This is a genomic window from Pseudarthrobacter cellobiosi (genome assembly GCF_023913815.1).
GTDB lineage: Bacteria > Actinomycetota > Actinomycetes > Actinomycetales > Micrococcaceae > Arthrobacter > Arthrobacter cellobiosi.
On the sequence record NZ_JAMXBK010000024.1, the window covers coordinates 228050 to 285720 of the forward strand.

Consider the following 57671-nt stretch of genomic DNA (forward strand, 5'->3'; position numbering starts at 1 on the left):
GTTCGAAGATTTTCGAGCGGATGTTCCGCGATGCCCGGGCCGCGACGACGTACTGCTGGTGGTCGCGGATGAGTGTGGACAACCGTGTGCGGCGGCCGGCCATGAGCTGGGCAAGACCGGACGGGTGCGCATGGGTCAGGTCAATGGAACCTTCGGGGGTCTTGGTGAAACGCAGCATGGTGTCTGCCCCGGTGACGGGTTTAAGCCCGGACAGCCATTTCCCTAGCTCCTCAGAACCCTCCGGGTGGCCTTGACCAACTGACACTACTGCCTTCTTTTCTGCGTTTGCACGTGACGCCTTGGACCATACCGGCATACTTTCGAGCGTAGCCGCAAAGGAGCCGGGATGAGAGACCGCAACACTGGATCAGGCCAAATTGCGGCGGATTTCAACCGATGATAGCAATGGCCGGCCTCCGCTGACGGAGACCGGCCACTCACACTGCTATTCCCACTCGATGGTTCCCGGCGGCTTGCTGGTCACGTCCAGCACCACCCGGTTGACGCCTTCCACCTCGTTGGTGATCCGGTTCGAAATCCGGGCCAGGAGATCGTACGGCAGGCGGGACCAGTCCGCCGTCATGGCGTCCTCGGACGAAACGGGACGGAGCACAATCGGGTGGCCGTAGGTGCGGCCGTCACCCATAACACCCACACTGCGGACGTCGGCCAGCAGGACCACAGGCATCTGCCACACCTCATTGTCCAGCCCGGCTGCGGTCAGTTCCGCACGAGCAATGGCGTCCGCCTTGCGGAGCAGGTCCAGGCGCTCCTGGGTGATATCGCCGACGATGCGGATTCCCAGGCCGGGGCCGGGGAACGGCTGGCGGCCGACGATTTCCTGCGGCAGGCCCAGCTGGGCGCCCACGGCGCGGACCTCGTCCTTGAACAGTGCCCGCAAGGGTTCCACCAGTTCGAACTGCAGGTCCTCGGGAAGGCCGCCGACATTGTGGTGGCTCTTGATGTTCGCAGCACCTTCGCCGCCGCCGGATTCGACGACGTCCGGGTACAGCGTGCCCTGGACCAGGAACTTGATCTTCTCGCCATGAGCCGCGGCCTCGGCGATGATGGCCAGCTCAGCCTCTTCGAACGCGCGGATGAACTCGCGGCCGATGATCTTGCGCTTGGTTTCCGGATCGCTGACGCCGGCCAGGGCCGACAGGAAGCGCTCCTGCTCGTTGGCTACATATAGCTTGACGCCCGTGGCAGCCACGAAGTCGCGTTCCACCTGCTCGGCTTCGCCTTCGCGCAGCAGGCCGTGGTCAACGAACACACAGGTCAGCTGGTCGCCGACGGCCCGCTGGACGAGCGCCGCTGCAACTGCAGAGTCAACGCCGCCGGAGAGCCCGCAGATAACGCGGGCGTCGCCGATCTGCTTACGGATCCGGTCCACCTGCTCCTCGAGGATGTTCCCCGTGGTCCAGTTGGGCTCCAGCTTTGCGCCCTTGAACAGGAAGTTTTCCAGCACCTGCTGGCCATAGGCCGAGTGCTTGACCTCGGGGTGCCACTGCACGCCGTAGAGGGCCTTCTCTTCGTTGGCGAAGGCAGCCACTTCAGCGCCGGCCGTCGTCGCCAGCACTTCGAAGCCTTCGGGCGCCTCGTGCACGGAGTCGCCGTGGCTCATCCAAGTGTTCTGGTGCTGCGGCATCCCCTCGAGGACAGAGCGGCCCTCGCCGAGGATGGTGGTCTGGGTGGAGCCGTACTCGCGCAGGCCGGTCTTGTCGACCTTCCCGCCCAGGGCGTTGGCCATGGCCTGGAAGCCGTAGCAGATGCCGAAGACCGGGATTCCGGCCTCAAAGAGGTCGGCGCCGACGGCGGGCGCCCCGTCCGCGTAAACACTGGAGGGGCCACCTGAAAGGATGATGGCGGCGGGGTCCTTGGCCAGGAGCTGCTCGGTGGTGAAGGTATGCGGAACCACTTCCGAATACACATTCGCTTCCCGGACGCGGCGGGCAATCAGCTGCGCGTACTGGGCACCGTAGTCAACAACCAGCACCGGCTTCTGGGAAGTCTGGGATGCAGTGGGAGTAGTCACCGTACTAGCCTACTTTGCGCGGTTGCCCCGCCGCACATTCAGGACCGTGGGTGTGACGCAGTGAACGTCCGACGGCGGGACTCCCCCACCGCTGCAGCGTTCAGTACCGCTGTGCGGCCTGCGGGTTCGCGGCCAGTTCGGCTTCCACCTCGGCGTGCAACTTCTTCTCCACCACGAAGGACAGGAACGGCACCACGCCGCCCAGGGCCAGGAGGATGAGCTTCATGAACGGCCACCGCATCAGCGTCCAGAGGCGGAAGTTGGAGATCAGGTACACCACGTACATCCAGCCGTGGACGATCAGCACGGCGACGGAGATGTTCGCGCCGCCCACCACGCCCTTGGGCTCGGCGTCGGCGAAACCCAAGCCGAACGGCTGGCCCGTGACGGCGCTGGTGCCACCGGCAAACAGGTACTGGCCAAAGGCGTAACGTGCGATGAGTTCGGCGCAAAGCAGCAGCAGCATGGCGCCTGTGAGGTACGCCAGCACCTTGTAGAACTTCAGGGCCGAACGGATCTGCCGCTCGGTACCGCCGAAGCGGCGCTTCTTGCCCTTGCCCTTGCCCTTGCCCTGCGCAGGATCCTGCTGGACGGCCGGTTTCGGTTCGATCATGGCTTTACCTTTTGTTGGAGCTGTTCAGAAGTTGCTGGGGTGGGGAGTGCATCATGGTGAGGATCGTCGTCGAGTTCCTCTTCGAGGTCCCGCCGGTAGTCGTCCTTGACCAGGCGCCACCAGATAAACAGGGCGAACCCGGCGAACACCACCCATTCGAGCGAGTAGAAGAGATTAAGCCAGTTGACCTGCTGCGCGGGCGGCTGGGGGCCGATTTCCAGGGGTTTCAAAGCACCGTCAACCGCTGCGGCGGATAAGTCGGACCCGGCCGCCAGTTCGGAAGCTGCGGCCACGAATCCCGGGTACATGCTGACGTCCCAGTAGTTGATGAGTTCGGCAACAGACACGGCGGAGGCCCGTCCGGGTTCCGGTGCGATGGAAGGCATCGGCGATTCTGACGGCAGCAGCCGTCCGGTCAGATTCACCATGCCCGACGGCGGTGCGCCGGCGTCGTCGGGATCCGCCACCCAGCCGCGGGCTACTGGAATCCAGGTCTCGGGTGAAGCAGCGACGCCGGTGACCACGGGCGCTCCGGTCACGGCGAAGGCGGAAACCACCCAGTAGCCGTTCTCGCCATTCTTCAGGCGGCCTGGCACCAGGACCTGCTTGGCGAGATCGTAGGTTCCGTCAGCGGAGACCATCTGGTCTGACACTGAACCGGGAAAGTAGGCTCCGGGCTCGAGCGTTTCCGTCAGGACCCTGACCTCTTCGGTGGCGGGATTCACCGCTACCTCGGGCTGCGTGGACCGACCGAACTGCCACTGGCTGAGCAGGACAAACACCCCGGAGACTACGATCGCGAAGACCAGGCCTGCGATCCACCGGGGCTTAAGGGCTGTTTTCCACACGTGTTAACCGTACTTCGTTCCTCTGTAGAACAACTAAACGACCAGGTACGTCCCGGCCTTGGAGTGGGGCAGCAGGGTCCCTACGTGGCGACGGAGTCGACACGAAAGGGCCTGCCCCACTCAATGGTCGAAGAACACCAGGCTGGAGTTGATGAGCTCGGCGATGACTTCGGCATCGTAGGCCCGCCGCAGCGATTCCCGGAAGGACTCCTTGGACAGGGAGCGGGCCAGGGTGGCCAGGACTTCCAGGTGATCGGAAAACGAGCTTGCAGGGGTGGCGATCAGCAGGATGACGGTGGCCGGACCGTCGGCGGCACCGAAGTCCAGCGAGTGGCCGTACTTGGTGATTCCCACGGCGATGGAGGTCCGCGAGACGAATTCGCTGCGGGCGTGCGGGAGACCGATCCCGCCGGGCAGGCCGGTGGCGAGCTGGTGTTCGCGGGCATTGACGTGTTCCAGAAACCGCGGCAGGTCCGTGACCCGCCCGGAGGCGAAGAGGCGTTCTGCGAGTTGCGCCGCGGCGTCCGACTTGTCCGTTGCCTCCAACTCCAGAATCACCAATTCGGAGGTGGTGAGATCGGCATCGTACCGGTCAAGTGGTTCCGCCAAGGCGTGTCCCTTCAGTCAGGAGAATTGCTGGTGTGCGGTGTCGCCTCAGCGCAAAGGGACGATGTCCTCCACGCCCAGCCGTGCGGCGTCGGCGGATTCGTCATCAGGCTGCTGCTGGCTCAGCCGTTCAGCTTCAACGCGTGCAATGTAGTGCTTTATTTCGCTTTCGCGCTGTACATCGCTCCAGCCAAGGACTTCGCCCATAAGTTTAGCGACAACCGGCACCGCCGACACGCCACGGTCCCAGGCTTCGATGGAGATGCGCGTCCGCCGGGTCAGGACGTCATGGACATGTCGGGCGCCCTCATGGCTTGCGGCGTAGACGGCTTCGGCCTGCAGGTAGTCGTCAGCACCGGGCAACGGCTCAGCCAATTCAGGATTCCGGGCGATGATGTCCAGCACCTCCGGAGTCATGGACCCGTAACGGTTGAGCAGGTGCTCTACCCGGGCCACGTGCACGCCGGACTCTTCAGCGGTGCGACTCCGGCGGTTCCAGGCCGCCTTGAAGCCGCTGGCGCCCAGCAGCGGAATAGTTTCGGTGCAGCTCGCAGGGACCCGCTCATCCATGGTGCGGGTGGCCTCGTCCACGGCGTCCTTGGCCATAACTCGGTAGGTGGTCCATTTGCCGCCTGCCACCACCACCAGGCCCGGTACCGGGTGGGCCACGATGTGTTCACGGGACAGTTTCGCCGTGGAATCGTTCTCCCCTGCCAGGAGCGGGCGCAGTCCGGCGTAGACGCCTTCAACGTCCTCCCTGGTCAGCGGGCGTTTCAGGACCCGGTTGACGTGCTCGAGGATGTAGTCGATGTCCTTGCTGGAGGCCGCCGGGTGGGCCTTGTCGAGGTTCCAGTCGGTGTCTGTGGTGCCGATGATCCAGTGCCGGCCCCACGGAATGACGAACAGCACGGACTTTTCCGTGCGCAGGATCAGCCCAACCGTGGACTGGAACCGGTCGCGGGGCACTACGAGGTGGATGCCCTTGGACGCCCGGACCTTCAGCTGCCCGCGGTCAGTGACCATGGCCTGGGTTTCATCGGTCCACACGCCGGTGGCGTTGATGACCTGTTTGGCTTTGATGTTGAATTGCGAACCGTCTTCGTGGTTGACCACTTTGGCCCCCACCACGCGTTCGCCTTCACGCAGGAAATCCACCACCGCCATCTGGTTCATCGCATGGGCGCCGTAGTGCACCGCCGTGCGGACGAGGTTTGCCACGTACTTGGCGTCATCCACCTGGCCGTCGTAGTAGCGGATGGAGCCCACAAAGGCGTCTTTTTTCAGGCTGGGGGCGGCCCTGAGGGTGCCCCGCCTGGTGAGGTGTTTGTGGAACGGCACGCCACGGCTGTGCCCGCCGGTAATGGACATGGCGTCGTACAGGGCGATCCCGGCGCCCACATAGGGCCGTTCGAAGAACGGTTTGGTCAGCGGATACAGGAACGGCACAGGCCGGGCCAGGTGCGGGGCCAGGACCGAAAGAATCAGGCCACGTTCGTGCAGCGCTTCCTTAACCAGCCCGAAATCCAGCATCTCCAGGTAGCGGAGGCCGCCGTGAATCAGCTTGGATGACCGAGACGACGTGCCGGCTGCCCAGTCGCTCGCCTCCACGATCCCCACACTCAGGCCGCGGGTCACGGCGTCCAGCGCCGCACCGGCACCGACGATGCCTCCGCCGACAATCAGGATGTCCAGCTCGTTGCCCGGCACGGACGTGGCCCGGAGCCTGGCGATCGATGCTTCCCTGGCCGCAGGCCCCAGGACCCCGCCTTCGTTTGGAACAGTGTTCACGGAACGCCTCCCTTGCCGCTGCTGCCGGTAGTAGATCCACACTACTTCTTTGCCGCACTGTTGGGCAGGGCGGGTTCAGCGAGGTAGGCGCTTCCGCTGACGTCACCGGCGCCGGCCGCTCGTCAGAGGCTGTCAGTTACCTGTGTACGGAGAAACCACGACGTCGACGCGCTGGAATTCCTTCAGGTCCGAATAGCCGGTGGTCGCCATCGAACGGCGGAGTGCGCCGATCAGGTTGGAAGTGCCGTTGGTGTGGTGGCCGGGTCCGAAAAGAACCTCTTCGAGCGGTCCGACGGTGCCGACGTTGGCGCGGTCACCGCGGGGAAGCTCCAGGTGGTGGGCCTCCTGGCCCCAGTGCCAGCCCTTGCCGGGTGCTTCTTCGGCCCGGGCGAGGGCGCTGCCCAGCATCACGGCGTCGGCGCCCATGGCAATTGCCTTGACGATGTCACCCGAGGTGCCCATGCCGCCGTCGGCAATTACATGGACGTACCGTCCGCCGGATTCATCCATGTAGTCACGGCGGGCGGCCGCGACGTCGGAGATGGCGGAGGCCATGGGCGAGTGGATGCCCAGGGCGCGCCGCGTGGTGGCGGTGGCACCGCCGCCGAAGCCGACCAGGACGCCGGCGGCTCCGGTGCGCATCAGGTGCAGGGCGGGCGTGTAGCCGGCCGCGCCGCCCACAATCACGGGGACGTCCAGTTCGTAGATGAACTGCTTGAGGTTCAGGGGTTCGTGGTCTTTCGAGACGTGCTCGGCTGACACAGTGGTCCCGCGGATCACAAAGATGTCGACGCCGGCAGCCACCACGGTCTTGTAGTGTTCCTGGGTGCGCTGCGGGGTCAGCGAGCCGGCCACCGTCACGCCGGCGGCGCGGATCTCCGCCAGGCGGGACGTGATCAGTTCCGGCTGGATGGGAGCGCGGTACAGCTCCTGCATACGGCCGGTCACCGCGGGGCTGTTGACCTCATCCTGGAGGGCACCGATCTCGTCAAGGATGGGCTGCGGGTCCTCGTAGCGGGTCCAGAGGCCCTCAAGGTCCAGCACGCCGAGCCCGCCCAGCCGGCCCAAGGCGATGGCCGTCTCCGGGGACATGGCCGAATCCATCGGAGCGGCAATCACGGGCATGTCGAACTTGTAGGCATCGATTTGCCAGGAAACGGATACGTCCTTGGGGTCGCGGGTACGACGGTTGGGGATAATCGCAATGTCATCCAGGGAGTAGGCACGACGCCCACGCTTGCCACGGCCAATCTCGATCTCGTAAGTCACGTGACCACTTTACTTGACCACACGGGATGCGGTGGGGCGCCTCCTCTTGGGTTCATCCTGAAACTGATAGTCCACACTTTATTGACATGTTTTGTCAACCATTTACAAGTTTTGAAAATACCTTTATGTTTACTCTCGGTTACCACCTGATCCACCACGTGACCACCCATCATTCCCCTTCATACGGGCCACACCTGTGCCCGTTCCGAGAAAGAAGCCCCTATGGGACGTTCATCAATCAGGCGCCACCGCATCCTGGCCCTGTCGCTCGCCGCAGCAGTCGGCACCCTGGCCTTCGCCAGTTCGCCGGTCTTCGCCACCCCCGGTGACGGCACTGCAGCCGGGCCGGCCGCTGTCCAAGGCACTGCGGTGCACGACGTGGCCGCCGGAGAGGCCTACACGAAGTTCATCGTCGAATTCAAGGAGACCACGGCGAACGCCACCCCAAACGGCCGCGCCAATGCCTGGGGCAAGGCAGCCAAGTCACAGGGCGTGAAGGTGCAGGAACTCCGCACCCTGGCCACCGGCGGAACGCTGATCGAGGCGGACAGGGCCCTTTCCGGGCAGGCTGCCGAAGACTTCATGGCCGAGATTGCGGCGTCCGGATCGGTCGACTACGTGGAACCTGACGCCCGCATGACGGTGGCTCTCACGCCCAACGACCCACGCTATGGCGAGCAGTGGGATTTCACTGGCACCAACGGCATGCGGGTCCCAGGGGCTTGGGACGTTGCCACCGGCACAGGTGTGACGGTGGCCGTGATCGACACCGGAATCACGGCCCATCCGGATCTCGACGCGAATGTGCTGCCGGGCTACGACTTCGTCTCCGACGCCACGGCAGCGCGTGACGGCAACGGACGGGACGCGAATGCGCAGGACCAGGGCGACTGGTACGCCGCCGGCGAGTGCGGCCAGTCGACAGCCGGCAACAGCTCTTGGCACGGCACGCACGTCGCCGGCACCGTTGCAGCCGTGACCGGCAATGCCACCGGCGTGGCGGGCGTCGCACCAAACGCCAAAGTGGTGCCGGTACGCGTCCTGGCCAAATGCGGCGGGTCACTGTCCGACATTGCCGATGCGATTATCTGGTCAGCCGGCGGCACCGTCTCGGGCATCCCGGCCAACGCCAATCCCGCCACGGTCATCAACATGAGCCTGGGCGGGTCCGGTGCCTGCGGCAGCACGTACCAGGCAGCCATCAACTCCGCAGTTTCGCGGGGAGCCACCGTGGTGGTGGCGGCCGGCAACAGCAACCAGGATGCTTCCGGATTCCGCCCGGCCAACTGCAACAGCGTTGTGAGCGTGGCCGCCAGCAACCCGAGCGGCAGCCTCTCCTACTACTCCAACTACGGCTCCACGGTTGACCTGACCGCACCCGGCGGCGACGTCCGTGTAGCAGGCGGCGGAATCCTCTCCACTATCAACACCGGTACCTCCACACCGGGCTCCGCCGGCTACGCCAGCTACCAGGGAACGTCCATGGCAGCTCCGCACGTGGCCGGGCTGGCCGCACTCATGAAGTCCAAATCGTCCACGCTTACCCCGGCCCAGGTGGAGTCCACGCTCAAGCAGGGAACCCGGGCAATGCCGGGCGGCTGCACCACGGGCTGCGGCACAGGGCTTTCGGACGCCACCAAGACCATGGGCCTGCTGGGCGGGGTCACTCCCCCGCCGTCCGGCAACCTGCTGCTGAACCCGGGCTTCGAATCGGGCGCAGCCTCCTGGACCTCTGACCACGCCGACACGTTCGAGACCGGAACGAATGCCAGGACCGGTTCCGGCTTCGCCGGCCTCAACGGCTGGGGCCAGGCAACGTCCTACATCCTCGACCAGGCGTTTGCAGTCCCGTCCACGGTGGCCACCGCGTCACTGTCCTTCTACCTGAAGGTGCAGTCGGACGAGACCACATCCAGCGCGGCCTATGACACCCTGAGGGTTCAGGCGGTCAGCAACGGTGTGACCACCACGCTGGCCACTTACTCCAATCTCAACGAGTCCGCCGGCTATCTGCAGAAGCAGCTGGACCTCTCCGCCTACAAGGGCAAGAGCGTGACCCTGCGCTTCCTGGGTGTTGAGGACTCGTCGCTGGGGACGTACTTCTACCTCGACGACACAGCGGTGACCACCTCTTAGCCTCGGGGCCACACGAATCCGGGACCGCCGGCCACGCCTTGCAGCGCGGCCGGCGGTTCCTGCGTGGAGTGCGTGACCCTAGGCCCTGCCGTCGTCAGACGCCCTCGGCCTCCTCCACCGTCAGCTGGGATTCGAACATCCTGAAGTAGCGGCCCCGCAGCGCCACCAGTTCCTTGTGGGTGCCCTGTTCCACAATCCGCCCGTCCTCGAGCATGTAGACAATGTCGGCCTTCTCAATGGTGGCAAGCCGGTGGCTGATGGCAATGATGGTGCTGCTGCGGTCCGCGAAAAGCCGGGTGAAGATCCGGTGCTCGGCCAGTGCGTCGATAGCGGACGTCGGCTCGTCCATGACCATGAAGGTGGCGTTGCGGTAGAAATTCCGGGCCATCGCGAGCCGCTGCCACTGGCCGCCGGAGAGCCCGCTCCCCTTCCGGCCGCGCGGATCCTCCATCCAGTTGCTGACGTAGTTGTCCAGGCCGTTGGGCAGCTTGTTGATGAACTCCAACGCTTCGGCGTCGCTGGCTGCCTGGCGGATCCGTTCGTCGTCACGGGGCGGGTCCACGTCGCCAAAGCGGATGTTGTCGGCAGCCGTGGCGAATTCGTACTTGAGGAATTCCTGGCTCAGGACGGCCAGGTGGCGGTGCCAGGACTTAACGTCGACGGCGGCGAGGTCGACGCCGTCCAGCATTACCTGCCCGGAATCCGGGCGGTAGAGGCCGGCGAGGATCCGGATCAGCGTGGACTTCCCCGCCCCGTTCTCACCTACGACGGCGATGTGCTGGCCTTCGCGGATGGTAATACTGATGCCGCGGATCACCTCGGTGTCGCTGCCCGTGTAGGTGAAGCGGATGTCCCGCAGCTCCACGGTTTTGGGTGCCTGGAGCAGCGGCGGCGAATGCTCCGAATGCACCGGCATTGCCATGAACAGCTCGTAGTCCTTGAGGTTGGCGAGATCCTCGTCGATCGAGCTGAGGGAGGACACCAGGCTGTTGGCTGTGGAAAGTGCACGGCTGACGATCTGCTGGACATAGAGGAACTGGCCAACGGGCTGGGCACGGGCGATGATCTGGCCCACCACCCAGATCAGGGAGATCACCTCGGCGCCATACTGCAGGGCGTCGGCGGCGAGCTGCTTGGGGATGTAGCGCTTCTGGAAGTCCAGGCGGCGCCGCTCATCAGCATCGCGCAGCCGGGAACGGAGGTCCATCAGGTAGCCCACGATCCCATAGAGCCGCATTTCGGCGATGTGCTGAGGGCGGAGCAGGTTGGTTTCGATCATCCGCCGTTGCCGGCGGGAGTCCACCTGGGTGTTCCAGTGGGAGATCTGTTCGCGCGAGAGTTTGAACTGCAGGTAGACGCTGGGCACGATCGCCACTAGGACAATCAAGGCGATCCACCAGCTGACCAGAAGCAGGGCTCCCACGGCCAGGATCACGGAGACCAACTGGGTGAAGATGGCCGCGATCCGGTCCAGCACACGGGCATAGGAATCAGAAAACCGTTTGGCCCGGTCGTAGAGGTCCACGGTTTGCTTATCGTCGTAGCGCCAGAACTCCAGCGCCAGGAAGCGCTCGTACATCTGGTCGCCCACGATTGCGCCCACCTTGAAGCTCATGAGCTGCTGGATGTAGCGGTCCACGCTGCTGAAGCCGCCCCAGAATAGCCCAAGGGCAGCCGTGATGATGACGTACACAATGGCCTGTTGGCCTGCTGCGGAATCTCCGGCGTAGGCAGCCGCCAGCGCAGTGGTGGTCAGCGCTGCGAAGTACGTGGTCACCAAAGGCAGCGTCGCCGAAATGAGCGAACCGACTACTTTCATAACGACGGCGGCGGGCGAGGCCCGGAAGCTGACCCGCAGCACCTGCGCCACGGCCCGGGCGTAGGGCCTCAGTGCCAACCGCCGCTGAGGGTCCTTTTTTGGGTTCAGTTCGGCGGGATGGCGTGGTTGGGACATGGATTCAGCCTAGTTCCACCGGTGGGCCCACGGCGCCCGGGTTCCCTGGCCGCAGCGAAGCAAGGTCAGGGAGGCGCCGGGTGGGCCCACGCCGGCAGGGTTCCCTGGCCGTGGAGCCGCTGCGGCGAGGGCCCCAGCCCGAGCTTGCGAGGGCAGGGAGCCGCTGCGGACTTGCGAGGCGAGGGTGCCGGTGGGGATTAGCGCGAACCGTAGTTCGGGGCCTCCACGGTCATCTGGATGTCGTGCGGGTGCGATTCCTTGAGGCCGGCCGGCGTGATGCGGACGAACTTGCCGCGGGCCTTGAGCTCCGGGATGGCGGGGGCGCCGGTGTAGAACATGGTCTGGCGGAGGCCGCCGACCAGTTGGTAAGCCACTGAGGCGAGCGGACCGCGGTAGGCGACGCGGCCTTCGATGCCCTCGGGGATGAGCTTGTCGTCGCCGGAGACGTCTGCCTGGAAGTAGCGGTCCTTGGAGTAGGACGTGTTCTTGCCGCGGGACTGCATGGCGCCCAGCGAGCCCATGCCGCGGTAGCTCTTGAACTGCTTGCCGTTCACGAAGATCAGCTCGCCCGGGGACTCATCGCAACCTGCGAGGAGGGAACCCAGCATCACGGTGTCGGCGCCGGCAACCAGCGCCTTGCCGATGTCGCCCGAGTACTGCAGGCCGCCGTCGGCGATCAACGGTACGCCGGCCGGGATGGCTGCCTTGGCGGACTCGTAAATGGCGGTGATCTGCGGGACACCCACGCCGGCCACCACGCGGGTGGTGCAGATGGAGCCGGGGCCCACGCCCACCTTGATGCCGTCGGCGCCGGCGTCGATCAGTGCCTGGGCGCCTTCGCGGGTGGCAGCCTGGCCGCCGATGATGTCCACGTGCGCTGCTACGGGATCGGACTTCAGGCGGCGGATCATGTCCAGCACGCCCTGGGAATGGCCGTTGGCCGTGTCAACGAACAGTGCGTCAACGCCGGCGTCGACCAGTGCCATGGCGCGTTCCCAGCCGTCACCGAAGAAGCCGATGGCGGCACCGACGCGGAGCCGGCCCTCATCGTCCTTGGTGGCCAGCGGGTACTGCTCGGCCTTGGTGAAGTCCTTGGTGGTGATGAGGCCCTTGAGCCGGCCCTGCTCGTCAACGAGCGGAAGCTTTTCGATCTTGTTTGTGGCCAGCTTGTGGGAGGCTTCCTCACGGCTGATGCCAACATGCCCGGTGATCAGCGGCATCTTGGTCATCACGTCGCTGACCAGCCGCAGCGGGAAGTCGGCTTCGGGCACAAAGCGGGTGTCGCGGTTGGTGACAATACCGAGGAGCCGCATGCCCTCGTCCACAACGGGGAGGCCGGAGACCCGGTACTGCGAGCAGATCTCGTCCAGTTCCGCCAGCGTTGCCTCAGGGCCAATGGTCAGCGGGTTGGTGATCATCCCGGACTCGCTGCGCTTTACGCGGTCCACCTGGTCGGCCTGGTCCTGGATGGACAGGTTGCGGTGGATGACGCCCAGGCCGCCCTGGCGTGCCATGGCAATCGCCATCCGGGATTCGGTGACCGTGTCCATGGCGGCGGACAGCAGCGGCGTGTGAACGGTGATCCGCTTGGAAATCCGCGAAGACGTGTCAGCCTCGGACGGGATAACGTCCGTGTGGCCCGGAAGGAGCAGGACGTCGTCGTAGGTCAGGCCGATGAAGCCGAAAGGATTGTGCTCGGGCTGGGTCATGAGTGCGCCTCTTACCTTGGTTATGGGTTCACGGGTAGGGGTTGCAGCTAATGACCAGCCCGTCATTACGGGACTGGTCCGTGCAGGGCCTTAGTACATGCGGGTGCCTCATGCGCGGTCACCGCGCAGAAAGCTTTGAGTAAATATTAGAACCTCGACGCGGATCCCCCTATTCCGGGAGTCCATTGTGAGCAACGGCACGGATGCCCACCCGATCCCTGACCTCGCAAGTCCGCACCGGCTCCACAGCCAGGGAACCCTGCGGGCGTGGGCCCTACTGCCGAGGAGTCAGTTCCAGCCCGTCACCGCCAGCATCCGCTCCTCAAACATGGGAATCATGCTTTCCACGTAGGTCCGGCTGAGGTGGTTGTCGTCCTTGTACACGTAAACGTTGCCCACCACGGCCGGGCAGATACCGCCGGCGCAGATGAAGTCGCTCAGGTCCATCAGGTGCAGCCCCTCCACCTTCCCGCGGTAGCTCTCCAACGGTGACGGCTCCACCAGGGATTCGTTCAGCGGCGGGTTGCACGCCGGGGCGTCCGCACTGTGGCGCTGGACGCACTCGGGCATGTTGATGGTGAAACGTGGGTTGTCCCGGATGCCGACGATCTCGATGCCGGCATCCGCGATGGGCTGGATGCCTTCGAGGTACGCCGGCACCTCGGTCTCGAACGGGGCTTCCTCATGGGTCAGGGTGGCTACGGTGAAGACGGCATCCGGCCGGTGTTCCAGCACGTACGCTGCGCTGGCCCGGTTGTAGGCGTTGCACTCGGCGTTCCGGGTCTCGGATTCGGCCCCGAACCGGCAGGCCGGCATCAGCAGGGTGACCAGCTCCCAGCCGCGGGCTTCCGCGATGGGTGCCAAGGCGGCCAGATACTGCTGGGCATGGGAATCGCCCAGCACAACGATCCGTTTGGTGGGTTCGCCTCCGGGGAGGGCCTGCCGACAACCTTCAAGGACAGGGTCCTCGGTGGCATTCGCTCCCGTACAGGCCTGGTGGATTCCGGCCCAGTCGTTGTCCAGGGCGGTGGGACCAGGAATGATCCTGCCCTGCGGTGCCGGTGCTCCGACGTTACCCGGGGTCAGCAGGGCGGCTCCCGGCGTCAGCTCGCGGGGCTGGGCGGCGGTGGCAGCTTCCTCCGCGGTGAGGCTCGTCTGCAAAACCGCCACGGGTCCGGCCAGCAGGGCGCAGCAGGCAACCACGACGACGGCGGTGCGCCAGGTGCGCACCTGCGGCCAGCGCCATTCCCGCAGGGGTTTTTCCACAAAGCGGGTAGTGAGGACGGCCAGGACCACCGAGGCGGCGATGATCGCGGCGCCCTGGATGAGGTTGGGTGCCTCAACGCCGGTAGCGGCCAGCGCAAGCACCAGGACGGGCCAGTGCCACAAATAGAGGGCGTAGGAGTTGTCCCCCAGGGAAACCAGCGGCTTCCAGCTCAGGAGGCGGTCCACACCAAACCGGCTCCCGCTCTGCCCGGCCACAATGATCGCCGCGGCAGCCAGCGTGGGCCACAGTGCCACGAATCCGGGGAACGCCCTGTCCACGGTCAGCAGCAGACCACAGGAGACCATGGCCGCCAGGCCGGCCCAGCCGAGCACCACACGCAGGTACTTCCCGGGCTTCAGGTGCGGCAGGCCAAGTGCCAGCAGTGAGCCCAGCGCGAATTCCCAGAGCCGCGTCCGGGTGTCGAAGTAGGCGTACGACTGATTGGTGGCCGTCTGGTCAATCGAAAACGCGAGCGAGGCAACCAGGATGCCGGCGAACGCGACTGCCACCACGGCCCGGTAGCTGGCGTTGAACCGGTGCCGGAGGAGCCGCCACACAACAGCGGAAGCGGCGAAGACGAGAGGCCACAGGATAAAGACCTGTCCTTGGATGGACAATGACCAGAAGTGCTGCAGGGGGCTCGCCGCGGCGTGGTCCTGGGCGTAGTAGTCCACGGCGGTGTCCGCCAGCAGCCAGTTCTGCCGGTACAGCAGCGCCGCCCAGGCCTGGTCCAGGATGACGGGCCAGCGGCCTTGCGGGAGGACCAACCACGTGCCTGCCAGGACCCCGAGGATCACCACGACGGCGGCCGGCAGCAGCCGCTTGAAGAGGTGCAGCCAGTGCCGGAGGAGATTGAGGGACGCGCCGGCCTCCACCTTCCGGACGAAGGACAGCGTCAGCAGGAAGGCCGAGATCAGGAGGAAGATATCCACCCCGCCCGACACCCGGCCAAGCCACACATGGTAGGTCACCACCATCAGGACGGCGAGCGCGCGTAGGCCTTGGACTTCGGGACGGAAGGTCGGTTTCCGGGCAGGCTTCCGCTCGCCGGTCTTTGCGTCCAGCGCAGTGCGCGGAGCAGCCTCGGCTGGTGCACTGGACACAGAGGACCTCTCCAAGCGGGTAAGCAAAGCATCGAGCCTACGGAGCCGCACGGCCGATGGCCAATCAGCGGCCACCTTCGAGCCCCGTCGGAGCGTGCCACAAACTATGCTGGCCACAGGCCAGCGAAGGGAGACCACGTGATTGTCCAGCTGCGGATCTGTGTGCCCAGTGAACTGTCGGCAGTGACGCTGGACGCTTGCAAGGAGCACACGGGAACCGCCGAGGTAGCGCTCTTTCCGGGAGCATCCGTGTCGCCGCCGGGCGACGTCATCGACGTCCAGGTTGCCAGGGAAGCGGTGGAGGAACTGCTTGAGAAACTCCACGTCCTGAAGGCGCAGGAGGTGGGATCCATTGCCATCTCCATGCCGGAACTCGTCCTGTCCCGGCGCGCGGACAAAGCGGAGGCGTCTGCCCCCGGAGACGGCGCAGACGCCTTGATCTGGGACGAGGTCACCCGTCAGACGGGCGAGGACTCCCGGCTCACGTGGAGCTACCTTGCCTTCCTGATACTGGCCACGCAGCTCGCCGCCATCGGCATCGTGACGAATTCCACCATTGCCATCGTGGGGGCGATGGCCGTGGGGCCGGAGTTCGGCCCCCTGGCAGCGCTGGCAGTGGCCTTGGCCCGGCGCCAGTGGGCACTCGGGCGGCGTGCTGCCCTGGCGCTTGGTGTGGGATTCCCGCTGGCCATGCTGCTGGCGGCCTTGACCACGTGGGTCTCCGCGGCACTGGGCCTCTTCGCGGACAACACCCTGGACACAGGGTCTGCGGTGGAGTTCATCTACCACCCGGGACCCTATTCCTTGATCGTGGCCGTGCTGGCCGGCACGGCGGGCATGCTGTCCGTCATCAGCCGGCGGTCGGCGGCACTCATCGGTGTCTTCATCTCCGTGACCACAGTTCCTGCTGCCGGGTTTGTGGCCGTGGCGCTCGTGCTCGGCGAGTTTGAGAAGGCAACGGGATCGGCCCTGCAGCTGGCGCTCAACCTGATGGGCATCGTGGCGGCGGCAGTTCTGGTGCTGGTCTTCTACCGGTTGGTTTCCCGGCGCTTGCCCGAAGCCGCCGCCCGGCGCCTCAGGTGGCAGCTGACGCGGACTCGCGGGTGACTGGAACCGGGATCCTGCCGGCCAGGTACCGGGCGTCACGGCTGGCACCCGGAAGGGTTGCCGACGCAGCCGCGTACATGAATTCCTGGCCCAGGAAGAACAGTCCAGGGGTATCCAGTGCCACGCCGCGCCGCTGCCTGGGCAGCGCGCCGCCGTCGAGCATTACCGGATCCATCCAGCCGAAGTCATCCCGGAACCCGGTGCACCAGATCACGTTTGAAACTTCCAGCCGGGTCCCGTCCGCGAGGACCGGCAGCCCGTTCTCCACCCCGGCAATCCGCGGCACGAGCCGGACGCCTGCGGCGGCCAGGTCCTTGGACTTCGTCCTGATCAGGGGCGCCGCGTGTGCTTTGAAGGACGGTGCCGCTTTGCGGCCGATCGGGTTGTTGAGGGTGAGGACGTGGAGCCCGACGAACCGCACCACCGGCAGGAAGTAACGGGCCGCCGTCCGGCCATGCTTCACGGGAATTTCACCGCCGGGCTTGCCGGCAAGGACAGTGGGATGGCTGCGGGACACTTCCAGGCCGATCTCTGCTCCGGAGTTCCCCAGTCCCACAACCAGGACCGGGCCCTCCTGCAGTTGCTCCAGGTTGCGGTACTCACTGGAATGCAACTGGACGACGGCGGGCTCCAGTTCCGCAGCGAAACCCGGTACCTTGGGCGCTTGGCTGCAGCCGGTGGCCACCACCACGTTGTGCGCCTCCCAGCGCCGGCCGTTGGATGCTGCGATGAAGCGGCCATCCTCCCGCCACAGGTGTTCGATCCGTGCCCCGTTGAGGACGGGCAGGTCGAATCGTGCGGCGTAGCCCTCAAGGTATCCAGCCACGTCGTCCTTAGTGGGGAAGGACAGCGGGTCAGCGGGGAACGGAATGCCGGGGAGTCCGTCGTACTTTGCCGGCGTAAAGACCCGTAGCGAATCCCACCGCTGGCGCCAGGCGTCACCGAGTCTTGGATTCGCGTCCAGGATCAGGAACGTCCGGTTTTGCTCTTTCAGGTAGTGGCCCAGGGCAAGGCCTGCTTGCCCGCCACCGATGATCAGGGTGTCCAGTGTGCCGGTCACGCCGTTGTTATTCATGGCTGCTCTCCTTTGTTTTCCATGGGGATGGTGATGGCTGAACCTTCCGTGGGCTGGCTGTCCGGCTGGCCCTGTCCGCCTTCCCGGTACCGGAGCCACCATGCCAGCATCAGCGCGGATGCCAGGAGATAGGCCAGGTGCAGGGCCCAGATGGGTCCGGCGGGGAGGTTGAAGACGTAGACGGAGTGGACTGCGTTGGCAATATTGGTCAGCAACAGGTTCCCGAGGCTGTAGGACGCCAGGTTCTTCGTCCGGACTGCCTTGACCAGCATCGGCAGCATTCCGGCGGCGAACAGCACCGTCGAAAGTGTGCCGGCAAGGACTGGAAGGTTCATGCTTTGAGGCTATGGCCGCGCCCCTGGTGTCCGCGTCGGCCAAATCATGCAACTTCAGTCACGGCGCAGCTGGGTATTTCTATGTAGGCCAGAGCGGTCCTATGTGGGCCGTCAGCCTGCGAGTCCGTGTTCGTAGGCGTAGCTAGTGGCGGCTGCCCGTGAAGACAGGCCCAGTTTTAGGAAGATGTTGCTGACATGCCGGGCTACGGTCTTTTCGCTCAAGTACAGTTCGGCGGCAATGGCCCGGTTGCCTTTTCCGGTTGCCACCAACTGGAGGATTTCAAGCTCGCGGCGCGTGAGGAGGCCCGCTGTGTCCGGCGTGGGTCCGCTGTCCAACATGCCTTCGTGCAGCAGCGCCGCCGCCCAGGTTGCCGCGGGCGCCGCGCCCAGGTCCAGGAGTGCAGCGTGGGCCGCCTCCAGGTACATCAGCGCCGAGGCCTCATCGCCAAGTGCGCGGCAGGCACTGCCGGCCAGCGCCTGGCAGCGCGCCGCTTCGTACGGAACACCAAGCTCCTGCCACAGCCTCCACGCCTCCCGGAGCTGTTTCAGGGCAGCGGAGGGGTCGCCGCCGGCCAGTCGGACCGCGCCGTCCGCCTGGCCGGCAACGGCCCGGACCATGGGCATAGGGCATTCACGGGCCAGGGTTTCCAGCTCCTGAACACCTCGCCGCGCGGCTTCCAGGTCGGAGGCGGCCAGCTCGATCTCCACCAGTGCCGGCAACATGTTCCGGCGGGTAGCGGCGTCTGCCGTGCCGGCCGCCCTGCGGACCATCAACTGCGCCTGCTGCGCGTCTCCGCGCGCCAATAAGAGGAGCGCAAGGCCAGGCTGCGGCTCGTAGCCGCTCCGGGCAGCCTGCCGGTAGGAAGCTTCGGCGTCGTCCAGTTTTCCACTCAGCCGTTCCACTTCTCCCTGCTGGTAGTAGCCTCCGTAAAGCGCCTGGGGATCACCCTTTACGGAAAGTCCCTGGGCAGCCGCAGCCGCCATCAGCGCCTCGGCCCAGGCCCCGTGGAGCATGAAGAGTTCGGCCCGGTGTGACTGGCACTGACCGCTGAACGTCACCATGTCAGGGCGTGCACTGCACCAGCGGTCCAGGGCAGCCGTCCATTCCAGAGCCCTCTCCAGGTCGAAGGCCAGGTGGCAGTTGCCAATGACAGCGCAGTAGATAATTCCTGACGGGATCGGGGAGAGTTCACCTGCCGTAACGGCCACCATGACCTCGTCGAACATCCTGAGGCCCTTGCCGGCCTGCCCAAGCATGAGAGTCGCCTGGCCTGTACCGAGGAGGCCCAGCGCGGACAGGTCTTTGTCCTGGAACCGCTGGCCGAAGTCCGCAACCTGGGAGAAAACCTGCAGTGCGCCCGCCGGATCACCGCCATAGAGCTTGCCGAGGCCCATCGGAACGAGCAAGAGGCCCTGCACAGCGTCCGGCTCGGCCAATTCATCCACGAGCCGCTGGCCGCGGGCAAACCACCCCCCGGCCCGAGCCGGCTCATCCAGGAACATCAGCTGCATCCCCATCCAACCGGCACACCGGGCGGCACCAACGACGTCGCCCACAACCAGGTATTCCTCATGGGCCCGGGTGAGGGTCTCCAGGCCTGTGGTCATCTTGCCGGTCAGGATCTCCGCGGTTGCGAGCCGTTCAAGGTCCGGGGCCGGCAGTCCGCCGCGCTGGTCGGCGTCGCGGAAGTTCTCGAAGGCATCGGTCCAGCGGTTCTCGCGGAACGCTGACCTGCCCTGGTCAAGGCCCGTCTCAGCTGACATCTGGCCTCCTTTCGGATACCGCCCACCCAGCCGGTCTGGCCCGCCGCACGCTGGGCGTGACGGCGGTTAAGCGCCACGGTACGCCCGCTGGAGATCCGGCACAAGCGGGCCGCAGATGCCTCGTGGCCCTGATCCTGGTGTCATCTCCGGCGCGTCGAGTGCGGCTGGCCCGAAGGATTCCCCTTCATACGGCTACGAACGCAGCAGTGCGCGCAGCGTCTGAATAGTGTCGGCCTCCGCCGCCGTCTTGTCGTCGCGGTAGCGCTTGACACGTGCGAACCGCAGCGCGATTCCGCCCGGATAGCGCGAGGAACGCTGCACGCCGTCGATCGCGATCTCGACCACGGTAACGGGCTCGACCCAGACGGTGCCCGCCGTGCGCCGCACCTCAAGCTCTTGGAACCTCTCGGTCTGCCAGCGCAGCAGGGCGTCGGTGAGGCCCTTGAATGTCTTGCCCACCATCACGTAGCCGCCGGGTTCGCCGAACTCGCCGGTCGGGTCGAGGGCTCCGAGGTGCAGGTTCGACAGCAGCCCGGTTCGCCGTCCTGACCCCCACTCGCAGGCAAGCACCACCAGGTCGTAGGTGAGCACCGGCTTCACCTTGATCCAGTTGGAACCACGCCGGCCGGCCGCGTAGGCCGATCCGACCGCTTTCACAACCACGCCCTCATGGCCCGCGGCGAGCGCATCGCGCGACACTCTCTCAGCAACGGCCGCATCCGCCGTGACCTCCCCCGGGATCCGGTGCTTGGGGGCGATGCGCTCGAGCACGCCGAGGCGCGCCGCCAGCGGCTCGTCGAGCAGGTCGCGCCCGTCGATGTGCAGCACGTCGAAGAACCACGGATGCAGCACCGTGGCACGCGCCGCATCCGCCCCGAACCGTGCCATGGTCTCCTGGAACGGTCGCGGGCCGCCGTCCTCGTCGAGGGCGAGGGTCTCGCCGTCGAGGATCACATCACGCACTGGCAGTCCGCGCACCACCTCCACCACCTCAGGCAGCCGGTGGGTCACCTCGGCCAGGGTGCGTGTGTAGATGCGAACTTCGTCGCCGACGCGATGCACCTGGATGCGCGCCCCGTCGAGCTTGTATTCCACGGATGCTTCCCCCGTCACCTCCAGCGCCGCGCTGGCACTGGCCGCGGTCGCGGCCAGCATCGGCTGCACGGGACGGCCGACGACGAGGCCGACAGCGTCAAGCTCGGCCGCCGTTCCCGTGATCGCCAGCAGGGCGGTCTCGCCGAGATCGCCGGAAAGCATCGCCGCGCGGCGTACGGCGTCGACGGGCCGATCGGCGGCGCGGGCAACGGCATCCGTCAACACCCCCTCAAGCGCACCGGTACGCAATTCACCCAGCAACACGCCGGCGATGAAGGCCTGCTCGCGCTCGGTGGCTGCCGCCGTGAGCAACCGGAGGATCGCGGCGCGCTCCGCGGCCGATCCAGCGCCTGCGGTGACGAGCAGCCGATCCAGCGCAGCGTCGAGGTCGGCCACAGTCAGACTCGGCTCGGCAGCCGGCTCCCCCATGGCCGCTGTCATGCCGCGCCAGCCGATCCCTACGCGGCCCTGTCGCGGCTTGGCGATGAGCAAGCCGACCGCCGTCGCGATGTCCACGGGCTCGAGCCGGAACAGCAGGTCGGCCAGTGCGTCGACCTTCGCGAGCCGGGAGCGGGTCGACGCGACGGCATCCGTGGTTTTCACGAGCTCGTCGAGCAGCATGGCACCAGTCTGCCATTCCCGCCGACGCTGTACAGTGCCGCAACGCTGTCGGCCGCACGCTCAACCGTTCACTACTCGCGGCAGACGTGATCGACAGCCTCCATCTCTGGCTCTATCCAATCACCCTCCCGCAGGACGTGCCGGGCGCGTAGGGCGGAAAAGCCGGCCGCAGGATTTGTGGCACAAAAAACCGGCCCAGCGGAGGCTGGACCGGTTCTTTGTGTGGAGACCGTGCTGGGCCCACGCCGGTTCCCTGACCGTGGGCCCACATCGGCGAGGGACCCAAATCGAGCGAAGCGAGGTTTGGGAGCCGATGGGGACGAAGCGAGGTGAGGGAGACGGTGGGGACTAGTGGCTGTGGCCTGCGTGCTCGTCGTCGTTTACGGGCTTCTCCACTACGAGGGTCTCGGTGGTGAGAACCAGCGCAGCGATGGAAGCCGCGTTGCGCAGGGCTGCGCGGGTGACCTTGACCGGGTCGATGACACCGGCGGCGATCAGGTCCTCGTACTCGCCCGACTTGGCGTTGAAGCCGTTGTTGGTTTCGAGCTCGGCAACCTTGGCGGTGACAACGTAGCCGTCGAAACCGGCGTTCTGGGCGATCCAGCGAAGCGGCTGAACCAGCGCGCGGCGGACGATGCCCACAGCAGCGGCGGCGTCGCCTTCGAGGGCCTTGACTGCAGGGTCCTCGTCGAGGGCCTTCAGTGCGTGGATCAGTGCGGAACCGCCACCGGCCACGATGCCTTCTTCGAGGGCGGCGCGGGTGGAGGACACTGCATCTTCGATGCGGTGCTTCTTTTCCTTCAGCTCAACCTCGGTGGCTGCGCCGACCTTGATGACACCGATGCCGCCGGCCAGCTTGGCCAGGCGCTCCTGGAGCTTTTCGCGGTCCCAGTCGGAGTCGGTGCGGGTCAGCTCGGCGCGCAGCTGGGAAACCCGGGCTGCGACGTCTTCTGCGGAACCGGCGCCGTCAACGATGGTGGTGTTGTCCTTGGTGACCGTGATGCGCCGGGCGGTACCCAGCACCTCAAGGCCAACCGAATCCAGGCTGAGGCCCAGTTCCGCGGAGACGACCTGCGCACCGGTGAGGGTGGCAATGTCCTGCAGCATGGCCTTGCGGCGGTCGCCGAAGCCCGGAGCCTTCACGGCAACAACGTTCAGGGTGCCGCGGATGCGGTTGACAATCAGCGTGGATAGGGCCTCGCCCTCAACGTCTTCGGCAATGATGAAGAGCGGCTTGGAGCTCTGCAGCGCCTTCTCCAGCAGCGGCAGGAAGTCCTGCACGGAGGAGATCTTGCCCTGGTTGATCAGGATAAGGGCGTCTTCGAGGACGGCTTCCTGGCGTTCGGAGTCGGTCACGAAGTACGGGGACAGGTAGCCCTTGTCGAACTGCATGCCTTCGGTGAGGACCAGCTCGGTCTGCGTGGTGGAGGACTCCTCGATGGTGATCACACCATCCTTGCCGACCTTGCCGAATGCCTCGGCGAGGAGCTCGCCGATTTCGTCGCTCTGGGCCGAGATTGCTGCCACGCTGGCAACCTGGGTGCCTTCAACCGGGCGTGCGTTCTCGAGCAGGCGGGCTGCAATGGCTTCTACGGAAACCTCGATGCCGCGCTTGATCTGGCCCGGAGCGGCGCCAGCCGCAACGTTGCGCAGGCCTTCCTTGACCAGGGCCTGGGCGAGCACGGTGGCCGTGGTGGTGCCGTCGCCGGCAACGTCGTTGGTCTTGGTGGCTACTTCCTTGGCCAGCTGCGCGCCAAGGTTCTCGTAGGGGTCATCAAGCTCAATTTCGCGGGCGATGGTGACGCCGTCGTTGGTGATGGTGGGTGCCCCCCACTTTTTGTCGAGTACGACGTTGCGGCCGCGGGGGCCGAGCGTCACCTTGACAGTGTTGGCGAGCTTATCGATGCCGGCTTCAAGCGACCGGCGTGCAGCGTCGTTAAACGCAAGCTGCTTTGCCATGGTTTTGTCCTTTCAAAGACAGAACCCCGCACTGTTGTTCAGTCAGGGACGGAACAGCAGTACGGGGATCCAAAGAGTTACTTTACGACGATCGCCAGAACGTCGCGGGCGGACAGCACGAGGTACTCGGTGCCACCGGTCTTGACTTCGGTTCCACCGTACTTGGAGTAGATAACAACGTCGCCAACGGCTACGTCGATCGGAACGCGGTTGCCGTTGTCGTCAAAGCGGCCGGGGCCTACTGCAACAACTTCGCCTTCCTGCGGCTTCTCCTGCGCGGAGTCCGGGATAACCAGGCCGGAAGCCGTGGTCTGCTCGGCTTCGAGCGGGCGGACAACAATACGATCCTCAAGAGGCTTAATAGAGACCGACACTCGGACCTCTCCTTCTACGTCAGCAAATTCATGGACAGTTGAGCTGCTTCGCCGTGGCTGGCAAACCGTCGTCGCGGTGCCGGCAGCAGCCTGGCTGGCAGCTCTTCATGTGTTAGCACCCTCCTAGGGAGAGTGCTAATGATGACTCTATGTATTGGTTAGCACTCGGTCAAGGCGAGTGCCAGAATTATGTCTCCGGCGAACAGCCATTACCGGCCGGTGAGGTCCTCGAGATCGACGTCCTCGTCGCCGTCGTCCCCTTCACTGACGGTGCCCCGCCGCAAGTACAGCACCACGGCGCCGCCCACGGCAGCCAGCAGCGAGACCACCAGCAGGATGATGCCGCCTACGCGCGCCCCGGCGTAGAGGCCGCGGATTTCCTGCGCCTCATCCGTGGCGTCCTGGATGTTCTTGCCGCCCACGGAATACACAGTGGCGTTGAACGTGTCCAGAAAGAAGATGATTACCAGCAGCGCGACGCAGACCACGGCCACTGCGGATCCTGCAATCAGCGCGGGGCGGGCGAACTTCACCAGGTCCGGGTTGCTGGCCTGGGGTAGTCCGGACGGCTGGGTGCCTGCGCTGTCTTCCATGCCCTCAACCCTAGCCGGATCTGGCCGCCGGGCCACCTCCATTAGGCTTGAACCCATGGCTCAAGCACCGCAGGACCAGATCGCCCCACTGCTCACGAGCGAAGGCTGGGAGCTCCTGGCGTCCTTGGGCCCGTACCGCGAGGACAAGGCCTTTGAGCTCAACGCGGCCCTCCGCAAGGCTGGACACTCCCCCGCGCTGGTCTCTGCCGTCCTCACCCAGTCCCGGCTGCGCACCAAGGCTGAGCTGAAGTTCGGGGAGTTCGCCCGGAGCATGCTCTTCACGCAGGCCGGGCTGGAACAGGCCACCCGTCTCACGGTTGCCGCCAGGCATGCCGAGCGCTTTGCGCAGGCCGGAGTCCGCCACGTGGCCGACCTCGGGTGCGGCCTTGCCGCGGACTCCCTGGCCCTGGCATCGATGGACATCACGGTCACGGCCGTGGAAATGGACGAAACCACGGCCGCCTGCGCCACGGTCAACCTCATCCCCTTCCCCAACGCCACGGTGGTGCATTCGGACGCCACCACCGTCCCTTTGGAGGGGGTCGACGGCGTCTGGCTGGATCCCGCACGCCGGGTCACCTCCACCTCGGGTACCAAGAGGATCTGGGATCCTGAGGCGTTTTCACCGCCGCTGTCCTTTGTGGAATCGCTCGCCGCCACCGGGCGCGCCGTTGGCGTCAAGATGGGCCCCGGCATGCCGCACGAATCAGTTCCCGCCGGCTGCGAGGCGCAGTGGGTATCGGTGGGCGGCGACGTCACCGAGGTGGCCCTGTGGTTCAACTCCGTGCGCCGGCCCGGAATCCGCCGCGCGGCGCTGCTGCTCGGACCGCAGGGTGCCGCCGAACTGACCAGCACTGAAGACTTCGACGGCGGTCCGGCCGCGCCGGTGGGTCCGGCAGAGGGTTACCTGTATGAGCCCGATGGTGCGGTGATCCGCGCAGGCCTGGTGGCCGACGTCGCGCTTCAACTGGGCGGGCACCTGCTGGACGAGCACATCGCCTACATCTGCGCTCCGGAGCTGGTGGACACGCCGTTCGCCCGCGCCTATAAGGTCCTGGAAGTGATGCCGTACAACGTCAAGGCGCTCAAGGCCTGGGTGAAGGAGAACGGCATCACGGTGCTGGACATCAAAAAGCGCGGCACCTCGGTAACCCCGGAGGAACTGCGCAAGCAGCTGTTCGCCGGAAGCAAGGTAGCCGGTAAGAAGGCCGGACAAAAAACAGCCACCCTGGTCCTGACCCGCATTGGGGAGGACCGGGTGGCCATCTCGGTGGAACCAGTCTGAAGCAGCGAAGCCTTCTGCGGCCGGGCCTTACTGGGCGCGCATAAAGTCCTCGGCGGCCCGGACTTGCTCGTCGGTGGGCCGGACGCCCGTGTAGAGCACAAACTGCTCGAGCGCCTGGATGGTGGCCACCTCGGCCCCCGTGATGACCTGTTTCCCGGCGGCGCGGGCCGCCTTGATCAGCGGCGTCTCCGCAGGCAGCGCCACGACGTCGAACACCACTTTGGCTGCGGCGATCGCATCTTCCGGGAAGGACAGCGAGTCCACTTCCGGGCCGCCTGCCATACCGATAGGCGTGACGTTGATGATCAGGTCCGCCGTGCCGCCGTCGAGCGTTGCCCGCCATTGGAACCCGTACTGCTCTGCGAGCGCCCTGCCGGTGTCTTCGTTCCGGGCGATGACGGTGACGTCCGTGAAGCCGGCGTCGCGCAGGGCCGCGACGGTGGCCTTGGCCATGCCGCCGGCGCCTTGGACCAGCACCGAGTAGTCCGTGGGCACGGCGTTGCTTGCGAGGAGCTGCTCGATGGCGGTGTAGTCGGTGTTGTAGGCCAACAGACGCCCGTCGGTGTTCACGATTGTGTTGACCGAATCGATGGCTTTGGCAGAGGGATCCAGCTCATCCACGAGCGCCATCACGTCCTCCTTGTACGGCATGGACACCGCACAACCGCGGATGCCCAGGCCCCTGACGCCGGCGATCGCCTGGGCCAGGTCGGTGGGGGCAAAGGCCTTGTAGATCCAGTTCAGGCCCAGCTGCTCGTAGAGGTGGTTGTGGAACCGGGTCCCGTTGTTGCTGGGCCGGGCCGACAGCGAAATACACAAGGTCATGTCTTTGTTCAGAATGGGCACCTGTCCATTAAACCGCCGTTGACCGATTCGGCGATATGTTGCCGCCCAAGTTACGGGCAGCCCGTCCCGGCCGGATAGCTTCCGACGGCGGCGGGCAGCTTCCCCGGGGCAGCCGCCTTGCCTGCCAGCACGGCAACCAGGGCGTCAAAGGCACCCGGCGTCCGGCCGTACAGCGCGATTTTCACCGGCGCGCTGGAATCCTGCAGCGGCCAGGGCGCATCCAGTGCGACGGCGACATCGCCGCCGACCGGCCGGCCGGCGTAGCCGATGAGGCTGACCAGTGGGCCCGCCCCGGTGCCGAGCCCGGCCTTCGCTGCGGCCGCCTCGAACCGTGCCCTGTCCTGCGGTGATCCGCCGGCAATCCGGAGGCTTCCCTGGACGATTGGCGCGCTGCAGTGTCCGGACAGCACGGTGACTGCGGCCGCGGAGACCCGCGCCGAGATGTCAGCGCCGCTGCCGGGGGCGGTTCCCTCGGGCGCAGCTCCCGGCGGCGGGGCGATGCGGCCGCGCCAAGTCAGCATGGTGGCCACCCGGTTGGCCGCTTCGTCCAGGCGTGCCGCAGGCAGGGTTCCGGCGGCCACGGCGCCCACGATGGCTGCGTGGGCCTGCCCCACGTCCGTGGGCATCAGGAGCAGGTCCGCGCCCGCGGCGAGCGCCGCCGTTGCTGCGGAGCCACCCGGGTATTGCTTCTGGACGGCACCCATGTTGAGGGCATCGGTCACGGCCACACCCTTGAAGCCCATGCCACGCAGCGCAGCATAGGTGGGGCCGGACAACGACGCCGGGACGCCGGGTTCCAGGGCCGGTACGGCGATGTGCCCGGTCATGACCATGGGCATACCGGCGGCGATGGCCGCCCGGAACGGCTTCCAGTCCCGGGCTTCGAGTTCCGCGATGCCCGCGGGCTGCACCGGGAGGTCCTGGTGCGAGTCAACGGTGACGGAGCCGTGGCCGGGGAAATGCTTGACGGCGGGCAGGACGCCGGCCTCCTGCATACCTTGGGAAAACGCCACCGCCAGCGCTCCCGCTGCGTCCGGGTTGCCGGACATTGACCGGGCACCGATGGTGGGATCCGCTGGGCCGATGGTCACGTCCGCATCGGGGGCGAAGTCCACGGTGAAGCCCAGCGACGCGATCTCCGCGGCCAGGGCGCGGCCGGCGTCCTTGGCGAGTGGCGCATTGCCGGCAGCCCCGTAGCTCAGGGCCGTTGGCCATTCGGTCAGGGGCGCACCCAGCCGCGCCACAATCCCGCCCTCCTGGTCCACGCCGATGAGCCCGGGCCAGGGCCTGCCGTCAGCCGTGGCGGCTTGGGCCAGCCGGGCGTTGACAGCAGTCATGGCAGCCGGATCCGCTTGACCGCGCGCGTCAAGCGGGACGTTGTCGCCCATGATGATGGACCCGGCCAGATGGAGGCGCTCTATGGTGGCGGCCTGGGCTTCGGAGTCGGTCCCGGTGTACACGGGCATCAGCACCTGCCCGGCCTTCTCCTCGACCGACATCGCTGCCACTGTGGCGGCGGCAACACTCTGGTCCCGCTGTTCGGGGCCCCAGCCCAGCGGCCGCAGCCCGGGGTCAGGTGAGGGAGAAGCGGACGGTGGTGCCGTCGTCGGCCGCTCTGATTCCGGGGTTGAGGCGGACGCAGGGCCGGAGGTCGCCGGGGCGGTGGCGGGAACTGCCGTGCAGGCAGTCAGGGCGGCCACGGCAGCGGCCGCAATAAGGAGGGTGGTTTTGTGAATACTGTCACGGGTCCACAGGAACAAGGCCATCAAGACGATGCTACCCCTGCATTAGACTTGAATGCGGCGCGTGCCCAGGGATGTCTGAACAGTTAGGGGAACGCATGAAGATTGATTTCGCTTCATCGAAGCAATCAACTCTTGGTGTGGAATGGGAGCTGGCTCTGGTGGACGGCCAGACCGGCGAACTGGCATCAGTGGCCAACGAAGTACTCAGCGGCGTCGTTGCCAAGCACCCCGAACTCAACGAAGACGACGAACACCCGCACATCAAGCAGGAACTCCTGCTCAACACCGTGGAGCTCGTCACTGGCATCTGCGAGACTGCCGCCGAAGCCAAGGAAGACCTCAGCCGGTCCCTGGCCGCGGTGCGCGAAATCACCGATCCCATGGGCGTGGAGGTTTTCTGCGCCGGCAGCCACCCGTTCAGCCCGCCGCAGCTGCAGCCCGTGACGGACAAGGCCCGGTATGCCAAGCTGATCGACCGCACCCAGTGGTGGGGCCGGCAGATGGTCATCTACGGCGTGCACGTCCACGTGGGCCTGGACCGGCGCGAAAAGGCACTCCCCGTGCTGGACGGCCTGGTCAATTACTTCCCGCATTTCCAGGCGCTCTCGGCGTCGAGCCCGTTCTGGGGCGGCGAGGACACCGGCTACGCGTCGCACCGGGCCCTGATGTTCCAGCAGCTGCCGACGGCGGGCCTGCCCTTCCAGTTCCCGTCCTGGGACGAATACGAGTCCTACGTCCAGGACATGTTCACCACCGGCGTGATCGACACCCTGTCCGAGATCCGCTGGGACATCCGGCCCGTTCCCAACCTCGGCACCATCGAAATGCGCATCTGCGACGGCCTGGCCACGCTGGAGGAAGTGGGCGCGATTGCCGCGCTCACCCAGTGCCTGGTGGACGAGTTCTCCACCACGCTGGACAACGGCGGCACCATCCCCACGATGCCGCCGTGGCACGTCCAGGAGAACAAGTGGCGGGCCGCCCGCTACGGCATGGAGGCCATTATCATCCTCGACGCCGCCGGCAACGAACAGCTGGTCACCGACCACCTGCTGGAGACTTTGAACCGGCTTGAGCCGGTGGCCGCGAAACTCGGCTGCCCCGACGAACTGGCCGACGTCGAGAAGATCATCCGCCGCGGCGCCGGGTACCAGCGGCAGCGCCGCGTCGCTGCCGCTCACGGCGGCGACCTGCAGGCCGTGGTGCTGGACCTGGTCAAGCAGATGCGGAACGGGCCGACGGGGTAAATCCCCCCCGTTGCTCTATCAGTTCGAGTCGCTAAACCTGTGGGTTAGGGACCACAACTGATAGAGCAAGTGGGTTTCGACAGGCTCAACCACCGAAGGCGGGGAGGGACACCGCGGTGACCGGCATCGAGGAGTCCGGGGCGAAGCGGATGCCGCTGGGCCCGATCCCGGCCATCACCAGCTGCGCACCGAGGGCCGCCACCATGGCGCCGTTGTCCGTGCACAGGTCCAGCGGCGGCACGTGGAGTTTGATTCCAGCTGACGCACAGCGCTGACCGGTGAGTTCCCGCAACCTGGAGTTGGCCGCCACTCCCCCGCCCAAGAGAACGTCTTTGATGCCGTGCTCGCGGCAGGCCAGGACGGCCTTGGACGTGATCACGTCCACCACCGCTTCCTGGAAGGCTGCGGCAATGTCGGCCACCGGCACCTCTTCGCCACGGGCCTCGAACTGCTCGACGCACCGTGCCACTGCCGTCTTCAGGCCGCTGAAAGACCAGTCGTAGCGGTGTTTTCCCGGTTCCTCGGCGGTGCCCATGTACTTGGGCTGGCTGAGGCCGCGCGGGAACCGGATGGCTTTGGGGTTGCCGTTGCGGGCCAGCTTGTCGATGGCCGGGCCGCCCGGGTAGCCGAGGCCCAGGATGCGGGCCACTTTGTCGTAGGCTTCGCCGGCGGCGTCGTCGATGGTGGAGCCGAGGAGCTGGACGTCGCTGGTGATGCTGTTGATCTTCAGGATCTCGGTGTGCCCGCCGGAGACCAGCAGGGCACCCAGGTTTTCCGGGAGACGGCGGGCGTGGCCGAGCCCTGCGGCAAGCCCGGACGCAGCGCCGGCGGAACGGCCGGCCACGCGGCCGGCGGCAGCACCGCCGTCGGGGTTTCCGTCCAGCAGCCCGACGCCGACATGCGCCACAAGGTGGTTGATGGCATACAGCGGCTTGCCGGTGGCCACGGCAAGGGCTTTCGCGGCGCAGACCCCCACCATCAGGGCGCCCGCAAGCCCGGGCCCGGAGGTGACGGCAAGGGCATCCACGTCCTCCAGCGTTACGTCGGCGTCGGCCAGGGCCTGGCGCAGCGTGGGCACAAAGGCATCAAGGTGCGCGCGGGAGGCGATCTCGGGGATCACGCCGCCGAAGCGGACGTGCTCGTCCATCGAGGAGGACACCGTGTTGGTGAGCAGCGTGGTACCGCGGACGATGCCAACGCCGGTTTCGTCGCAGGAGGATTCGATGCCCAGCACCAGGGGCTGCGAGCGGTTCATGCCTGGCCTGCTTCTGTGGTGGCATCGGATTGGGTTATGGGATCGGCTTCGGGGGCCAGCTGCAGCCGCATGATGAGGGCGTCGACGCCGTCGCGGTAATACCCCCGGCGGACGTGGATCTGTTCGAAGCCGAACCGCACGTACAGCTGCTGCGCCCGGGGGTTGTCCGCGCGGACCTCGAGGAGGACGTCCGCGGCCCCGCGGAGCCGGGCTTCCGTGATCAGCCGGGTCAGGAGCGTTGAGCCGATCCCTTGGCCTTCGAATTCAGGCACGACGGCGATGGTCTGGACGTCCGCGATGGGCTCGATGCACATCAGGCCGGCGTAGCCCACGATGTCCCCGCCGCTTTCGGCCACCAGGTAGCGGCGCGTTTCCGGCTGGGACAGTTCGGACAGGAACATGTGCAGCGGCCACGCGTCCGCCGGGAACAGCCGCTGTTCGAGGGCGTCCACGGCGGGCACGTCCTCCAGGGTCATGTCCCGGAAAACCACTCCGTCAGCGCTGGTCGGCATGCTCACAGGGCCCGCTTCCGTGGGCCGGGGACCTGGGCGTCCGATTCCCGGAGGTACAGGGGCGTGGAGTCGAGCAGCTGCCCGCCGGCTGCGAGCCGGGCCAAGGCGAACTGTCCGAGGTAGAGGGCGTCGGGCTGTTCGTTGCTGAAGCCGGGGTCTGCGCGCAGCACGTCACTGTAGAGTCCGGCGCCGGCGCCGTAGGCCGGGAGGTCCGGCAGGTCGGCCGCGAAGCTGACGTGCGGGCCGTCCTCAAGCTGCGGCAACTGGCCGTCGGCGAGGCTGTACCGCGCCCAGTAGACCTCCTTGCGCCGGGCGTCCGTGACCACCAGGAATTCGGCCGCGGCATCGGTGGACTCAGCCACTTCCAGTGCCACGGCGTCCAGGCTCATCAGCCCGTACAGCGGTTTGTCCCAGACGAAGGCGAGCGTCCGGGCGGTTGCGATCCCCGAGCGCAGGCCGGTGAACGGGCCGGGGCCCACGCCTGTCACGATCGCGTCGATGTCCCCGCCGGTGACGCCCGCAGAGGCCAGCAGGTCCTCGATGCCGGGTGCAAGCACTTCGGCGTGGCTGCGCGTGTCCTCGGTGGAGAAGCTGGCCACCACGCCTTCGAGGGCGTCGTCCGAGACGAGTGCCGCACTGGCCACGGCGGAGGTGTCGATGGCGAGAATGAGCATCAGGGTGTCCCTTCGAAGGCGCCGCCCAGAGCAGGCTTGGTGCTCCAGCGGGGACCAAACCCGCGCAGCACGATAGTGCGGGGTTCGTCGAAGTCCTCGGTGTCAAAGTCGAGGATTTCGGTGTGGCCGGGCATTGGTTCCGCGGCGCCTATGGCGTCCAGCCCGATTGCCCGGTGCAGGTCCACTTCCAGCCGGCTCTCGCTCAGGTGCTCCACCCGGCCGCGCCCCCATTCCACCACGGTCACGGACGAGTCCAGCGTGTTTTCCAGGTCAATATCGTCAATTTCCGACGCCGATCCCAGCCGGTACGCGTCCACGTGCACCAGGTCCGGGCCACCGGGCCGCGGGCCGTCGGGCAGGTTTGGATGGATGCGGACCAGGACAAACGTGGGCGAGATGATTCCCGCGCGCACGCCCAGGCCTTCGCCGAGCCCCTGCGTGAAGGTGGTTTTCCCGGCGCCCAGCTCGCCGGTCAGCACCAACAGATCCCCGGACTGAAGCTCCGCCCCTACAGCGGCACCGAGCGCATGCGTCTCATCCGCCGTCGTGACTCTCAGCGTCTGTTCCCAGGTTGGCATCTCTGCCGGGAGCACGCTCACGGTGTTGCCTGCCCGGCGTCGGGATTGCCAACGGCAGAACGCCCGGCGCCAGGAGCGTCGCCGGCTGGGCGGCTGCCGGAAGGCTCGACGGCGGGACTGTCGTTGATGAACCGGCGCGGCACGCGCGGGCTGATCCGGGTCACGATCTCGTAGTTGTTGGTGCCGGCGGCGATCGCCCAGTCATCCGCCGTGGGCCCGCCGTCGTCCCCGTCGCCGAACAGCACCGCCTCGGCGCCGAAGAGCTCCGCGCCGGCGGGGCCGATGTTGCCGAGGTCGATGACCATCTGGTCCATGGCGATGCGGCCCACCACGGGGTAGGTCCGGCCAGCCACCCGGACGGGACCGCCGGTGGCAATGCGGGGCACACCGTCGGCGTAGCCCAGCGGGATCAGCGCCAGGGTGCTGGGGCCGCTGGTGCGGTAGCGCAGGCCGTAGGAGACGCCCTGCCCGTCGGGGACCTGCTTGCATTGGGACACCAGGGTGCGCAGGGTCATCGCAGGCCGGAGGCCCAGTTCGGCGGACGTCTGGCCTTCGAAGGGCGAGAGGCCGTAGATGCCCAGGCCCACGCGGACCAGGTCAAAGTGCGTATCGGGGCGGGACAGCGTGGCCGGGGTGTTGGCCAGGTGGCGGACTTCGGGGTCCACGCCCGCGTCCTCGGCCACGGCCAGCACCTCGCGGAAGGCGGCCAACTGTTCGTCGGTTTCCGGCCGTTCGGGTTCGTCCGCCACGGACAGGTGGGAGAAGATGCCCACCACGCGCAGGAGGCCCTGGTCCTGGTACTCCATGGCTTCGCCCAGCAGCTGGTCCCAGGCATCGAGCGCTACGCCGTTCCGGCCCAGGCCCGTGTCCACTTTCAGGTGGATCCGCGCGGGACGTTCCTGGTCACGCGCGGCGGCCACAATCCGGTCCAGTTCCCAGCCGGAGCAGCCGATGTCGACGCCGGCAGCCACCGCCGCCGCAAAGTTGCTTTCGGCCGTGTGCAGCCAGGCCAGCAAGGGGGCGTCGATGCCCGCGGCCCGCAGTGCCAGTGCTTCGGAGATGTGCGCGACGCCCAGCCAGGACGCGCCGGCTTCGAGGGCGGCCCGGGCCACCGGAACCGCGCCGTGTCCATACGCGTCGGCCTTAACCACGGCCATGACCTTGGCGGGTGAGGCCGCGTCCGCCAGCCGCCGCACGTTATGGCGGACGGCGTCCAGGTCGATGACGGCGGACCGCTCGGACAGAGGATCAGGTCCTGAGGCCGCGCGGAAGTCACCGGTTGTTACGGGATAAGTCACGTTAGTGATTCTAGTGCGGGCGCTCAGGTCGGGATAATCGCGCCGCGTTCCGGCTCAGGACGTCAGGCGTCGGAAAGGTGCGCGATGGTGGCGGTGGCGCGGCGCTGCGCTGCCAGCGGGACGTCGCTGATAATGTCCGCCAGGAAACCGAAGCGGCGGAGCCACTGGCTGCTCTGGCGTTCGGGCCGGGAGTTGGCCCGCTTCCACCAGTCCGCGATGTCTCCCCAGCCGGGCGCTGCCAGCGATCCGCCCACTTCCTGTACGGCCAGGGAGGCGCAAAGGTTGGCGAAGCGGAGCCGGTTTCCCAGCGGCCAGCCGGCCAAGCTGCCCACGATGAACGCTGCATCAAAGCAGTCGCCGGCTCCGGTGGGATCAAAGGCAGTCACCGGCAACGACGGCACCCACTCCTCCTCACCGGTTTCCGAGTCCACGGCCATGGCACCCTGCGCACCGAGTGTCACCACGGCCACGGGCACGCGGTCCGCCAGCGCATACAGCGCGGACCACGGATTGTCCTTCCCCGTGAAGGCCATGGCCTCGCGCTGGTTGGGCAGGAAGGCGTGGAAATACTGCAGGTTCTCGAGCCGGACCGGTGACCACTTCCCGCTGGGGTCCCAGCCCACGTCCCCGAACAGTCTCACGCCGGCCTGGTGCGCGGCCACGGCCCAAGGTTCAATCTCCTCGTCGAGCGCGGCAATGCCGGCGAGCGCAGTGGGCGGCGAACCGATCAGTTCCGACGACGTCACGGGGGCCGGGTGGCCGTGAGTCACCAGGGAACGGTCGTTGTGGACGCTGAGCGAGACGGTGACCGGGGAATGCCACCCCGGGATGCGGCGGGACAGGCTCAGGTCCACGTGTTCCTGCCCGGCCAGGATTTTCCAGTTGTAGTCGCCGTAGCCGTCGTCCCCGAAGGCGGCAGCCAGTCCCGTGCGCAGTCCCAGCCTCGCCGCGGCAATGGCCTGGTTCGCGACGCCGCCGGGGCAGCTGCCCATGCCCTCGCTCCAGATTTCCGTGCCGGGCTCGGGCGCGTGCGGCAGCCCTGTGAAGATGATGTCCTGGAAAACCGTGCCGGCCAGCAGCAGGTCGAACCCGCCGTCGGACGGTGTGCGGACGGTTGAGAGCGGATCGAAGCGGCGGTCCGGGATGGCGTCCATGTCCGGCAGACTACGCCCTGCCGCGGCCCCACGGTAGGGGCGCGCCCGGCGGCCCCCTAGACTGCTGACTATGCGGCTTATGATTGCCGGCGGCGGCGGATTCCGCGTTCCGCTTGTCTACCGGGCGCTGGCGTCCGGCGCGTTTGCGGGGCTGGTCAGCGAACTGGTGCTGTTCGACGTCGATCCCGCCCGCCTGAGCGCCATCACCGCGGTTCTGCGCGCCATGCCGGAATCCGACGGCGGCCCTCACTCCGGCCCGAACGCAGGTGTCCAGCCGCCCGCCGTGCGCACCACGACGTCCCTGCCGGAGGCCCTGGCGGGTACAGACCTGGTGTTCGCGGCCATCCGTCCCGGCGGCACGGCCGGCCGGATCAACGACGAACGCGTGGCCCAGGACCTTGGCCTGCTCGGCCAGGAAACCACCGGCGCGGGCGGCATTTCCTACGCCCTGCGCACCATCCCCGAGATGCTGCACCTGGCGCGGCAGATGGGGGAGTTCTGCCCGGACGCCTGGCTAATCAACTTCACCAACCCGGCCGGCATGGTCACCGAAGCCTTGCTGCCGGTCCTTGGCCGGCGGGTCATCGGGATCTGCGATTCCGCGGGCGGGCTGGTGCACCGGGCGGCCCGGGCGGCCGGCCTGCCGCTGCCGGACGGAACGCTCGACGGCGTGGGCTACTACGGGCTGAACCACCTGGGCTGGCTCCACCGGCTGGAGTCCGGCGGCGGGGATCTGCTGCCCGCGCTGCTGTCAGACGCCGCTGCCCTCAGCACCTTCGAGGAAGGCCGGCTCTTCCCGCAGCCGTTCCTCCAGGACCTTGGCGCCCTGCCCAACGAGTACCTCTATTACTATTACCAGCGGGACGGCGCCGTCGCGGCCATGCGCGCCATGGCCCAGACGCGTGGCGAGTCCATCCACCACCAGCAGGCGGAGCTGTACCCGCTGCTCGCCTCAGCCGGGGCGGATGCCTACACATTGTGGGACGCCGCCCGCCGCTCGCGGGAGGAAGGCTACCTCGCCGAGGCGCGGACCCACGGTGAGCAGCGCGACGAGGACGACCTCGCCGGCGGCGGCTACGAACGCGTCGCCCTGGCCGTGATGCGCGCGTTGGCGGGGGCCGGGGACGCCCAACTCATCCTCAATACACCCAACATGCTTCCGACCGGTACTGGCGGGGCGCCCGCCTCCGGAAGTACCACGCCGGAACCGGCCATTTCGGGACTGCCGGCGGACGCCGTCGTCGAGGTCCCCTGCACCGTAACGCCCGACGGCGCCGTGCCGCTTGCGCAGTCAGCCCCGGGACCGGAGCAACTCACCCTCCTCCAAAGGGTCAAGGAGGTGGAGCGGCTCGCTGTCCGGGCAGCGACGCACGGAGACCGGGCGGCCGCCGTCGACGCTTTCAGCCGGCATCCCCTGGTGGACTCCCCCGCTCTCGGTGCCAAGTTGCTGGCCGGCTACGAGCACGCCTTCCCTAGGCTGCGCGGGCTTTGGCGCGGCTAGAGCTTACGGTACATCACGTGCAGACCCACGTATCCGAGGGTCGGGTGATTGAACGCTTCGGGGATGGTGCCGAGTATTTCGAAGCCCATCCCCTGCCAGGCGGCCACCGCGCGGACGTTGCTTTCCACCACGGCGTTGAACTGCATGGCCCGGAAGCCAGCATCCCGTGCCGCGTCCAGGGAGTAGGCGCACAGTGCCCGTGCCACGCCTTTGCCACCGTGGCCGCCGTGGACCATGTAGCCGGCGTTGGCCACATGGCTGCCGGCGCCGCCCTGGTTGGGGTGCAGCTCGCCGGTGCCGATCACGCCGCCGTCGGCCGTCACTGCCACAAACGCCTGGCCGGGGGCGTCCTTGAACCAGCGGGCCCGGGCGTCGGCCTCTGTTGTGTCCTGGTCCCAGGTGAATGTCTCGCCGGACCGGATGACCGGCTCCAGCACCGCCCACATGCCGGGCCAGTCGGCGGCCGTGGCGGGGCGGATCGAGAATTCTGCGGAACTGGGCGGATTTGTTGCTGCATTCACACGCGCCACGTTAGCAGCCGGCCAAGTACCGGGAGGCCGCCCGGGAGGGGCTGGAGTAGTGTTTTACCGAGTGGGCAACAGCGGGGCCCGCGCCGCGCCAGGGCTGGGAAGGAGAAGCCATGACATTGATCCGCAGGGTCGCTTTACTCTCCCTCCACACCTCCCCCATGGAGCAGCCAGGCTCCGGCGACGCCGGCGGGATGAACGTCTACATCCGGGAGCTGGCCTCGGCGCTGGCCGAGACCGGAGTGGAGGTGGAGATCTTCACGCGCTCCACGTCAGCCAAGCAGGCCGCCGTCGAACATCCGGACCCCGGCGTGTGCGTCCACAACGTTCTGGCCGGCCCGCCGCGGAAGATCCCCAAGGAAGAACTGCCGGCGCTGCTCCACAGCATGGTGGCGGAGATCGACCAGATCCGACAGCGCCAGCCGCACGGCCGCTACGACGTCATCCATTCGCACTACTGGGTGTCCGGGATCGCCGGACTGGAGCTCTCGGAGCTCTGGGGTGTGCCGCTCGTCCACACCATGCACACGATGGCCAAGGTCAAGAACCTCCTGCTGGAGTCCGGCGAACAGCCCGAGCCGCGGCGGCGAGAGGAGGGCGAGCACCGGATCGTCGACGGCGCCGCCCGCCTGATCGCCAACACCACCGCCGAAGCCGAAGAGCTGGTGTCCCACTACGGTGCCGATTACGACCGCATCGATGTGGCACCGCCGGGCGTTGACCTCAGCACGTTCACACCCGCGTTCCGCGCGCGGTCCCGGGCAGAGCGGGGAGTTTCACCGGAGACGTTCCACCTGGTGTTCGCCGGCCGGATCCAGCGGCTTAAGGGCCCGCAGGTCCTGCTCAAGGCCGCGGCCCTGCTCCGCGCCCGGCGGCCCGAGATCGACCTCCGGCTCACCATCCTGGGCGCCCTCAGCGGCAACAAGGACTTCAACCTCCGGCACCTGATCGCAGAGTCCGGAATGGACGACGTCGTCACGCACCTTCCCCCGGTCATCGCGGCTGACCTGGCGTCCTGGTTCCGGGCGGCCGACGTTGTGGTGATGCCGTCCTACAGCGAATCGTTCGGGCTGGTGGCCATCGAGGCGCAGGCCTGCGGGACACCCGTGGTGGGCACCCGGGTGGGCGGACTGTCCCGCGCCATCTGCCATGGCCGGACCGGGCTGCTGGTGGACGGGCACCACGCCTCGGACTGGGCGGACGCGCTCGAAGCCATGTACGACGATCCGGACACCCGCGCCGATATGGGGCGGGCCGCGGCCATCCGGGCGGAGAACCTCGGGTGGAACCGCACTGCCGCCATCACGCTTGAGACCTACCACGCCGCTGTCGAACAGCAGCTGGCCAGCAGGCTGATCCCCGCTTCCCCAACCCTCTCTCACCTTTGAACCGTTTCCCCCCAACCCTCTCTCACCTTTGAACCGTTTCCCCCCAACCCTCTCTCATCTTTGAACCGTCGGCTGATAGATTGTCGCGCACAGTGTTCCGCACAGAGCCAAAGGACATCGATGTCTGAAAACAAGGTCCTCACCGATCTTGAGATCGCGCAAAAGGCCGCCATCCTGCCCATCGGGGAGATCGCGGAGCAGGCCGGTATCAATGCCGATGCCGTGGAGCCGTACGGACGGTACAAGGCGAAAATCGACCCCGCCCGGCTGCGGCTCCCCGCGGGAAAGACCGCCGGGAAAGTGGTCCTCGTCTCGGCAATGTCCCCCACCCCGGCCGGCGAGGGGAAGTCCACCACCACGGTGGGTCTGGCCGATTCCCTGGCACGGGCGGGCCACAAGGTCATGATCGCGCTGCGCGAACCGTCCCTGGGCCCCATCCTGGGCATGAAGGGCGGTGCGGCGGGCGGCGGCTATTCCCAGGTCCTGCCCATGGACGAGATCAACCTGCACTTCACCGGCGACTTCCACGCGATCACCTCGGCTAACAACGCGCTCATGGCCCTCGTGGACAACCACATTTTCCAGGGGAATGAGCTCAACATCGATCCGCGGCGCATGACGTTCAAGCGGGTCCTGGACATGAACGACCGCTCGCTGCGCGAGGTGATCATCGGCCTCGGCGGACCGGCGCAGGGCGTGCCGCGCCAGGACAGTTTCGACATCACAGCGGCCTCCGAGATCATGGCCGTCTTCTGCCTGGCCACGGACCTGGACGATCTGCGCGAGCGCATGGGCCGCATCACTGTGGGCTACAGCTACGACCGCCAGCCGGTCACGGTGGCGGATCTGGGTGTCCATGGCGCGCTGACCATGCTGCTCAAGGATGCCCTCAAGCCCAACCTCGTCCAGTCCATCGCCGGAACGCCGGCCCTGGTCCACGGCGGCCCATTCGCGAACATCGCGCACGGCTGCAACTCCCTCATCGCCACCCGCACAGCGCAGCAGCTGGCCGACATCGTGGTCACGGAAGCCGGCTTCGGCGCGGACCTTGGCGCCGAAAAGTACATGGACATCAAGGCGCGCATCGCTGACGTGGCGCCATCCGCCGTCGTAGTTGTGGCAACCATCCGCGCGCTCAAGATGCACGGCGGCGTCCCGAAGGACCAGCTAAAGGAGCCGAACGTCGAGGCGCTCGCCGCCGGCGTCGGGAACCTGAAGCGGCACGTGCACAACGTCGAGAAGTTCGGCATCGTGCCGGTGGTGGCCATCAACAAGTTCGCCACAGACACGCCTGAGGAGCTGCAGTGGCTGCTCGCCTGGTGCGCCCAGGAGGGTGTGCAGGCCGCGGTCGCCGACGTCTGGGGCCGGGGCGGAGGTGGCGACGGCGGCGATGAGCTCGCGGCGAAGGTCGCCGCCGTCGTGGCAGCGCCGTCGGACTTCCGGCATCTGTATCCGCTGAACCTGTCGGTGGAGGACAAGATCCGGACGATTGTGCAGGAGATCTACGGGGCCGACGGCGTGGAGTTCTCGGTGCCGGCACTCAAAAGGCTGGCCGACATTGAGAAGCACGGCTGGGGCGGAATGCCCGTGTGTATGGCGAAGACGCAGTATTCGTTCACCGACGACGCCTCGCAACTGGGCGCACCCAAGGGCTTCATCATCCACGTACGCGACCTCATTCCGAAGACCGGCGCCGGCTTCATCGTGGCCCTGACCGGTGCCGTCATGACCATGCCCGGCTTACCCAAGGAGCCCGCCGCGATGCGCATGGACGTCGACGCGCACGGCAACCCGGTCGGCCTCTTCTGACCTATCCCGCCCCCACCCCGGACGCTCTCTCACATATGGTGGGTTTCCAACGAACCCTCTCTCACCTTTGGGGCCTTTCCAGGCAACGCTCTCTCACCTGTGGATAACTTCTGCGGGCACCGGCCACTCTGAGGAACAATGCCGGTATGCACACGCAGACTGCGCTTCCCACCACATTGGCATCCGGCCCGTTCACACTCACGGACGCCACAGCAGAAGGCGTCCCTCGGAATCGTCTCCTCCGGCCCGACGTCGCGCATGTCAGCCGCGGACTGTACCGTCCCGCAGACTGGGATTTCGAACTTGAGGCTGCCGCCCGTGCGCTCTCGGCAGCCACTCCGGGTGCCTGGATCTCGCACGTGACGGCGGCACGCCTTCGCAGCTCGTGCCTTCCACCGTGGCTCTCCGACTCCACGGAACTGCATCTCAGCAAACCGCGGTCCTTGCCGAGCGTTCGCCGCAAAGGCGTGATCGGGCATACCGTGACCGCGGCTGATGACGAGGTCGAATCGGCTGACGGAATCCGCATCAGCACGCGGCCACGCACGTGGCTGGACATGGCCCGCGTGCTGCCGTTGAAGGACCTCGTCTGCCTCGGTGATGAGTTGATCCGGCTGCCCCGGCAGGAGTTTGAAGGCCGCGACGCACCATTTGCCACCGTTGAGAAGCTGCGCGCCCTGACGGATCTGCACAAAAACCTGCAGGGAATCGTCCGCGCCCGCGAAGCCCTGGAACTCATGCGCGTGGGAGCGGATTCCGGCCCGGAGACCCTGCTCCGGCTGGCAATGCTTGACGCCGGGGTCCCCGAGCCCCAGCTTCAGCTCAGGCTGCGCGAGGCAGACCCGCTGTCGCCGTCGGCGGATCTGGGATACCGCCATCGGCGCGTGGCCATCCAGTACGACGGCGGCCATCACCTCGTGCCCAAACAGCGGCTCAGCGATCGGCGACGGGACAAAGCCTTTGAAGCCGCTGGCTGGACGGTCCTCATTTTCGATAAGGATCATCTGGCCGACGGATTCGAACGCGCCGTCAGGATGATCAAAAGGGAGCTGCGGTCCGCCTGGGTGGATCCCGCCGTCGTGTCCGGCTTTTCGCGCTCGATGTAGTGAGAGAGCGTCCGTCAGAAACGCCCCAAAAGTGAGAGAGCGTCGCAAGGGGCGTTAAACGCCGGACGCTCCCCCACCAAAGTGAGAGAGCGTCCGCAATGCAGGGTGTCGCGGGGTCAGCGCTCGAGGTCTCCGCGGATGAAGGCCTCGACCTTTTCACGGGCGAGGTCGTCGTTGAACTGCTCCGGCGGGGACTTCATGAAGTAGCTCGAGGCGGAGAGCAGCGGGCCGCCGATGCCGCGGTCCAGGCCGATCTTGGCTGCGCGGATGGCGTCGATGATCACGCCTGCGGAGTTGGGTGAGTCCCAGACTTCGAGCTTGTATTCCAGCGACACGGGGGCGTCACCGAAGTTGCGGCCCTCAAGGCGGACGAAGGCCCATTTGCGGTCGTCGAGCCACTGGACGTAGTCGGACGGGCCGATGTGGACGTTGCGCGGCGCAATGTCGGCTTCGACGTTGGAGGTCACGGCCTGGGTCTTGGAGATCTTCTTGGACTCCAGGCGGTCGCGCTCCAGCATGTTCTTGAAGTCCATGTTGCCGCCGACGTTCAGCTGGTACGTGCGGTCCAGCGTGACGCCGCGGTCCTCGAAGAGCTTGGCCATAACGCGGTGCGTGATGGTTGCACCGATCTGGCTCTTGATGTCGTCGCCCACGATCGGGACACCGGCGGCGGTGAACTTGTCGGCCCATTCCTTGGTGCCGGCGATGAACACGGGGAGGGCGTTGACGAACGCCACGCCGGCGTCGATGGCAGCCTGCGCGTAGAAGTGCGCAGCATCCTCGGAACCAACCGGGAGGTAGCAGACCATAACGTCTGCCTTGGACTCGCGGAGCGCGGCGACGATGTCAACGGGCTCTTCAGCGGACTGTTCGATGGTCTCGAGGTAGTACTTGCCGAGGCCGTCGAGGGTGTGGCCGCGCTGGACGGTCACGCCGGTCGGGGGAACCTCGGCGATCTTGATGGTGTTGTTCTCGCTGGCCAGAATGGCGTCGGCGAGGTCCACGCCCACCTTCTTGCCGTCAACATCAAAAGCGGCAACAAACTGGACATCGTTGACGTGGTACTTGCCGAACTCCACGTGCATCAGACCCGGGATCGTGGCCTGGGGATCGGCATCACGGTAATACTGCACGCCCTGGACGAGCGAGGCGGCGCAGTTACCCACACCAACGATGGCAACACGAATCGGATTTGCAGACACGGAACTCCTTTGAAGACAACTTCAGCCGCCAGAACGGTCAGTACCGGAAAGTACGACGGCGGCACGCTGGCAGTGCGCCATTCGGCGCCATTTCATCTTACCCAACCAAGCGGGGGCCGGGATTGTTCCCGGCCCCCACCAGAGAAGCATTACGTGGTTACTCTTGCTTCCACAGGTTGATGTCCGACTCGACGGCGAACTCGTCGATGGCAGTGACCTCGTCGGCGGTGAAGTCCAGGTTGTTGATGGCGGACAGGGTGTCTTCCAGCTGCCGGACGCTGGAAGCGCCGACGAGTGCAGAAGTCACCGAGGAGCCCTTGCCCTGCTCGCGGAGGATCCAGCCGATCGCCATTTGCGCCAGCGTCTGGCCCCGGCCCTCAGCGATCCGGTTGAGCCCGCGCACGCGGTCCAGGTTCTCCGGAGTGATCATGGCTTCGTCCAGTGACTTTTGCTGCGCTGCCCGGGAATCCGCGGGCACGCCGTTGAGGTAGCGTCCCGTGAGCATCCCCTGGGCCAGCGGCGAGAAGGCGATGCAGCCGGCGCCCACCTCCTCCAAGGCCTCGTAGAGGTTGGGGCTGCCGTTCTCGGTCCAGCGGTTAAGCATGGAGTAGCTTGGCTGGTGAATCAGCAGCGGCGTGCCCAGTTCCTTCAGGATCCGCGCGGCCTCGAGGGTCTGCTGCGGGGTGTAGGACGAGATGCCCGCATACAGTGCCTTGCCCGAGCGGACTGCGTGGTCCAGCGCGCCCATGGTCTCTTCCATCGGCGTTTCCGGGTCCGGGCGGTGGCTGTAGAAGATGTCCACGTAGTCCAGGCCCATGCGCTCCAGGGACTGGTCCAGGCTGGCCAGCAGGTACTTGCGGGAGCCAAAGTTGCCGTACGGGCCCGGCCACATGTCGTAGCCGGCCTTGCTGGAGATGATGAGTTCGTCGCGGTACGGCTTGAAGTCGTCCTTGAAGTGGCGGCCGAAGTTGGTCTCGGCGGCGCCGTAGGGCGGTCCGTAGTTGTTCGCGAGGTCGAAGTGGGTGACGCCCAGATCGAAGGCGCGGCGCAGGATGGCGCGCTGCACTTCGAAGGGCTTGTCGTCGCCGAAGTTGTGCCACAGTCCCAGGGAAATGGCCGGCAGTTTCAGTCCGCTGCGTCCGACGCGGCGGTAGGGCATGGATTCATAGCGGTCTTCCGCGGCTGAATAAGTCATACATACCATCCTGCCATCTGTGACGCGCGCTACAGACCGCAAGGCCCCGGGTTACGGCCTCGGGGCCGGCAGGGAATTGACGACGGCGGCAATCGCCTCGTCGTATTGGGGCGCCTGCAGGTAGTCGCTGTGGCTGACCACGAGGAACTGGTACGTGAACGGATCCATCTCCTGCGCGTAGCGGTCCGGAATGCTCCCCACGTTCTCGGCACCTCCCGGACCCTGATAGAGGACCGGGAAACCGAGGTAATCGGTCTTGCGGTAGAGGTTCACCCAGCGATTCGGGCCGGCCCCGAGGACGTGGCTGAGATTCACGTCGAACTGAACCGTCGGCTCGCCCGTGACAACGCGCTCATCGTCCGGACTTCCGGCGGCGGTGAGTTTTGTCCGGCCCACCGGTGCTGTGGCGAGCACGGCCGGCCCCAGGAGTTCCGGAAAGAACCGGCCAAAATAGGACCTCAGCTGCGTGCCGTAGGTCAGCAAGCCGATCCTGTTAAACGGCAGGTCAGGCCGCGTTGACTTTAGATGGAACAGCGCACTGACGGCGATCACCGCGCCCAGGCTGTGCGCCGAGATCGCCACCATGCCGGTTTTGGCGGCCGGCGCGCCGTCCATGCCATCCAGCCACGCCGCGATCCTGGCGGCAAATTCCGGGACCGCCCGCTCGCCGTAGCTGGGGGGACCGAACGGGTGGGCGGTCTTGGGCATAAAGCACATCAGATCCCAGAGGAGTGCCAGCGGCCGGGAGTTCGGTTTGGCCGACATCACGGCCAGCGCAACAATCGTGGCGCCAGCCGCAGCCAGGCCCAGGGCTCCCATGCTTTCGATCAGCCGGTAAAGTCCCGCCGCAGGGCCGGCATTCCACCAGTCCTTGAAGGTGCCCAGAATCAAGGCTGACAGCAGCCCCAGGAAAATGAGGATGGCCAGCAGCGACACCACGGCCTCCGCCCGGTGAGCCAGGGAAGCGGTCCGCCGGGCAGCCACCAGTTTGCGGCCCGCCGCTTCCTGCTGCGGCAAGGGCGGAGCGGCAGAGTAGGCGGAGAGCAACTCAGACACTGCGGCTTCCTGCGTGTTCCACGTCATCGAACGCACGGCCCGCCACGTGCACAATCCCCACGCGACAGCGCCCGCGACGATCACTCCCAGCAGCAGCCCGCTGAAGAGCGAAAACACCGACGGCGGCATCAGGACGTCACCGGCCATGGACCCGTATCGCCACATCCCGTCAGCCGTGGCAGCCCGCCGTTCGAGGTTGCGCTGGAGTACGGTGGCGGCAGCCCCCACAATTGCGCAGCTCAGAATGGTTGCCGCTCCCAGAGCAAGGGTGGAGAAGACCGCCGAGCCCTTGCCATGCCAGCCGAGAGTCCGTTTGTCGTAGCCCTCCCTTCGGAGCTGGCTCATGGTGAGGATCAGCACCAGCATCACGAACATGAGCCCGGCCGGGGCCGTGCCCAGGCCCAGCATTCGCGTCGCGCCCGGGACCTCGCCGTCGGGAGCACCTGAGAGAACGGCTGCCAGCCCGGCCGCAAGGACGCTGATGATGGCTCCGCCGGAAATCCAACCCATCAATGATGATCCGTCCCGGGACGGCATGTCCGGATTGTCCGGGGACTTCCGGACCGTCTCAATCCCCGCCAGCACCACCGCGCCGGCCGCGACCAGCCACGCGAAGGCCATCGCGATGCCAGTCAGGTCGATTCGCCCGGGCGCCATGCTAAGGGCGCACTCCGTGAAGAACGTGCCCAGGCTTCCACAGGCAATGCCGTCGATCCGTGTCCAGAGCCCGTCCCAGGCGATGATGGCGCCAACCGCGGCCAGCGCCGCCCACACGTGCAGCCACCCGTTATAGCGGATCTCCTTCCGCGCTTCCCACAGATTCCGGATCATCAGTGTGGGGAGCGCTGATATTTCCTCGGCACCCGCGCCGGCCGCCTCCTGGGCAGCGGTGCCCAGATTCGGTCTGGGGTGGAACCGGGTCCGCGCCAAGTAGGCGATGGCTGCCAGGACGGCCACCGACACAATGGGAATCAGGGCGAACACCACGATGCGCTGGCCGCGGGTCCAGCCGGCCAGCCCGTCCAGGAACGCCGGCAGCGCAGAGCAGACGCGGCGTTCCTGGCCCGGAACGTCGGCCGGAAAGCATTGGACGGCGATGAGGTCCATCGAGACCACGGCCGCCGTCACCACAAAGTAGAGGGTCAGAACCAGCGCGAAGAGCCTGATCCGTCCCGCGCCGTCGCGCCCGTGCCCTACTCCGTCGGCGTAGTCGATGCGCGGTTCCGCCTGCCCGGACGCCGGATCGGTAACCACCTGCTGCTTAACGGCCGGCAGGGGCCGGCTCCAGTACGCGGCGTTGGTCAGTCCGAACGGCATCAGCAGGAACCAGGCCGTCCGGACTGCGGCGTCGGCGACCTTCCCGGCCATTCCTACTCCAGTGAAGCGAGCCAGCCGCCCCCACGAATACGCCTCCACCACCCGAGGGCTGCCACCGTTTGCCGCGGCACCGGCACCGGAGTCCACGACGGCGCCCGCCCCGACTTTGGCCCGGTAGAAGCCGGCAAGCTCATCACCCCAGGACAGCTCGACGTCGTCGGGCTTGAGTGACCGCTTCCCCGATCGGAGGAGCTCATGGGGCGGGGTATTGCGGATGCCATGGATCCGGAGTTCGAGCGTGGCAGGAACCTTCGGCGCATTTTCCGCTGGGTCACCCATAACGGCCTCCATCGCCCGTACACCACCGAGCCGCCCATCACGGCTGGTCAGTACGCGAATAGTACGCCCGCGTCACTCCAGTGTCTACGTTAACTCGAGGCTACTTCTGCCCCTGTAGTAAGAACCGCCCCACTGTGTCCTGCCAGCACCAACGAATCGCCGTCGAGCAGGGTGGTCCCGTCCGTCGACAGCAGCACCGTGCCCCCCACACCGTCCAGCCGCACCGGCGATGCCGAGAAGTTCAGCAGCACCTCCACCGACCCGCGCCGGAAGCGCAACCAGCCGGCGTCGTCGTCGAACATCACGTCCATTTCCGCGAACCCCAGGCCGGCCAGTTCGGGGTAAGCGCGCCGCAACGCGGTCAGCGCGCGGTACAGCGACAGGAGTCGCGCGTGGTCACCGTCCGCGGCTTCGGCCCAGTTGAGCTTGGATCGCCGGAACGTTTCGGGATCCTGCGGATCGGGGACGACGGCGGGATCCCACCCCATGCGCTCGAACTCGCGGATCCTGCCCTCCGCCGTCGCCTTGCCCAGCTCCGGCTCGGGGTGCGAGGTGAAGAACTGCCACGGCGTGGAGGCACCGAATTCCTCGCCCATAAACAGCATGGGCGTAAACGGCGAGGTCAGCGTCAGCACAGCGGTCACGGCCAGCGGGCCGTACGGCAGGGACTGCGACAGCCTGTCCCCGGTGGCCCGGTTGCCGATCTGGTCATGGTTCTGGCTGCACACCACCAGGGCCGCGGGGTGGACCAGCGAGGTGTTGATGGGCCGGCCATGATGGCGTCCGCGGAAGCTGGAGTAGCTGCCGTCGTGCAGGAATCCGTCCTTGAGGACCTTGGCCAGCACGCCGAGCGACGCGAAGTCGCCGTAATACCCCGCGGTCTCCCCGCTGACATTGACGTGCACCGCGTGGTGGAAGTCGTCGCTCCACTGCCCGGCGAGGCCGTAGCCGTTGGCATCGCGGGGGTAGATCAGCCGCGGATTGTTGAGGTCCGATTCGGCGATGAGGGTCTTGGGCAGCCCCGTCTCCGCGGAGATGGCATCGCCCAGCGCGCCGAGCTCCTCCAGGAGGTGCACGGCGCGCTCGTCACGGAGTGCATGGACGGCATCCAGGCGCAGCCCGTCCACGTGATAATCGCGCAGCCACAGCGCGGCGTTGTCCAGGATGTATTCACGGACGACGTCGGACCCCGGGCCATCGAGGTTGACCGAATCGCCCCACGTGTTGGCGTCGCCCTGCTTGAGGTACGGGCCGAACCTCGCCAGGTAGTTCCCGCTGGGCCCGAGGTGGTTGTAGACAACGTCCTGGATGACGCCCATCCCGGCTGCGTGGGCGGCGTCCACAAAACGCTGGTAGGCCGCAGGACCGCCGTAGCCTTCGTGGACCGCGAACCACTGGACACCGTCGTAGCCCCAGTTGTGGGTGCCGTTGAACCCGTTGACCGGCAGCAGCTCCACAAAATCGATGCCGAGGTCCGCGAGGTAGCCGAGTTTGTCCGTGGCTGCATCGAGTGTTCCCGCGGGCGTGAAGGTTCCCACGTGGAGTTCGTAGATGACCGAGCCGCGCAGTTCCTTCCCCTGCCAGCCGGCGTCCTGCCAGGCGTAGGAGGCGGGATCGTACGTGCGGGACAGCGCGTGGACGCCGTCCGGGAGGCGGCGGGACCGGGGGTCGGGCAACGGGTGGGCGTCGCCGTCGAGCAGGTAGCCGTAATCCACGTCGGCGTCAGCCGGCGCGTCCGGCGCGGACCACCAGCCATCCGCGCCGGGGGCTCCCGCCACCTGCTTCATGGGGTAGTGGTGCCCGTTGGCGAGCAGCGAGACGGCCGAGGCGTCCGGGGCCCATACGTCGAACCGGCCGGAACCGTGGTGCGTCAGGCTCATGCGTTGTCTCCGTTCACGGGCGCGAGCAGCGCCACAGGGTATTGCTGGAGGATGCCGGCCACCGGCACCGGGCCGGGGCCGTGCGTCCGTCCCGTGAGTTCGTCCCGCATGGCGGTGGAAAGTTCGACGGCGGTATCCCGCCACCCGCCAGCGCGTTCCAGTCCGACGGGAAGCCGCGTCGCAAGGGTCAACGCACCGGGCGCGCCGCCAGTTCTGCTGCCGTCCGCCCCGCGGTCGAAGGCCACCAGGTGGTCCGCCGCAGCGTGGGAAGCCAGAACGGGCCGGTAGCCCTGGAAGAGGTCCGGCCGGTTCCGGCGGAGCCGGAGCGCCCGGGAGGTCACCAGCAGTTTGGTGGCCTCGTCCCGAAAGTCCGCCGGACTCGTGCCGGCATCCAGTGCGGCCAGGGCGGTTTCGCGGCGTTCGAAGTCAAATGCCCGCCTATTGTCCGGATCCGCCAACGAGCGGTCCCAGAATTCGGTGCCCTGGTAGACGTCCGGCACTCCCGGCATGGTCAGCTGGAGCAGCTTCAGGGACAGCGAGTTGGCGGCGGCAAACCGATCCGTCCTGGCGACGAAGTCCTCGATCACCGTGGCGACCCGAGCGTCGTCGAACACTGCATCCACCGCTGCCTTGACCCGTGATTCGAACTCCTCGTCCGGATCCGTCCAGGTGGTGGAGTTGGCTGCTTCCCGCGCAGCCTTCTCAGCATAGGCCTGCAGGCGCTCCCGCGACGCTGGCCACGCACCGATGACCGCCTGCCACAGCAGGTTCTCGAACGGGCCGTCGGGCACCGGGGCTAGCCCGCGAAGGGTGTCCAAAGTCGCTGCCCACTGGTCCGGCAGCTCGGCGATGACGGAGATCCGTGCCCGCGTGTCCTCGCTGCGTTTGGTGTCGTGGGTGGTCAACGTGGTCATGGACAGCGGCAAAGACTCCTGGCGCTCGGCCATCCGCCGGTGGAATTCGTCCAGGGCGAGCGAGAAGTGGGACGGGTCCGCTCCCACTTCGGTCAGTGTCCCCAGCCGGGTGTAGCGGTAGAACGCCGTATCCTCAACGCCCTTGGCCATCACCATGCCGGACGTCTGCTGGAAACGTCGGCCCAGTTCAGTCTCGGGCTTCAGCAGCAGGGGCAGCAGCGCGTCCAGCACGTCGGCCAGGTCAGGGCGCTGGCGAGCCGCAGCCGCGCATGCCTCGCGCAGCACTTCCTCACCCGTGGGCAGGTACGTGCGGTACACGGGGAAGGCCGCGATGACCTGCGCCAGGGCATCCGCCGCAACGTCCTCGGACAGACTCGCGGAAGCGGGAACAAGGCGTGCCAGCCGCAGGATCTCGGACCGCAGCATGCCGTCCGCCACGGCACGCTTGGTCTCCAGGATCATGGCCGCATAGTCCGCAGGCTCGCCGGAGCGCAGCTGTGCATCAAGTGCGTCCAACGCAGCCTCGCCGGCCGGGTCCACCAGCAGGCGGTCCAGGTCGGCCAGGGCGTCGTAGCCGGTTGTGCCTTCGCAGGCGAATTCCGCCGGCAGCTCCTCCCCCGGCTCCAGGATCTTCTCCACCAGGACGTAGGCTCCGCCGCTGAGGTCCTTAAGCCAGCGAAGGTACCCGGCAGGATCCGCCAGGCCGTCCGGGTGGTCCACACGCAGCCCGTCAACCAAGCCGTCGTCGAACCAGCGCTTCACCTCGGCATGGGCCTGGTCGAAGACCCAGGGGTCCTCCACCCGGATGCCCGCCAGGGTGTTGACCGCGAAGAACCGCCGGTAGTTCAGCTCGCTGTCCGCCCGGCGCCAGGAGACGAGCTCGTAATGCTGCCGGTCATGCACAGCCCGCGGAGAGTCGCCGTCGGAGTATGAACCTGCGGCCAACGGAAAGCGGTGGCCGTAATAGCGGAGCTCGCCATCTGCAACCTCCAGAAGTCCAAGGTCATCGTCGCTGCCCAGGACGGGGATCCGGATCCGGCCGGCACCAAGGTCCCAGTCGACGTCGAACGCTTCCGCGTAAGGCGAGCCGCGCCCCTCCTGCAGCAGCGACCACCACCACGGGTTCTGCGCCGGCGAGGCCACGCCCACATGGTTGGGGACGATGTCCACCAGCACGCCCATGCCATGCTCCCGCGCGGCTGAAGAGAGTGCCAGCAGGCCTTCCGGGCCGCCCCGCTCCGGGTCCACCAACGACGGATCCGTCACGTCATAGCCGTGATCGGACCCACGCTCCGCCGTCAGGATCGGAGACAGGTAGACCCAATCAACACCTAATGACTTCAGGTAAGGAACGGTAGCAGCAGCATCAAAGAGCGTGAAACTGCTGCGGATCTGGAGCCGGTAGGTGGACGCCGGTGTCTTCACTTTGCCTGGTCTTTCGGTTTGCTGACCTTTTTCGTTTTCTTGGGCTCGGGCACGGTGGGCGTACTGAGGGCCTCAGTTTCACTGGTGCTGGTCTGCGTCAGGGCAGCCAGCGATGCAGCTACTGAGTGGTCCGGCTCCGCTTCCTGCATCATGTGCGCTCTGAGGACCACCAGTGACTTGGCATCCACAGGAAGGGTCTGGCCGGCTTTCACCGGAGCAGTGTCCGCGTTATGCCCGGCGGTGTCGATGATGATGTCCCACGCCGGTGCGTACTCGTCGTTTGGAAGGGTGAAGTCCACCATGTCGTCGTGCGCGTTGAAGTACAGCACGAAGTTCACGTCGGTAATCCGGCGGCCTCGGGCGTCCTTGCCCTGGATGCCGTCGCCGTTGAGGAATACACCTACCGAGCGGCCGAAACCGCTGTCCCAGTCCTCCGGCTTCATGGTGTCGCCGTCGAGGTCCAGCCATACGATGTCCGGCAGCCGCTCACCTTCGCCTCTGCGGACAGGGCGGCCGTCGAAGAACCTGCTCCGGCGGAAGGTGGGGTGCTTGGCGCGGAGCGCGTTGACGGCGGCGGTGAATTCGACGAGCGGCTGGTCGATGTTCTCCCAGTTGATCCAGGTCAGTTCCGAATCCTGGCAGTAGCCGTTGTTGTTGCCCTGCTGGGTGCGGCCCAGTTCGTCACCGTGCAGCAGCATGGGCACACCCTGGGACAGCAGCAGCGAGGCGATGAAGTTCCGCTGCTGGCGGGCGCGCAGCCCCAGGACAGCCGGATCGTCGGTGGGGCCTTCGGCGCCGCAGTTCCAGGACCGGTTGTGGGATTCGCCGTCGTTGTTGTCCTCGCCGTTGGCGTCGTTGTGCTTCTCGTTGTAGGACACCAGGTCCGCCAGGGTGAAGCCGTCATGGGCGGTGACAAAGTTGATCGATGCCACGGGCCGGCGGCCCGAGTGCTCGTACAGGTCAGCGGACCCGGTGATGCGGGAGGCGAATTCGCCCAGGGTGGCCGGTTCACCGCGCCAGAAGTCGCGGACGGTGTCGCGGTACTGGCCGTTCCACTCCGTCCACTGCGGCGGGAAGTTGCCCACCTGGTAGCCGCCGGGACCCACATCCCAGGGCTCGGCGATGAGCTTGACCTGGGACACCACCGGATCCTGCTGGATGAGCTCGAAGAAGGTGGAGAGTTTGTCCACATCGTAGAACTCGCGCGCCAGGGTGGACGCGAGGTCGAAGCGGAAGCCGTCGACGTGCATTTCGGTGACCCAGTACCGCAAGGAATCCATGAGCAGCTGCAGCGAGTGCGGCTGGCGGACATTGAGCGAGTTGCCCGTGCCCGTGTAGTCCATGTAATGCTTCTCGTCGCCCTCCATGAGCCGGTAATAGGAGGCGTTGTCGATGCCCTTGAAGGAGAGCGTGGGGCCCAGGTGGTTGCCCTCGGCGGTGTGGTTGTAGACCACGTCCAGGATTACCTCGATGCCCGCACGGTGCAGGCTGCGGACCATGGCCTTGAAGTCCTGGACCTGCTGGCCCGTGTCGCCGGTGGAACTATAGGTGTTCTGCGGCGCGAAGAAGCCGATGGTGTTGTAGCCCCAGTAGTTGCTCAGGCCCTTGTCTTTCAAGGTGCCCTCGTTGACGAACTGGTGCACGGGCATCAGTTCGATGGCGGTGACGCCCAGCTTCTGCAGGTGCGAGATAACCGATGGGTGCGCAACGCCGGCATAGGTGCCCCGCTGCTCCTCGGGGATCTCGGGGTGGAGTTGGGTCAGGCCCTTGACGTGGGCCTCGTAAATGACCGACTTGTGATACGGAATGCGCAGGTTATGGTCGCCGTCCCAGTCGAAGAACGGGTTGATCACCACGCCCATCATCATGTGCGGCGCCGAGTCCTCGTTGTTGATGGAGTCCGGCTCGCCCAGGTTGTAGGAGAAGAGCGCCGGTTCCCAGTCCATCTGCCCGTGCACGGCCTTGGCATAGGGGTCCAGGAGCAGTTTGTTGGGGTTGAAGCGGTTGCCGGAGTCCGGGTCGTAGGGCCCGTGGACGCGGTAGCCGTACTTCTGGCCCGGCTGGACCTGCGGGATGTAGCCGTGCCACACGTAGCCGTCCACTTCATCGAGCCTGAACCGGGTTTCCACGCCGTCGTCATCGAAGAGGCACAGCTCCACCTTTTCGGCGCGTTCGCTGAACAAAGCGAAGTTCGTGCCGGTCCCGTCAAAAGTGGCGCCAAGCGGATATGCCGTTCCGGGCCAGATTTCCATGCGTGCTCCTCATCGTTGTTCGACAGCGGTGTGTGTACACAGAACCGCCCCTGCCGGTACAAAACCTATGCCCACGGTAGCGGGTGGGTGTGACTATTACGTTTCCGGCCCGCCGGTTTACTAAGCAGGCTGACTTTATACCAAACGTCTGGTATTGCGTCCGCAATCCGGCCGGCCGTTAGCGGCCCGCTGCCGGAGGCGGCCGCTCCCGCGCGGCCGTGGAGGCTGGCCCCGAGGGCGGCAATCGCCGCCCAGCGCTCGTCCGGATCGATGCCCGCATCACGGAAGCGCCCGACGTCGGACCCCAGTTGGGCGAGCAGCGCACCGATGATCCCGGCCAGGACGTCGCCGCTTCCGGCGGTGGCGAGCCACGCTGTGCCGTCCGCCTGGCTGTAGAAATCCTGGAAGGGCGACGCGACCAGGGTGGTGGCACCCTTCAGCAGGACGGTGGCCTCGGTCAGCACGGCGGCATGCCGGGCCGCGCCAAGGGTGGAGGCTTCGACGGCGGTACGGTCGGGGGCGGGATCAAAGTCGGGGCTGTCCGGAGACGAGGCGAGCCGTTGCAGCAGCGACGCTAGTTCGCCGGCGTGCGGCGTGAGCACCACCTGCGGCCCCCGGACCGCGGGCAGGGCAGGCAGCGCACCGGCGTCGGCGATCACGGGCAGGCCGGATTCCACGGCATCGTGGGCGCGCTGGAGCTGTTCGGTGTCCCCGGGACCCATGCCGGAACCCACCAGCCACGCCTGGACGTGCGTCTCCGCGACAGAGCCCGTGCTGCACACAACCTCCGGGCACGACTGCCGCACCAGGTCGGCCACCTCGGGCAGGCCCACGTAGCGGACCATCCCCGCGCCGGCAGCCAGCGCACCCCGGCAGGCCAGCACGGCGGCGCCCGGATAATCGGCGGATCCGGCCACGACGCCCAGGACGCCGCGGGAATATTTATGGGAGCGCCTCCCGGGCTGCGGCAGGAGCCGGGCCAGGTCCACCGGCTCAAGCCTGCGCAGCGCCGGCCAGGGCAGTTCGCCTTCGATGCCGATGGGGACCACGTGGATGCGGCCGGCGTGATCGGCGCCGGGGTCCGCCAGCAGCCCCACCTTGGCTGCGGCGAAAGTGACGGTCACATCCGCGGACAGCACCGGCGCATAGGCTTCGCCGGTGTCGGCATCAACGCCGCTGGGGATATCGCAGGCCACCACAATCCCCGCATCCCCGGACGACAGCCGCGAATCCGAAAGGCCGCGCACCAGGTCGGCGGCCGCTCCTCGAAGACCCCCACTGGCGCCCGTCCCCAGGATTGCGTCAATTACGACGTCGGCACTCGCGAAGTGTGCCGCCAGCTGGCTGGCGTTGAATTCAGTGAGGAGGTGCACGCGCCCGCCGGCGCGCTCAAAAGCAGCCAGCGCCTCGGGGTGCGCCGCTCCGGCGGTGAGCACCGCCGTCGTACGCATCCCCCTGGCCGCCAGGAACGAGGCGGCGAAGAGGCCGTCTCCCCCGTTGTTGCCTTTGCCCACCAGGACGGCCACGCTGGCGCCATAGATGCGCCGGCCGCGTGCCTTCAGCTCGCACACCACTGCGTTGGCTAGCCCGTAGGAGGCCCGCTGCATCAGAACATCGCCCATCCCGGCAGCCAGGGACGGCTGTTCTGCCGCCCTGATCTGGGTTCCGGTATAGGCGCTGATCATGGTGTCAGGTCCGTCGTTGGGCTGAGCAGTAGGTGGCTCAGCCTTCGGCCAGGACCGTGGCGGTGGCGATGCCGCCGTCGTGGCTCATGGAGACGTGCCAGCGTTTGACGCCCTTGGACTCGGCCACCGCAAGGACGGTGCCTTTGACCTGGATGATGGGTCCGTGCTGGTCCAGGCCGATCCAGCAGTCCTGCCAGTTCATGCCGGCCGGCGCGCCGAGGACCTTGGCCACGGCTTCCTTGGCGGCGAACCTCGCGGCGAGCGAGCGGGTGTTCAGCTCGCGTTCCGCGGGCACGAACAGCCGGTCCCGGAGCCCCGGGGTCCGCTCAAGCTGGCGGCCGAACCGCTCGATGTCTACAACGTCTACGCCAATGCCAACGATCATGGCGCTATTATACGGGGACGCTCACCGCCTGCCGTGCACACAGGGCCCCGCCATTACGTTTTCGTAATCACGCTGGTATGATTACGAAAAGGTAATCATCGCGAACCTATTACGAGTAACTCATCAAGGAGGCCGCGTGCACGGCGTCATGAAGTCAGTGGCCGACCTGGGCCTGATGGTCTACGGCGTCCGCCAGCGCAGCGGGCTCTCCCAGCGCGAGCTGGCCAGCCGGCTCGGAGTCAGCCAGCGGTACCTCTCCGAGCTGGAGACGGGCAAGCCCAAGGTGCTCAACGACCAGTTCTTCGCCGTCATGGAAAAACTCGGAATCGAACTGACGTTCCGGGAAGGCGCCGACCGTGGCTGAAGTGCAGGATGTCCACCTCTACGGCACCGTCGTCGGGCGCATGGTCCGCCACGGCGCGACCACAGTGACGTTCGAATCCTCCGACGCCGGGATGGCCCGGTTCGGGATCGGCTCGCGGATCCTGTCCGCCAACCTGCCACTTGGGCCCCGCCCCTCGACCCCGGAGGCGGCCACTGCGTTCTTCGGTGGACTGCTGCCGGAAGGATCTGGCAGGTCGAACCTTGCCAAACAGGCACAGGCCAGCCGCGATGATGTCTTCGCGCTGGTGTCGTATGCCGGCCGCGACGTCGCCGGTGCGATCCGCGTCGGTGGGGACCCCGAAGAACCGGCCGAATCCTATGAGGCACTGACCGATGAGCAGGTCGCCGAGAGGTTAACCCTTATCAACGACTATGCGCTTGGTGCCGTGGGCGGCGGCGGCTCTCTGGCCGGATACCAGCCCAAAACCACGCTTGCCCTGCTGGACGGGGTGTGGCACGCGGGGGTCGACGGCGCCGCCTCCACCCACATCCTCAAGCCGGTGGCGGGCGGAAACGAAGGCGCCCTGCACGCCGAGGCGTTCTGCCTGGAGCTTGCGCGGCGGATCGGGCTGACCACGTTCGCCAGCGACGTGCGCACCTTTGCAGGCCGGACCGTCCTCGTTCTGGAACGCTACGACCGCCGCGTCTCTGGCCGGAGCGTGGAGCGTATCCACCAAGAGGACGGCGCCCAAGCCCTTGGCCTGGCTTGGGACACGGACAGCAAGTTCGAAGGTGTCAATGCCGCCGCAAACCTGAAGAACCTCGCCGGACTTCTGCGACGACGCCGGGACATCCTCGGCGCCGGGCCCGACGACCGCGAGACGCTGCTCGCGCACACGGCCTTCAACACCGCCATCGGCAACACCGACGCCCACGCCAAGAACTTTTCCACCCTCCGAAGCCCCGACGGTGCCGTCCGGCTGGCGCCGCTCTACGACGTGTCAACGCACGCCCTGGCGCCCAACGGCCAGCTGAACATGTCCCTCCGGATCAACTCCCGCGCCTATCAGCCGTCGTTAACAATGGAGGACCTGGTTGCAGAAGGCGTCTCCTGGGGACTCGATGAACGGCATGCATGGCGCGCAGTCACCGGAACGCTCGAAGAGCTGGCGCACGCCCTCGAACAGGTCGACGGATCGGCCGTCGGGGAAAAAGTGGCACGGTACATCGGGCACGGGACGAGGAATCTTCTGGACGGCAAAGCCGCCGGGATGGGCGGCGTACACCCGTCTTTGGTCACACTCGGTCCGGTTCCTGGCTCTAGCTGAGCCGGCGGTATTCATCGATCAGTGATGAAGGCACCGGCGTGACGCCAGGAAGTTCTTTGTCCCGGGTGAAATTCGGCTTGTGCAGGCGGAGCAGGGCCACGCCGTCGTGCTCCCAGCGGAATCCGGGGCTGGACAAGGCAGCCCGGTAGGCGGCGTCGACCGTGTCCGGGTATTTCGCTGCCAGGTCCTCAAGGACGTAACCGGGAACCGTCTTGTCCTCCACATAGCCACGCAGGACTTCCGCAGCGGGGTCCTCCGCATTGGCCGGCGGCGTACGGTGGGCTGCCTCGACCTGCCCGTAGCAGACGAGGAAGGACACACCCATCAGCGGATGATGGTAGAGCGCTACGTCGTCGGACTCTGCCAAATCCGGCGGGAAGGAATCATCCGGTGCGATCTGTTCGGCCGCGGTCACCAGAGCGGAAGCCTTGGGATTTGCAGCGACAGACGCCTCGCTGCAAGCATCCAGGAAACCGCGGTACGCCGCGATGATGTCGGCCCCGGTACCGCTCACCATATGCGCGTCAAAGAGGTTCAGGAACGTGGTGTGGTGCTCTCCGACGATCCTGCGTCCCTGCTCGACCTTCGCCGGATTATTGAATACCAAGGTGGGAAAGCGTTTGAGCAGGGACGCCGCAAGCGTCTTGACCCCGGGGAGGTCCCGCGGGCCGAACAGGCGCATGGTCCCGCTGATCGTCCAGAGATCCCCGATGGGCACCAGACGCGTCATGACGTAGCCGCCTCGCTGGACGAAGCTGATTGCCTCCGCCCCGGCGGTGGCGTAGGAATCGTAATCCATCTGATCGATGAGGTTATGCAGGCTAAGCCGGGCACCTTTGCGGGCATCGACGCGGAAGACGCCGATAACATTACGCTCCCGCCAACCCTCGTAGACGAGTCGCTCATCAGGCTCAATATTCTTGTTGGTGCGCAGATAGCGGTCGAGTAGCGGCTCGCGTCCGCCCTGGTCCGGGTCATAGAGCAGCGACTCGACGGCCTCCGCCCATTGATTCTGTTCCCCACCCCCAAGCCCAGAGAAGTCTGACATGGCCTGCGAAAGACGCCGGGCGAACCCCGGTGAGGATGCGTAGACGACCAGCGCTTCCTTGAGGTTCCCCGCCCGGTCCAACAGTTCGTCGGTGTTCATCAGTCTGCGATTACTCTACGGTGACGCTCTTGGCAAGGTTGCGGGG

The 57671-nt window shown here is 66.7% G+C and carries 46 protein-coding genes (2 of these 46 running past the window's edge); 10 read left to right on the forward strand and 36 right to left on the reverse strand.

Annotation, left to right across the window (positions count from 1 at the left end; all coding sequences use genetic code 11):
- The 7 genes from NG701_RS11485 to NG701_RS11515 form a co-directional block, all read right to left on the reverse strand.
- Positions 1-316: the 5' portion of an AAA family ATPase gene (locus NG701_RS11485; protein WP_252567522.1), read on the reverse strand. It extends 3791 nt beyond the left edge of the window; the window shows 316 of its 4107 coding nt (coding positions 1-316); the start codon lies at positions 314-316; its stop codon lies off the left edge, out of view.
- Positions 317-445: 129 nt separating this feature from the next.
- Positions 446-2035, reverse strand: a complete 1590-nt coding sequence (gene guaA, locus NG701_RS11490; protein ID WP_056344133.1) for a glutamine-hydrolyzing GMP synthase — start codon at positions 2033-2035, stop codon at positions 446-448.
- Positions 2036-2135: 100 nt separating this feature from the next.
- Positions 2136-2648 carry a DUF3817 domain-containing protein gene (locus NG701_RS11495; protein ID WP_252567524.1) on the reverse strand — a complete coding sequence of 171 codons (513 nt, stop codon included), beginning with the start codon at positions 2646-2648 and terminating at the stop codon, positions 2136-2138.
- The gene (locus tag NG701_RS11500; protein ID WP_252567526.1) at positions 2645-3496 is read right to left on the reverse strand and encodes an SURF1 family protein; all 852 of its coding nucleotides are present in this window, start codon (positions 3494-3496) and stop codon (positions 2645-2647) included. The genes NG701_RS11495 and NG701_RS11500 overlap by 4 nt, the downstream gene beginning before the upstream one ends.
- 120 nt (positions 3497-3616) lie before the next feature.
- Positions 3617-4105: a PTS sugar transporter subunit IIA gene (locus tag NG701_RS11505; protein WP_058931803.1), complete on the reverse strand. Its 489-nt coding sequence runs from the start codon at positions 4103-4105 to the stop codon at positions 3617-3619.
- 45 nt (positions 4106-4150) lie between these two features.
- Positions 4151-5890: a glycerol-3-phosphate dehydrogenase/oxidase gene (locus NG701_RS11510; RefSeq protein ID WP_252567528.1), complete on the reverse strand. Its 1740-nt coding sequence runs from the start codon at positions 5888-5890 to the stop codon at positions 4151-4153.
- A gap of 132 nt (positions 5891-6022) precedes the next feature.
- Entirely contained in the window at positions 6023-7159 is a 1137-nt protein-coding gene (locus tag NG701_RS11515; protein ID WP_111908417.1) for a GuaB3 family IMP dehydrogenase-related protein, read from the reverse strand.
- Positions 7160-7381: 222 nt separating this feature from the next.
- On the opposite strand from NG701_RS11515, the gene NG701_RS11520 reads away from it, so the two are divergent.
- The gene (locus NG701_RS11520) at positions 7382-9295 is read left to right on the forward strand and encodes a S8 family peptidase (protein ID WP_252567530.1); all 1914 of its coding nucleotides are present in this window, start codon (positions 7382-7384) and stop codon (positions 9293-9295) included.
- Between the two features lie 94 nt (positions 9296-9389).
- Here NG701_RS11520 and NG701_RS11525 read toward each other — a convergent pair whose 3' ends face one another.
- The 3 genes from NG701_RS11525 to NG701_RS11535 form a co-directional block, all read right to left on the reverse strand.
- Positions 9390-11249 (reverse strand): ABC transporter ATP-binding protein, encoded by a 1860-nt coding sequence (locus NG701_RS11525; protein ID WP_252567532.1) that lies wholly within the window; start codon positions 11247-11249, stop codon positions 9390-9392.
- A gap of 197 nt (positions 11250-11446) precedes the next feature.
- Positions 11447-12958 (reverse strand): IMP dehydrogenase, encoded by a 1512-nt coding sequence (gene guaB / locus NG701_RS11530; RefSeq protein ID WP_252567534.1) that lies wholly within the window; start codon positions 12956-12958, stop codon positions 11447-11449.
- 288 nt (positions 12959-13246) lie between these two features.
- The gene (locus NG701_RS11535; RefSeq protein ID WP_252567669.1) at positions 13247-15289 is read right to left on the reverse strand and encodes an acyltransferase family protein; all 2043 of its coding nucleotides are present in this window, start codon (positions 15287-15289) and stop codon (positions 13247-13249) included.
- A gap of 177 nt (positions 15290-15466) precedes the next feature.
- On the opposite strand from NG701_RS11535, the gene NG701_RS11540 reads away from it, so the two are divergent.
- On the forward strand, positions 15467-16435 hold the full coding sequence (locus NG701_RS11540) for a DUF389 domain-containing protein (protein ID WP_252567536.1): 969 nt from the start codon (positions 15467-15469) through the stop codon (positions 16433-16435).
- On the opposite strand, the gene NG701_RS11545 is transcribed toward NG701_RS11540, so the two are convergent.
- The 7 genes from NG701_RS11545 to NG701_RS11575 all read right to left on the reverse strand — a co-directional run bounded on the left by NG701_RS11545 (position 16404) and on the right by NG701_RS11575 (position 24251).
- A complete protein-coding gene (locus NG701_RS11545) occupies positions 16404-17510 on the reverse strand; it encodes a flavin-containing monooxygenase (RefSeq protein WP_252567538.1) in 1107 nt (368 codons plus the stop codon). The genes NG701_RS11540 and NG701_RS11545 overlap by 32 nt on opposite strands.
- Positions 17507-17845: a hypothetical protein gene (locus tag NG701_RS11550; protein WP_252567540.1), complete on the reverse strand. Its 339-nt coding sequence runs from the start codon at positions 17843-17845 to the stop codon at positions 17507-17509. The genes NG701_RS11545 and NG701_RS11550 overlap by 4 nt, the downstream gene beginning before the upstream one ends.
- Before the next feature lie 111 nt (positions 17846-17956).
- Positions 17957-19609 carry a response regulator transcription factor gene (locus NG701_RS11555; protein ID WP_252567541.1) on the reverse strand — a complete coding sequence of 551 codons (1653 nt, stop codon included), beginning with the start codon at positions 19607-19609 and terminating at the stop codon, positions 17957-17959.
- A 192-nt stretch (positions 19610-19801) separates the two neighbouring features.
- On the reverse strand, positions 19802-21325 hold the full coding sequence (locus NG701_RS11560; protein ID WP_252567543.1) for an ATP-dependent DNA ligase: 1524 nt from the start codon (positions 21323-21325) through the stop codon (positions 19802-19804).
- 348 nt (positions 21326-21673) lie between these two features.
- Positions 21674-23284, reverse strand: a complete 1611-nt coding sequence (groL, locus tag NG701_RS11565; RefSeq protein ID WP_252567546.1) for a chaperonin GroEL — start codon at positions 23282-23284, stop codon at positions 21674-21676.
- A 77-nt stretch (positions 23285-23361) separates the two neighbouring features.
- Entirely contained in the window at positions 23362-23658 is a 297-nt protein-coding gene (gene groES / locus NG701_RS11570; protein WP_018773735.1) for a co-chaperone GroES, read from the reverse strand.
- 209 nt (positions 23659-23867) lie between these two features.
- Positions 23868-24251 carry a hypothetical protein gene (locus NG701_RS11575; protein WP_252567548.1) on the reverse strand — a complete coding sequence of 128 codons (384 nt, stop codon included), beginning with the start codon at positions 24249-24251 and terminating at the stop codon, positions 23868-23870.
- 55 nt (positions 24252-24306) lie between these two features.
- On the opposite strand from NG701_RS11575, the gene NG701_RS11580 reads away from it, so the two are divergent.
- Positions 24307-25536 (forward strand): class I SAM-dependent methyltransferase, encoded by a 1230-nt coding sequence (locus NG701_RS11580; RefSeq protein WP_252567550.1) that lies wholly within the window; start codon positions 24307-24309, stop codon positions 25534-25536.
- Between the two features lie 27 nt (positions 25537-25563).
- Here NG701_RS11580 and NG701_RS11585 read toward each other — a convergent pair whose 3' ends face one another.
- Positions 25564-26382 (reverse strand): shikimate 5-dehydrogenase, encoded by an 819-nt coding sequence (locus NG701_RS11585; RefSeq protein WP_308291981.1) that lies wholly within the window; start codon positions 26380-26382, stop codon positions 25564-25566.
- A 50-nt stretch (positions 26383-26432) separates the two neighbouring features.
- Positions 26433-27881 (reverse strand): glycoside hydrolase family 3 N-terminal domain-containing protein, encoded by a 1449-nt coding sequence (locus tag NG701_RS11590; protein ID WP_252567673.1) that lies wholly within the window; start codon positions 27879-27881, stop codon positions 26433-26435.
- A 341-nt stretch (positions 27882-28222) separates the two neighbouring features.
- On the opposite strand from NG701_RS11590, the gene NG701_RS11595 reads away from it, so the two are divergent.
- Complete coding sequence (locus tag NG701_RS11595) at positions 28223-29374, forward strand: glutamate--cysteine ligase (protein WP_252567552.1); 1152 nt, start codon at positions 28223-28225, stop codon at positions 29372-29374.
- A gap of 85 nt (positions 29375-29459) precedes the next feature.
- On the opposite strand, the gene NG701_RS11600 is transcribed toward NG701_RS11595, so the two are convergent.
- The 6 genes from NG701_RS11600 to NG701_RS11625 all read right to left on the reverse strand — a co-directional run bounded on the left by NG701_RS11600 (position 29460) and on the right by NG701_RS11625 (position 34845).
- Positions 29460-30629, reverse strand: a complete 1170-nt coding sequence (locus NG701_RS11600) for a tRNA (adenosine(37)-N6)-threonylcarbamoyltransferase complex transferase subunit TsaD (protein ID WP_252567555.1) — start codon at positions 30627-30629, stop codon at positions 29460-29462.
- On the reverse strand, positions 30626-31141 hold the full coding sequence (gene rimI, locus NG701_RS11605; RefSeq protein ID WP_252567675.1) for a ribosomal protein S18-alanine N-acetyltransferase: 516 nt from the start codon (positions 31139-31141) through the stop codon (positions 30626-30628). Before rimI ends, NG701_RS11600 begins: the two co-directional genes overlap by 4 nt.
- Before the next feature lie 2 nt (positions 31142-31143).
- Positions 31144-31815, reverse strand: a complete 672-nt coding sequence (gene tsaB, locus NG701_RS11610) for a tRNA (adenosine(37)-N6)-threonylcarbamoyltransferase complex dimerization subunit type 1 TsaB (protein ID WP_056344197.1) — start codon at positions 31813-31815, stop codon at positions 31144-31146.
- Positions 31815-32393, reverse strand: coding sequence for a tRNA (adenosine(37)-N6)-threonylcarbamoyltransferase complex ATPase subunit type 1 TsaE (gene tsaE / locus NG701_RS11615; RefSeq protein ID WP_252567677.1), 579 nt, complete (start codon positions 32391-32393; stop codon positions 31815-31817). The genes tsaB and tsaE overlap by 1 nt, the downstream gene beginning before the upstream one ends.
- Positions 32394-32410: 17 nt before the next feature.
- Complete coding sequence (gene alr / locus NG701_RS11620; RefSeq protein WP_252567557.1) at positions 32411-33691, reverse strand: alanine racemase; 1281 nt, start codon at positions 33689-33691, stop codon at positions 32411-32413.
- Positions 33692-33753: 62 nt separating this feature from the next.
- Positions 33754-34845 carry a carbohydrate kinase family protein gene (locus NG701_RS11625; protein WP_252567558.1) on the reverse strand — a complete coding sequence of 364 codons (1092 nt, stop codon included), beginning with the start codon at positions 34843-34845 and terminating at the stop codon, positions 33754-33756.
- 70 nt (positions 34846-34915) lie between these two features.
- On the opposite strand from NG701_RS11625, the gene NG701_RS11630 reads away from it, so the two are divergent.
- Positions 34916-36346 (forward strand): family 4 glycosyl hydrolase, encoded by a 1431-nt coding sequence (locus NG701_RS11630; RefSeq protein WP_252567560.1) that lies wholly within the window; start codon positions 34916-34918, stop codon positions 36344-36346.
- Here the strand turns inward: NG701_RS11630 and NG701_RS11635 are convergent.
- Positions 36343-36867, reverse strand: a complete 525-nt coding sequence (locus tag NG701_RS11635) for a GNAT family N-acetyltransferase (protein WP_308291982.1) — start codon at positions 36865-36867, stop codon at positions 36343-36345. The two genes, NG701_RS11630 and NG701_RS11635, sit on opposite strands and share 4 nt — an antisense overlap.
- Positions 36868-36986: 119 nt before the next feature.
- Between NG701_RS11635 and mshA the strand changes: the two genes are divergently transcribed.
- From mshA to NG701_RS11650, 3 genes are all read left to right on the forward strand, one after another.
- Positions 36987-38261: a D-inositol-3-phosphate glycosyltransferase gene (gene mshA / locus NG701_RS11640; protein WP_252567561.1), complete on the forward strand. Its 1275-nt coding sequence runs from the start codon at positions 36987-36989 to the stop codon at positions 38259-38261.
- Positions 38262-38381: 120 nt separating this feature from the next.
- Positions 38382-40070 carry a formate--tetrahydrofolate ligase gene (locus tag NG701_RS11645; RefSeq protein WP_252567563.1) on the forward strand — a complete coding sequence of 563 codons (1689 nt, stop codon included), beginning with the start codon at positions 38382-38384 and terminating at the stop codon, positions 40068-40070.
- A 146-nt stretch (positions 40071-40216) separates the two neighbouring features.
- On the forward strand, positions 40217-41176 hold the full coding sequence (locus NG701_RS11650; RefSeq protein ID WP_252567565.1) for a DUF559 domain-containing protein: 960 nt from the start codon (positions 40217-40219) through the stop codon (positions 41174-41176).
- A 116-nt stretch (positions 41177-41292) separates the two neighbouring features.
- Here NG701_RS11650 and NG701_RS11655 read toward each other — a convergent pair whose 3' ends face one another.
- The 8 genes from NG701_RS11655 to NG701_RS11690 all read right to left on the reverse strand — a co-directional run bounded on the left by NG701_RS11655 (position 41293) and on the right by NG701_RS11690 (position 54826).
- On the reverse strand, positions 41293-42378 hold the full coding sequence (locus NG701_RS11655) for an inositol-3-phosphate synthase (protein ID WP_104062587.1): 1086 nt from the start codon (positions 42376-42378) through the stop codon (positions 41293-41295).
- A gap of 157 nt (positions 42379-42535) precedes the next feature.
- The gene (mgrA, locus tag NG701_RS11660) at positions 42536-43573 is read right to left on the reverse strand and encodes an L-glyceraldehyde 3-phosphate reductase (protein ID WP_252567567.1); all 1038 of its coding nucleotides are present in this window, start codon (positions 43571-43573) and stop codon (positions 42536-42538) included.
- A gap of 51 nt (positions 43574-43624) precedes the next feature.
- Entirely contained in the window at positions 43625-46285 is a 2661-nt protein-coding gene (locus NG701_RS11665) for a hypothetical protein (RefSeq protein ID WP_252567569.1), read from the reverse strand.
- An 89-nt stretch (positions 46286-46374) separates the two neighbouring features.
- Positions 46375-48165, reverse strand: coding sequence for a malto-oligosyltrehalose trehalohydrolase (gene treZ, locus NG701_RS11670; protein ID WP_252567571.1), 1791 nt, complete (start codon positions 48163-48165; stop codon positions 46375-46377).
- Positions 48162-50504, reverse strand: a complete 2343-nt coding sequence (treY, locus tag NG701_RS11675) for a malto-oligosyltrehalose synthase (protein WP_252567573.1) — start codon at positions 50502-50504, stop codon at positions 48162-48164. The genes treZ and treY overlap by 4 nt, the downstream gene beginning before the upstream one ends.
- Positions 50501-52756, reverse strand: a complete 2256-nt coding sequence (glgX, locus tag NG701_RS11680; protein ID WP_252567575.1) for a glycogen debranching protein GlgX — start codon at positions 52754-52756, stop codon at positions 50501-50503. The genes treY and glgX overlap by 4 nt, the downstream gene beginning before the upstream one ends.
- Positions 52757-52821: 65 nt before the next feature.
- On the reverse strand, positions 52822-54441 hold the full coding sequence (locus NG701_RS11685; RefSeq protein WP_252567576.1) for an NAD(P)H-hydrate epimerase: 1620 nt from the start codon (positions 54439-54441) through the stop codon (positions 52822-52824).
- A 37-nt stretch (positions 54442-54478) separates the two neighbouring features.
- Positions 54479-54826 carry a holo-ACP synthase gene (locus NG701_RS11690; RefSeq protein WP_252567578.1) on the reverse strand — a complete coding sequence of 116 codons (348 nt, stop codon included), beginning with the start codon at positions 54824-54826 and terminating at the stop codon, positions 54479-54481.
- A gap of 136 nt (positions 54827-54962) precedes the next feature.
- Between NG701_RS11690 and NG701_RS11695 the strand changes: the two genes are divergently transcribed.
- Entirely contained in the window at positions 54963-55190 is a 228-nt protein-coding gene (locus NG701_RS11695) for a helix-turn-helix domain-containing protein (RefSeq protein ID WP_200950725.1), read from the forward strand.
- Positions 55183-56478, forward strand: coding sequence for a type II toxin-antitoxin system HipA family toxin (locus NG701_RS11700; protein WP_252567580.1), 1296 nt, complete (start codon positions 55183-55185; stop codon positions 56476-56478). The genes NG701_RS11695 and NG701_RS11700 overlap by 8 nt, the downstream gene beginning before the upstream one ends.
- On the opposite strand, the gene NG701_RS11705 is transcribed toward NG701_RS11700, so the two are convergent.
- Entirely contained in the window at positions 56471-57625 is a 1155-nt protein-coding gene (locus NG701_RS11705; RefSeq protein ID WP_252567582.1) for a hypothetical protein, read from the reverse strand. The two genes, NG701_RS11700 and NG701_RS11705, sit on opposite strands and share 8 nt — an antisense overlap.
- A gap of 10 nt (positions 57626-57635) precedes the next feature.
- Positions 57636-57671, reverse strand: the final stretch of a protein-coding gene (gene glmS, locus NG701_RS11710; protein ID WP_252567584.1) for a glutamine--fructose-6-phosphate transaminase (isomerizing). The gene runs 1857 nt beyond the window's last position; the window shows 36 of its 1893 coding nt (coding positions 1858-1893); the start codon falls outside the window, past its right edge; it ends in the stop codon at positions 57636-57638.

Coding starts and splice junctions, on each gene's coding strand:
- NG701_RS11495 (WP_252567524.1), bottom strand. CDS start 2,648: ATGATCGAACCGAAACCGGCCGTCCAGCAGGATCCTGCGCAGGGCAAG.
- NG701_RS11520 (WP_252567530.1), top strand. CDS start 7,382: ATGGGACGTTCATCAATCAGGCGCCACCGCATCCTGGCCCTGTCGCTC.
- NG701_RS11525 (WP_252567532.1), bottom strand. CDS start 11,249: ATGTCCCAACCACGCCATCCCGCCGAACTGAACCCAAAAAAGGACCCT.
- guaB (WP_252567534.1), bottom strand. CDS start 12,958: ATGACCCAGCCCGAGCACAATCCTTTCGGCTTCATCGGCCTGACCTAC.
- NG701_RS11545 (WP_252567538.1), bottom strand. CDS start 17,510: ATGAATAACAACGGCGTGACCGGCACACTGGACACCCTGATCATCGGT.
- NG701_RS11550 (WP_252567540.1), bottom strand. CDS start 17,845: ATGAACCTTCCAGTCCTTGCCGGCACACTTTCGACGGTGCTGTTCGCC.
- NG701_RS11555 (WP_252567541.1), bottom strand. CDS start 19,609: ATGTCAGCTGAGACGGGCCTTGACCAGGGCAGGTCAGCGTTCCGCGAG.
- NG701_RS11560 (WP_252567543.1), bottom strand. CDS start 21,325: ATGCTGCTCGACGAGCTCGTGAAAACCACGGATGCCGTCGCGTCGACC.
- groL (WP_252567546.1), bottom strand. CDS start 23,284: ATGGCAAAGCAGCTTGCGTTTAACGACGCTGCACGCCGGTCGCTTGAA.
- NG701_RS11575 (WP_252567548.1), bottom strand. CDS start 24,251: ATGGAAGACAGCGCAGGCACCCAGCCGTCCGGACTACCCCAGGCCAGC.
- NG701_RS11580 (WP_252567550.1), top strand. CDS start 24,307: ATGGCTCAAGCACCGCAGGACCAGATCGCCCCACTGCTCACGAGCGAA.
- NG701_RS11590 (WP_252567673.1), bottom strand. CDS start 27,881: ATGTCGGTCGAGGAGAAGGCCGGGCAGGTGCTGATGCCCGTGTACACC.
- NG701_RS11595 (WP_252567552.1), top strand. CDS start 28,223: ATGAAGATTGATTTCGCTTCATCGAAGCAATCAACTCTTGGTGTGGAA.
- NG701_RS11600 (WP_252567555.1), bottom strand. CDS start 30,629: ATGAACCGCTCGCAGCCCCTGGTGCTGGGCATCGAATCCTCCTGCGAC.
- rimI (WP_252567675.1), bottom strand. CDS start 31,141: ATGCCGACCAGCGCTGACGGAGTGGTTTTCCGGGACATGACCCTGGAG.
- tsaB (WP_056344197.1), bottom strand. CDS start 31,815: ATGCTCATTCTCGCCATCGACACCTCCGCCGTGGCCAGTGCGGCACTC.
- tsaE (WP_252567677.1), bottom strand. CDS start 32,393: ATGCCAACCTGGGAACAGACGCTGAGAGTCACGACGGCGGATGAGACG.
- NG701_RS11625 (WP_252567558.1), bottom strand. CDS start 34,845: ATGGACGCCATCCCGGACCGCCGCTTCGATCCGCTCTCAACCGTCCGC.
- NG701_RS11630 (WP_252567560.1), top strand. CDS start 34,916: ATGCGGCTTATGATTGCCGGCGGCGGCGGATTCCGCGTTCCGCTTGTC.
- mshA (WP_252567561.1), top strand. CDS start 36,987: ATGACATTGATCCGCAGGGTCGCTTTACTCTCCCTCCACACCTCCCCC.
- NG701_RS11645 (WP_252567563.1), top strand. CDS start 38,382: ATGTCTGAAAACAAGGTCCTCACCGATCTTGAGATCGCGCAAAAGGCC.
- NG701_RS11650 (WP_252567565.1), top strand. CDS start 40,217: ATGCACACGCAGACTGCGCTTCCCACCACATTGGCATCCGGCCCGTTC.
- mgrA (WP_252567567.1), bottom strand. CDS start 43,573: ATGACTTATTCAGCCGCGGAAGACCGCTATGAATCCATGCCCTACCGC.
- NG701_RS11665 (WP_252567569.1), bottom strand. CDS start 46,285: ATGGGTGACCCAGCGGAAAATGCGCCGAAGGTTCCTGCCACGCTCGAA.
- treZ (WP_252567571.1), bottom strand. CDS start 48,165: ATGAGCCTGACGCACCACGGTTCCGGCCGGTTCGACGTATGGGCCCCG.
- glgX (WP_252567575.1), bottom strand. CDS start 52,756: ATGGAAATCTGGCCCGGAACGGCATATCCGCTTGGCGCCACTTTTGAC.
- NG701_RS11685 (WP_252567576.1), bottom strand. CDS start 54,441: ATGATCAGCGCCTATACCGGAACCCAGATCAGGGCGGCAGAACAGCCG.
- NG701_RS11690 (WP_252567578.1), bottom strand. CDS start 54,826: ATGATCGTTGGCATTGGCGTAGACGTTGTAGACATCGAGCGGTTCGGC.
- NG701_RS11705 (WP_252567582.1), bottom strand. CDS start 57,625: ATGAACACCGACGAACTGTTGGACCGGGCGGGGAACCTCAAGGAAGCG.